At 65.6% G+C, this 57,671-nt stretch carries 44 protein-coding genes, 3 tRNA genes, 1 other RNA gene and 1 pseudogene (1 of these 49 running past the window's edge); 42 read left to right on the forward strand and 7 right to left on the reverse strand.

The features are described 5' to 3' along the window. The 4 genes from VVD47_RS00005 to VVD47_RS00020 form a co-directional block, all read left to right on the forward strand. On the forward strand, positions 1 to 309 hold a 309-nt coding region (locus VVD47_RS00005; RefSeq protein WP_327601351.1), incomplete at its 5' end, for an extracellular solute-binding protein. Then, positions 293 to 2,113, forward strand: coding sequence for an ABC transporter permease (locus VVD47_RS00010; RefSeq protein WP_327601352.1), 1,821 nt, complete (start codon positions 293 to 295; stop codon positions 2,111 to 2,113). The genes VVD47_RS00005 and VVD47_RS00010, both read left to right, overlap by 17 nt. 60 nt (positions 2,114 to 2,173) lie before the next feature. After that, positions 2,174 to 3,280, forward strand: coding sequence for an ABC transporter ATP-binding protein (locus VVD47_RS00015; protein WP_327601353.1), 1,107 nt, complete (start codon positions 2,174 to 2,176; stop codon positions 3,278 to 3,280). A 52-nt stretch (positions 3,281 to 3,332) separates the two neighbouring features. Then, positions 3,333 to 4,085, forward strand: coding sequence for a ComF family protein (locus VVD47_RS00020; RefSeq protein ID WP_327601354.1), 753 nt, complete (start codon positions 3,333 to 3,335; stop codon positions 4,083 to 4,085). A 61-nt stretch (positions 4,086 to 4,146) separates the two neighbouring features. Here VVD47_RS00020 and cphA read toward each other — a convergent pair whose 3' ends face one another. Continuing rightward, positions 4,147 to 6,723 (reverse strand): cyanophycin synthetase, encoded by a 2,577-nt coding sequence (cphA, locus tag VVD47_RS00025; protein ID WP_327601355.1) that lies wholly within the window; start codon positions 6,721 to 6,723, stop codon positions 4,147 to 4,149. Positions 6,724 to 6,761: 38 nt separating this feature from the next. Continuing rightward, entirely contained in the window at positions 6,762 to 8,939 is a 2,178-nt protein-coding gene (locus VVD47_RS00030; protein WP_327601356.1) for a cyanophycin synthetase, read from the reverse strand. Positions 8,940 to 9,296: 357 nt separating this feature from the next. Here VVD47_RS00030 and VVD47_RS00035 point away from each other — a divergent pair, with 357 nt between their 5' ends. The 3 genes from VVD47_RS00035 to chrA all read left to right on the forward strand — a co-directional run bounded on the left by VVD47_RS00035 (position 9,297) and on the right by chrA (position 13,639). Then, a complete protein-coding gene (locus tag VVD47_RS00035; RefSeq protein ID WP_327601357.1) occupies positions 9,297 to 11,630 on the forward strand; it encodes a cyanophycin metabolism-associated ABC transporter in 2,334 nt (777 codons plus the stop codon). Positions 11,631 to 11,645: 15 nt separating this feature from the next. Then, positions 11,646 to 12,143 (forward strand): cyanophycin metabolism-associated DUF1854 family protein, encoded by a 498-nt coding sequence (locus VVD47_RS00040; RefSeq protein ID WP_327601358.1) that lies wholly within the window; start codon positions 11,646 to 11,648, stop codon positions 12,141 to 12,143. A 173-nt stretch (positions 12,144 to 12,316) separates the two neighbouring features. Further along, positions 12,317 to 13,639, forward strand: a complete 1,323-nt coding sequence (chrA, locus tag VVD47_RS00045) for a chromate efflux transporter (protein WP_327603155.1) — start codon at positions 12,317 to 12,319, stop codon at positions 13,637 to 13,639. Positions 13,640 to 13,853: 214 nt separating this feature from the next. Here chrA and ssrA read toward each other — a convergent pair. The 5 genes from ssrA to VVD47_RS00070 all read right to left on the reverse strand — a co-directional run bounded on the left by ssrA (position 13,854) and on the right by VVD47_RS00070 (position 18,042). After that, positions 13,854 to 14,220, reverse strand: a transfer-messenger RNA (tmRNA) gene (gene ssrA / locus VVD47_RS00050). Between the two features lie 48 nt (positions 14,221 to 14,268). Then, a complete protein-coding gene (locus VVD47_RS00055; protein ID WP_327601359.1) occupies positions 14,269 to 14,934 on the reverse strand; it encodes an HAD family hydrolase in 666 nt (221 codons plus the stop codon). Between the two features lie 4 nt (positions 14,935 to 14,938). Then, entirely contained in the window at positions 14,939 to 15,652 is a 714-nt protein-coding gene (ubiG, locus tag VVD47_RS00060; RefSeq protein ID WP_327601360.1) for a bifunctional 2-polyprenyl-6-hydroxyphenol methylase/3-demethylubiquinol 3-O-methyltransferase UbiG, read from the reverse strand. Positions 15,653 to 15,772: 120 nt separating this feature from the next. Next, positions 15,773 to 16,528: an OmpA family protein gene (locus VVD47_RS00065; protein WP_327601361.1), complete on the reverse strand. Its 756-nt coding sequence runs from the start codon at positions 16,526 to 16,528 to the stop codon at positions 15,773 to 15,775. A 194-nt stretch (positions 16,529 to 16,722) separates the two neighbouring features. Continuing rightward, positions 16,723 to 18,042 (reverse strand): TRZ/ATZ family hydrolase, encoded by a 1,320-nt coding sequence (locus VVD47_RS00070; protein ID WP_327603156.1) that lies wholly within the window; start codon positions 18,040 to 18,042, stop codon positions 16,723 to 16,725. A 101-nt stretch (positions 18,043 to 18,143) separates the two neighbouring features. Between VVD47_RS00070 and gyrA the strand changes: the two genes are divergently transcribed. From gyrA to parC, 35 genes and pseudogenes are all read left to right on the forward strand, one after another. Beyond that, a complete protein-coding gene (gene gyrA, locus VVD47_RS00075; protein ID WP_327601362.1) occupies positions 18,144 to 20,759 on the forward strand; it encodes a DNA gyrase subunit A in 2,616 nt (871 codons plus the stop codon). Between the two features lie 69 nt (positions 20,760 to 20,828). Then, complete coding sequence (gene serC / locus VVD47_RS00080) at positions 20,829 to 21,923, forward strand: 3-phosphoserine/phosphohydroxythreonine transaminase (protein WP_327601363.1); 1,095 nt, start codon at positions 20,829 to 20,831, stop codon at positions 21,921 to 21,923. Further along, positions 21,916 to 23,031 carry a prephenate dehydratase gene (gene pheA / locus VVD47_RS00085; RefSeq protein ID WP_327601364.1) on the forward strand — a complete coding sequence of 372 codons (1,116 nt, stop codon included), beginning with the start codon at positions 21,916 to 21,918 and terminating at the stop codon, positions 23,029 to 23,031. The genes serC and pheA overlap by 8 nt, the downstream gene beginning before the upstream one ends. Before the next feature lie 16 nt (positions 23,032 to 23,047). Then, the gene (gene hisC, locus VVD47_RS00090; protein WP_327601365.1) at positions 23,048 to 24,148 is read left to right on the forward strand and encodes a histidinol-phosphate transaminase; all 1,101 of its coding nucleotides are present in this window, start codon (positions 23,048 to 23,050) and stop codon (positions 24,146 to 24,148) included. A gap of 13 nt (positions 24,149 to 24,161) precedes the next feature. Further along, positions 24,162 to 25,037 carry a prephenate dehydrogenase gene (locus VVD47_RS00095; protein ID WP_327601366.1) on the forward strand — a complete coding sequence of 292 codons (876 nt, stop codon included), beginning with the start codon at positions 24,162 to 24,164 and terminating at the stop codon, positions 25,035 to 25,037. A 6-nt stretch (positions 25,038 to 25,043) separates the two neighbouring features. Continuing rightward, positions 25,044 to 26,330 (forward strand): annotated as a pseudogene (gene aroA / locus VVD47_RS00100) (3-phosphoshikimate 1-carboxyvinyltransferase); the annotation flags it as partial. 14 nt (positions 26,331 to 26,344) lie between these two features. Continuing rightward, positions 26,345 to 28,093 carry an arginine--tRNA ligase gene (argS, locus tag VVD47_RS00105; RefSeq protein WP_327601367.1) on the forward strand — a complete coding sequence of 583 codons (1,749 nt, stop codon included), beginning with the start codon at positions 26,345 to 26,347 and terminating at the stop codon, positions 28,091 to 28,093. Then, positions 28,093 to 28,770: a (d)CMP kinase gene (gene cmk, locus VVD47_RS00110; RefSeq protein WP_327601368.1), complete on the forward strand. Its 678-nt coding sequence runs from the start codon at positions 28,093 to 28,095 to the stop codon at positions 28,768 to 28,770. The genes argS and cmk overlap by 1 nt, the downstream gene beginning before the upstream one ends. Before the next feature lie 126 nt (positions 28,771 to 28,896). Continuing rightward, positions 28,897 to 30,573 carry a 30S ribosomal protein S1 gene (gene rpsA / locus VVD47_RS00115; RefSeq protein WP_327601369.1) on the forward strand — a complete coding sequence of 559 codons (1,677 nt, stop codon included), beginning with the start codon at positions 28,897 to 28,899 and terminating at the stop codon, positions 30,571 to 30,573. Positions 30,574 to 30,588: 15 nt separating this feature from the next. Continuing rightward, the gene (locus tag VVD47_RS00120; RefSeq protein WP_327601370.1) at positions 30,589 to 30,888 is read left to right on the forward strand and encodes an integration host factor subunit beta; all 300 of its coding nucleotides are present in this window, start codon (positions 30,589 to 30,591) and stop codon (positions 30,886 to 30,888) included. Between the two features lie 84 nt (positions 30,889 to 30,972). Then, positions 30,973 to 31,263: a LapA family protein gene (locus VVD47_RS00125; protein WP_327601371.1), complete on the forward strand. Its 291-nt coding sequence runs from the start codon at positions 30,973 to 30,975 to the stop codon at positions 31,261 to 31,263. A 9-nt stretch (positions 31,264 to 31,272) separates the two neighbouring features. After that, positions 31,273 to 32,448, forward strand: coding sequence for a lipopolysaccharide assembly protein LapB (lapB, locus tag VVD47_RS00130; protein ID WP_327601372.1), 1,176 nt, complete (start codon positions 31,273 to 31,275; stop codon positions 32,446 to 32,448). A gap of 50 nt (positions 32,449 to 32,498) precedes the next feature. Next, positions 32,499 to 33,821: a UDP-glucose dehydrogenase family protein gene (locus VVD47_RS00135; protein ID WP_327601373.1), complete on the forward strand. Its 1,323-nt coding sequence runs from the start codon at positions 32,499 to 32,501 to the stop codon at positions 33,819 to 33,821. Positions 33,822 to 33,832: 11 nt separating this feature from the next. Continuing rightward, positions 33,833 to 34,777 carry a D-glycero-beta-D-manno-heptose-7-phosphate kinase gene (gene rfaE1 / locus VVD47_RS00140; protein ID WP_443080912.1) on the forward strand — a complete coding sequence of 315 codons (945 nt, stop codon included), beginning with the start codon at positions 33,833 to 33,835 and terminating at the stop codon, positions 34,775 to 34,777. A 27-nt stretch (positions 34,778 to 34,804) separates the two neighbouring features. Next, positions 34,805 to 35,806, forward strand: coding sequence for an ADP-glyceromanno-heptose 6-epimerase (gene rfaD / locus VVD47_RS00145; RefSeq protein ID WP_327601375.1), 1,002 nt, complete (start codon positions 34,805 to 34,807; stop codon positions 35,804 to 35,806). A gap of 49 nt (positions 35,807 to 35,855) precedes the next feature. Beyond that, a complete protein-coding gene (locus VVD47_RS00150; protein WP_327601376.1) occupies positions 35,856 to 36,173 on the forward strand; it encodes a ComEA family DNA-binding protein in 318 nt (105 codons plus the stop codon). A gap of 233 nt (positions 36,174 to 36,406) precedes the next feature. After that, the gene (fdxA, locus tag VVD47_RS00155; RefSeq protein ID WP_327601377.1) at positions 36,407 to 36,730 is read left to right on the forward strand and encodes a ferredoxin FdxA; all 324 of its coding nucleotides are present in this window, start codon (positions 36,407 to 36,409) and stop codon (positions 36,728 to 36,730) included. A gap of 165 nt (positions 36,731 to 36,895) precedes the next feature. Further along, on the forward strand, positions 36,896 to 39,658 hold the full coding sequence (locus tag VVD47_RS00160; RefSeq protein ID WP_327601378.1) for a PD-(D/E)XK nuclease family protein: 2,763 nt from the start codon (positions 36,896 to 36,898) through the stop codon (positions 39,656 to 39,658). Further along, positions 39,648 to 42,938 carry a UvrD-helicase domain-containing protein gene (locus VVD47_RS00165; RefSeq protein ID WP_327601379.1) on the forward strand — a complete coding sequence of 1,097 codons (3,291 nt, stop codon included), beginning with the start codon at positions 39,648 to 39,650 and terminating at the stop codon, positions 42,936 to 42,938. Before VVD47_RS00160 ends, VVD47_RS00165 begins: the two co-directional genes overlap by 11 nt. 137 nt (positions 42,939 to 43,075) lie before the next feature. Next, positions 43,076 to 43,531, forward strand: a complete 456-nt coding sequence (locus VVD47_RS00170; RefSeq protein WP_327601380.1) for a CBS domain-containing protein — start codon at positions 43,076 to 43,078, stop codon at positions 43,529 to 43,531. Between the two features lie 174 nt (positions 43,532 to 43,705). Next, complete coding sequence (locus VVD47_RS00175) at positions 43,706 to 45,379, forward strand: long-chain-fatty-acid--CoA ligase (protein ID WP_327603157.1); 1,674 nt, start codon at positions 43,706 to 43,708, stop codon at positions 45,377 to 45,379. Between the two features lie 67 nt (positions 45,380 to 45,446). Next, positions 45,447 to 45,523: transfer RNA gene (locus tag VVD47_RS00180), tRNA-Pro, on the forward strand. Between the two features lie 66 nt (positions 45,524 to 45,589). Beyond that, positions 45,590 to 45,666, forward strand: a tRNA-Arg gene (locus VVD47_RS00185). Between the two features lie 46 nt (positions 45,667 to 45,712). After that, positions 45,713 to 45,788 (forward strand) — tRNA-His (locus VVD47_RS00190). A 300-nt stretch (positions 45,789 to 46,088) separates the two neighbouring features. Beyond that, positions 46,089 to 48,167 carry an ATP-binding protein gene (locus tag VVD47_RS00195; protein WP_327601381.1) on the forward strand — a complete coding sequence of 693 codons (2,079 nt, stop codon included), beginning with the start codon at positions 46,089 to 46,091 and terminating at the stop codon, positions 48,165 to 48,167. Beyond that, positions 48,164 to 48,532: a response regulator transcription factor gene (locus VVD47_RS00200; protein WP_327601382.1), complete on the forward strand. Its 369-nt coding sequence runs from the start codon at positions 48,164 to 48,166 to the stop codon at positions 48,530 to 48,532. The genes VVD47_RS00195 and VVD47_RS00200 overlap by 4 nt, the downstream gene beginning before the upstream one ends. A 27-nt stretch (positions 48,533 to 48,559) precedes the next feature. Beyond that, positions 48,560 to 49,021: a chemotaxis protein CheX gene (locus tag VVD47_RS00205; RefSeq protein ID WP_327601383.1), complete on the forward strand. Its 462-nt coding sequence runs from the start codon at positions 48,560 to 48,562 to the stop codon at positions 49,019 to 49,021. Positions 49,022 to 49,203: 182 nt separating this feature from the next. Further along, positions 49,204 to 50,598, forward strand: coding sequence for a pectate lyase family protein (locus VVD47_RS00210; protein WP_327601384.1), 1,395 nt, complete (start codon positions 49,204 to 49,206; stop codon positions 50,596 to 50,598). 228 nt (positions 50,599 to 50,826) lie between these two features. Then, positions 50,827 to 51,636, forward strand: a complete 810-nt coding sequence (locus VVD47_RS00215; protein WP_327601385.1) for an AraC family transcriptional regulator — start codon at positions 50,827 to 50,829, stop codon at positions 51,634 to 51,636. A gap of 129 nt (positions 51,637 to 51,765) precedes the next feature. Further along, positions 51,766 to 53,328 (forward strand): GDSL-type esterase/lipase family protein, encoded by a 1,563-nt coding sequence (locus tag VVD47_RS00220; RefSeq protein WP_327601386.1) that lies wholly within the window; start codon positions 51,766 to 51,768, stop codon positions 53,326 to 53,328. Positions 53,329 to 53,564: 236 nt separating this feature from the next. Further along, positions 53,565 to 54,386, forward strand: a complete 822-nt coding sequence (locus VVD47_RS00225) for a TOBE domain-containing protein (protein WP_327601387.1) — start codon at positions 53,565 to 53,567, stop codon at positions 54,384 to 54,386. Positions 54,387 to 54,399: 13 nt separating this feature from the next. Then, positions 54,400 to 55,152, forward strand: coding sequence for a molybdate ABC transporter substrate-binding protein (gene modA / locus VVD47_RS00230; protein ID WP_327601388.1), 753 nt, complete (start codon positions 54,400 to 54,402; stop codon positions 55,150 to 55,152). A 33-nt stretch (positions 55,153 to 55,185) separates the two neighbouring features. Next, the gene (gene modB, locus VVD47_RS00235; RefSeq protein ID WP_327601389.1) at positions 55,186 to 55,857 is read left to right on the forward strand and encodes a molybdate ABC transporter permease subunit; all 672 of its coding nucleotides are present in this window, start codon (positions 55,186 to 55,188) and stop codon (positions 55,855 to 55,857) included. Beyond that, complete coding sequence (modC, locus tag VVD47_RS00240; RefSeq protein WP_327601390.1) at positions 55,847 to 56,935, forward strand: molybdenum ABC transporter ATP-binding protein; 1,089 nt, start codon at positions 55,847 to 55,849, stop codon at positions 56,933 to 56,935. The genes modB and modC overlap by 11 nt, the downstream gene beginning before the upstream one ends. Before the next feature lie 361 nt (positions 56,936 to 57,296). Further along, positions 57,297 to 57,671: the start of a DNA topoisomerase IV subunit A gene (parC, locus tag VVD47_RS00245; protein WP_327601391.1), read on the forward strand. It continues 2,019 nt past the right edge of the window; the window shows 375 of its 2,394 coding nt (coding positions 1-375); its start codon is at positions 57,297 to 57,299; the stop codon falls past the right edge of the window.

Here is a 57,671-nt window from a genome sequence, read left to right on the forward strand (position 1 = left end):
GGCATCAACGTCGTGCTGCCCACCTTCGCAAAGGGCGGCACCCACGTGAACGTCTCCGGCGCCGCGATCGCCAGGCATTCGCCCAACAAGGACAACGCCGTGAAACTGCTGGAGTACCTCGTGTCCGACGAAGCCCAGGCCATCTACGCCAAGGCCAACTTCGAGTACCCGGTGAAGAAGGGTGCGGCGGTCGACCCGGTCATCGCCGCGCTGGGCACGCTCAACGTCGACCCCACTCCGCTGACCGAGATCGCCAAGCATCGCAAGGCCGCCAGCGTGCTGGTGGACAAGGTTGGCTTCGACCAGTGATGGAGCCGGCGCTGCGCCCCTGCGCAGCGCCGATCCGCAGCACAACGGCGTAGCGCCTTCGCGGCGCTACGCCGTTTTTGTCCGCGCTGTTCTCATCCGCCTGTTCGGCGGCGTGGGGGCGGGCGGGCTGTTCGTCACCGCGCTGGTCGCCTTGCTGGTGCTGCTGCCCGTGCTGTCGCTGGCCAGCCACGCGCTGCAAGGCTCCGGCGAACTGTGGCCGCACCTTGCCGCCTACGTATTGCCGCAGGCCCTGCGTGACAGCCTGACGCTGCTGGTCGGCGTCGGCCTCATGGTCGTGTGCATCGGCAGCGGCATGGCCTGGCTGGTGACGGCCTACGATTTTCCCGGCCGCCGCGTCCTCGACTGGGCGCTATTGCTGCCACTGGCGGTGCCGACCTACATCGTCGCCTTCGCCTACCTCGACCTGTGGCATCCGGTCGGCGCGCTGCAGACCGGCCTGCGCGAACTGCTGGGCTACAGCAGCCCGCGTGAATTCCGCCTGCCCGACATCCGTTCGATGTGGGGCTGCATCCTGCTGCTGGGCCTGGTGCTGTATCCCTACGTCTACCTGCCTGCACGTGCGCTGTTCCAGATGCAGGCGGGTGGCCTTATCGACGCGTCCCGCACGCTGGGCGCCGGGCCCTGGCGCACCTTCTTCCGCGTCGCGCTGCCGCTGGCGCGGCCGGCCATCGCGGTGGGTGCCAGCCTCGCGCTGATGGAGGCGCTCAACGACATCGGCGCGGCCGAGTTCCTTGGCGTGCGCACGCTGACGGTTTCGATCTACTCCACCTGGGTGAACCGTTCCAGCCTGCCGGGCGCCGCGCAGATCGCGCTGGTGATGCTCGCCATCGTGCTGTCCCTGATCGCCCTGGAACGCTGGGCACGCCGTCGCCAGCGCTACGCCGCCAGCGGCCGCCAGGCGGCGCGTCTGTCGCCACGGCGCCTGTCGACGCTGCGCGGCCTGCTCGCGCTGGCCGTGTGCTGCATTCCGGTGACGCTGGGTTTCATCATGCCGGCGGGATACCTGCTGGTGGAGGCGGCCAGGCGATTCAGCTTCGCCGGGCTGGAGCAGGTCATCCTGCGCGAGACGCTCAACACGCTGATGATCTCCGCAGTCGCCACCGTGCTGGCGACGCTCATCGCCTTCGTGCTGGCCTACACCCTGCGACTGGCCCGTGCGCCGGCCACCCAGGCGCTGGTGCGCTGCGCCAGCCTGGGCTACGCGATTCCCGGCACCGTGCTGGCCATCGGGCTGCTCGGGCCGCTGGGATGGTTCGACAACGGCATCGATACGCTGTCCAGCCAGCTCTTCGGCCTGTCCACCGGCTTGCTGCTGGCGGGCTCGGGTGCCGCGCTGGTGTATGCCTATGTCGCGCGCTTCCTGGCTGTCAGCAGCGGTGGCATCGAAGCGGGCTTCAGCAAGATCCCGCATTCGATGGACGACGCCGCGCGCTCACTGGGTGCGACGGCGGGCCGCGTGGCGCGGCGCATCCATGCGCCCCTGGGCCGGCCGGCGATCGCTGCCGCCATGCTGCTGGTCTTCGTGGACTGCATGAAGGAATTGCCGGCCACCTTGCTGCTGCGCCCGCTGAATTTCGAGACGCTCGCCACCCATCTGTACGGCGAGGCCGCGCGCGGTACTTACGAGAGTGGTGCGGTGGCCGCGCTGTTGATCGTGCTGGCCGGCCTGCTGCCGATTGTCCTGTTGTCGCGGCTCAGCCATCATGCGCCCGCCGGCAAGCGGCGCACGCCGGTGGAGGCAGTCGATGCAGCGGAATCCGTGCCCACCCTGAACGCCAGCTGAGCCGCCTCATTGCAGCCTTGTAGCCTGATTTCAGCCCCATTCTGGCCGCGACACATCGTGATGAAGACGCCCGATAACCCCTCCACCATGCCCGCCGCTCCGGTCACCGGACACCGCCTGCTCGCCAGTGGCTTGCGTCACCGCTACGACCGCAGCGATGTGCTGCGCGACGTGTCCATCGACGTGGCGCCGGGCGAGATCCTCTGCCTGGTCGGCCCTTCGGGCTGTGGCAAGAGCACGCTGCTGCGTCTCATCGCCGGCCTGGAGCGCGTGCAGGCCGGCAGCATCGCCATCGATGGCGAACTGATCGCGTCCGCCGACAGCCACGTCCTGCCGGAACGACGTGACGTCGGCCTGGTGTTCCAGGACTTCGCGCTGTTCCCGCACATGAGCCTCGCCGACAACGTGGCCTTTGGTCTTGGCAAGTTGCCGCGGGCACAGCGCAAGGTGGTGGCGCTGGACATGCTTTCGCGCGTCGGCCTGGCCGACCGCGCGGACGAGGCGCCGCACGTCCTGTCCGGCGGCCAGCAGCAACGGGTCGCGCTGGCCCGTGCGCTGGCCTCGCGGCCGCGCCTGATGCTGCTGGACGAGCCCTTCTCCAACCTCGACGTGCGCCTGCGCCATCGCATGCGCGTCGACACGCTGCGCCTGCTGAAGGACAGCAACAGTGCCAGCGTCATGGTGACGCACGACCCCGACGAAGCCATGTTCATGGCCGACCGCATCGCGCTGATGAACGAGGGCCGCATCGTGCAGCTCGGCTCGCCCGACGCGTTGTACCGCAACCCGCACAGCCCGTTCGCGGCCGAGTTCTTCGGTGACGTGAACCGCATCGACGCGGTGGCGGTGCAGGGCAGGGCGGTTACGCCCCTTGGTGCCTTCGACGCACCGGGCGTGGCCGACGGCGCCAGGGTGCAGGTGTTGCTGCGGCCCGAGGCGATTCTCGTCCATCCCCAGCCGGTGCCCGGCAGCGTGTCGGCACGCGTTGCCGCCAGCCACATGCTGGGCAGCTACAGCCTGCTGGAGCTGACGGTGCAGGCGGCACACGCGGATGGGGGACGCGCGCTGACAATCCAGGCCCAGGCGCCGGGCAGTCTTCGCTGGCTTGCAGGACAGGAGATCCACCTCACCGTGAATCCGGCAGGGATTTTCGTCTTCCCGGCCTGACCCTCGGGGCAGTTCCGGCACCGGGTCGCGGCGTGCGCGCAGAATGCCGCGCATGTCTTCATTGCCCCATTCCATCCGCCAATCACGTCATGCGGCGCTGCGCGCCTGGCGGCGTGCAGCGGCTGCGGTGCTGGCACGCGTCTGGCCGCAAGCCTGCTTCGTATGCGGCGAGCGGGGCGGATCGCCGGTATGCCGGCGCTGCGAGGACACGCTGCCCTGGTTGCTCGGTGCGCATTGCCCGGTCTGTGCGCTGCCGACCCCCGCGGGGCAACGCTGCGGCCAGTGTTCGCGCAGGCAGCCGGCCTTCGACGCCACCCTCGCGGTCTTCGCCTACGACTACCCGGTGCGCGAGATGCTGCTGCGCTTCAAGAACGGTGGTGCCTTCGAATTGCAGGACTGGTTGATCGAACTGCTCGGCGCGCGCGTCGCGGAACTGTCCTGCGACCTCATCGTGCCGGTGCCACTGCATGCGAAGCGCATCGCGCAGCGGGGCTTCAATCCTGCGCATGAACTGTCGCGTGGCCTCGCACACCAGTTCGGCTGGCGTCTCGACCCGGGTGCGGTGGTGCGCGACATCGACACCCCGCACCAGGCCGGCCTGCGCCTGGGCGAGCGCCAGCGCAACCTGCGCGGCGCCTTCCGCGTCACGCGTGGCATGGAGGGCCGGCACGTATTGCTGGTCGACGACGTGATGACCAGCGGCACGACGCTGGGCGAACTGGCGCGCAGCGTGCGACAGCGCGGTGCCACGCGGGTGACCAACCTCGTCGTGGCGCGCACGCTCAGCCCGCCGACGCGGCGCTGAACACGTCAGGAAATAAAAAGGGGCGACCGCGGTCGCCCCTTTTGTCCTGTCGCGAAGACGGTCAGCTTGCCTCGCGTACGCGCTGGGCGATGTGCGCCAGCGCTTCCTCCACCTGGTCGACCAGGATCAGGCACAGGTCACCTTCCTTGAGACGGCCCAGCGCGGAGTCGATGGCGATGAACTCGCCATTGATCTCGTCGACGAAGGAGGTGCGCGTCGCACCTTGCAGGCCTGCCCGCAGCAGCGCCAGCACTTCGCCGTCGGCGCGGCCACGCTGGCAGGCGTCCTGGTAGAGGATCACGTCGTCGAAGGCGGCACCGAGGATCTCGGTCTGCTCGCGGATGTCCTCGTCGCGGCGGTCACCGGCACCACTGATGACCACCGAGCGGCGCTTCGCCGGCATCGCGTCCACGGCCTGCACCAGTGCCTGCATGGCGTCCGGGTTGTGGCCGTAGTCGGCGATCAGGGTGGCGCCGCGGTAGTTCATGACGTTGAAGCGTCCCGGTGCGTTGTCGCTGTCGTTGGCGAAGCTGGCGAGGCCCAGGCGCACGCTGGTCCATTCCAGGTTCAGTGCCCAGGCCGCGGCAACGGATGCCATGGCGTTGTCCACCTGGAAGCCGATGGCGCCGTCGCGCGTGATCGGGATGTCCTTGAGTGCCAGGCGGTGGCGCTGCGTGCCCTGCGCGCAGACGATGTCGCCATCCTCCACGTAGACGACGCGCTTGCCCTGCGCACGGTGCGTGGCCATCACCGGGTGCTGCACGTCGCGACCGAAGAAGATGACCTGTCCCGGGCAGTTGGCGGCCATGCCGGCGACGATGGGGTCGGCGGCGTTGAGCACCGCGTAGCCCTTCTTAGGCGTCACGTTCTGCACGATCACCCGCTTCAGCACGGCGAGGTCTTCCACCGTGGTGATGTAGTTGAGGCCGAGGTGGTCGCCCTTGCCGATGTTGGTGACGACCGCGACATCGCAGTAGTCGAAGGCCAGGCCTTCGCGCAGCAGGCCGCCGCGCGCGGTCTCGAACACGGCGGCGTCGACTTCCGGATGCATCAGCACGTTGCGCGCGCTGCGGGGGCCGCTGCAGTCGCCGCTGTCGGTCTGGCGGCCGTTCACGTACACGCCGTCGGTATTGGTCATGCCCACACCCAGGCCGCTGGCGGCGAGCAGGTGGGCGATGAGGCGCACGGTGGTGGTCTTGCCGTTGGTGCCGGTGACGGCCACCAGCGGAATGCGGCCGTTGTCGCCATCGGCATACATGTTGGCGATGACGGCTTCACCCACTGCGCGGCCTTTGCCGAACGAGGGCGTCAGGTGCATGCGCAGGCCGGGCGCGGCATTCACTTCGACGATGCCGCCTGCCTGGTCTTCCAGTGGCTTCAGCACGCTTTCGCAAACGACGTCCACGCCGCAGATGTCGAGGCCGATCATCTTCGCCGCCGCGACGACGCGGGCCGAGATGTCCGGGTGCACGTCGTCGGTGACATCGGTGGCGCTGCCACCGGTGCTGAGGTTGGCGTTGTTGCGCAGGAGCACCCGCTGGCCGCGCGACGGCACCGACTCGGCATCCATGCCCTGGGCGGCGAGGCGGGCGAGCGCGATGTCGTCGAAGCGGATCTTGGTCAGCGAGGTGGCGTGGCCTTCTCCACGGCGCGGATCGGCATTCACCTGGTCGACCAGTTGGCGCACGGTGTGGGTGCCGTCGCCGGTCACCTGCGGCGGATCGCGGCGCGCGGCAGCCACCAGTTGATCGCCCACCACCAGCATGCGGAAGTCATTGCCGGGCAGGAAGCGCTCGACCAGCACTTCGCTGCTGATCTCGGCTGCGGCGGCGTAGGCGCGCTCCAGTTGCTCGCGGCTGGTGATGTTCACCGTGACGCCCTTGCCCTGGTTGCCGTCCTGCGGCTTCACCACCACGGCGCCGCCGATCTCCTGCATGGCGGTCCAGGCATCTTCCAGGCTGGTGGCAGGGCGACCGTTGGGCACTGGCACGCCGGCGGCGAGCAGCAGCTTCTTGGTGAGGTCCTTGTCCTGCGCGATGGATTCGGCGATCGCGCTGGTGCGGTCGATCTCCGCGGCCTGGATGCGGCGCTGCTTGCTGCCCCAGCCGAACTGCACGAGGCTGCCGGTGGTGAGGCGGCGGAACGGAATGCCGCGCGTCACCGCAGCCTGCACGATGGAACCGGTGGACGGCCCCAGGCGCTCGTCCTCATCCAGTTCGCGCAGGCGGGCCAGCGCGCCGTCGAGGTCGAAGGGGGTGTCGTCGATGACCGCGCGGCACAGCGTTTCGGCCAGTTCCAGTGCCAGGCGGCCGACGGCCTCCTCGCTGTATTCCACGATCACCTGGAACACGCCGGTTTCCAGCGTGGCCTCGGTGCGGCTGAAGCTGACCGGGCAGCCGGCCTGCGCCTGCAGGGCGAGGGTGGCGAATTCCAGCACGTGGGCAAAGCTGCGCGGGTCACCCTTGTACTCGGGATTGACGCCGTCGATGTCGGGAAAGCGGGCGCGCAGGCGGGCGTCGAAGCCGGGCTGGGCATCGAGATCGCATTCCTGCGGCGTGCAGGTGACGATGGCCTCGATTGCGGTGTGGCGGCTCCACAGGTTGGGGCCTCGCAAGGCGCGGATGCGGGAGACTTCCATCAGGCAGGTCCTGTCTTGTTCCAGTCGTGGGCGGCGCGTCAGCGCGCCGCGGTCGTAGCGGGCGTGTAGGTTTCGACGCCGGCGCGGATGAGGTCGGGGCTCACGCCCAGTGCCCATGCACCGGCGATGGCGGCCAGCAGCGCTTCGACGGTGATGTCGTCCGCGTCGCGCGCCAGCGGGAAGTGCGAGAGTTTCGCCAGTGCAGTGTCCTCGCCACCTTGCGCGAGCAGGACGTTGCCATCCCGCAGCAGCACGGCGCGTCCGCCGTTGTCGCGGTGCGCGGCGATGGCCGGGGCGGCTGCGTCGCTGGCGTAGAACAGGGTCTCGCCGTCGCACAGGCTGGCCATCTCCGCCACGCGTGCGTCGCCGGCATTGAGCACCGCGAAGCCATTGGGCAGCACGACGTCCACCTGGGTGCGCAGCACGTTGTAGACCTGGTCGATCTCCTGCACGAAGAACTCGGCCAGCTCGTCCTCGCCGCTCACGTCGGTGACGATGCCCAGCAGGCAGCGGTCATAGGCGAGGCCTTCGCCGAGGATGCCGGCGCTGCTGTGTTCCATCACGGCGGTGTCGATGGTGCGGTTCATCAGCAGGCGCTGGCCGCCTTGCCAGTGCGCGTGCGGGCTGTGTTCGATCTGGCGGCTGTCGAGGAACAGGCCGTCCTGGCAGGCCAGGCCGACGTGGCGACCGGACAGCTGCAGCAGCCAGGCGAGCAGGCGGGCGATCAGCGTGGTGTTGCGGCGGCCGGAGATGCCGGCAATCGGAATGCGACCGGCATCTTCCTCTTCCGGGAACAGGTGACGCACGATGGCTTCGCCCACCGGTTGGGCTTCACCCTGTGCCGGCTTCAGGTGCATCAGCAGGCCGGGGCCGGCGTTCACCTCGACGATGGCGCCGCGTGTCTCGGCGAGCGGGCGGGAGACATCCTCGGTCACCAGGTCGACGCCGGCGATGTCCAGGCCGACGATGCGGGCGGCCAGCGTGGCCATGTAGGCGACTTCCGGGTGCACGTCCTTCGTGCAGTCAATGGCGACGTTGCCGTTGCGCTGGACCAGCAGCTTCTGGTCGACAGCCGGCACGGAGTCCGCCTGCATGCCTTGCCGCTCCAGCAGCAGGCGCATGGCCGGTTCGCGCTCCAGCACGATGGTTTCCAGCGGGAATTCCTCGGCCTCGCCGCGACGCGGGTCGCTGTTGAGCTGGCTGTCGATCAGCTGCACGACGGTGGAGGTGCCGTCGCCGGTGATCCACAGGCTTTCGCCGCGCGCGGCGGCGGCCAGCTTGCCGCCGACGACGAGCAGTCGGTGCTCGTCACCACGGATGTAGCGCTCGACGATGACCTCGCTGCCTTCCGCGTCGGCCACCCCGTAAGCGGACTCCACGTCCGCCTGGGTCATCAGTTCCAGCGACACGCCACGGCCGTGGTTGGCGTCCGAGGGTTTCACCACCACCGGCACGCCGATGTCCTCGGCGGCTTCCCAGGCGGCGGCGGGGCTTTCGACCACCTGGCCTTCCGGCACCGGCACGCCGCAGGCGGACAGCAGCTGCTTGGTCAGGTCTTTCTCGCTGGAGATGCCTTCGGCGATCGCACTGGTGCGGTCGGTCTCGGCCGTCCAGATGCGGCGCTGGCGGTTGCCGTAGCCGAGCTGCACGAGGTTGCCGTCGGTGAGGCGGATGGAGGGGATGCGGCGCTCGGCCGCTGCTTCCACGATGCAGGCGGTGCTGGGGCCGAGGTGGTGATCGTCCACCAGGTTGCGCAGGTGCTCCACCGTGCTCGGCACGTCGAAGACCTGGTCGTTGATCGCGGCCATCAGCAACTGGCGACCGGCTTCCAGCGCGGCGCGGCCCACCTGCTCGTTGCGGGCGCGCACCACCACCTTGTAGACACCGCGTTCGCAGGTCTGGCGTGCCTTGCCGAAGGCCGTCTGCAGGCCGGCGAGGTTCTGCAGCTCGATGGCGACGTGTTCCAGGATGTGGCCGGCCCAGGTGCCGTCGCGCAGGCGCTCCAGGAAGCCGCCGCGATAGCCGACGCCGCAGTGGTGCTCGATCAGGCCGGGCAGCCAGGCGGTCAGTCGCTCGTAGAAGCCGGGCAGGGTGTTGGAGGGGTAATCCTCCAGCTCACCGATGTCGACCCAGGCTTCCAGCACCGGACGATAGGTCCAGATGTTCGGCCCGCGCAGGTAGGTGACGCGGCGGAACTCGATGTCTTTCTTTTTCATGTCTTCGGCATTGGGGCGGACGCCCTCTGAGGATAGCCCGGGCGCGGGCGCCGGGCGAGTGCTGCGCAGGTTCATGAGCGGCGCCGGCGAGCGGCAGACCGCGGTGGTGTCGGGGAAAGCCCACAGGGAGCCTCGGGTATACTGCCAGCCCCGCACGCACCGGCCCGCCCTGTCAGGCGGGCAGAATCGGCGGCCAGAATACCGGAATTGACCGCCTCGCTGCGCGCTTTCCCTTGGGGAATCCAGCCCGGCGTCCTGTCTACTTTCCGGGCTTGTCGCGCGTTAGCGCTTGCCAGGCCCCTTTCGGCTCTTTCGGTTGTACCGCCTGTTGCCATGCCGGGTTCGCACCGCCAGAGCATGCCTTCCAAGATGACCATCAAGCTACCGGATTCTCCAGTGAGTTCTTCGCGCAGTTTCCTGCACGCCGTGCCCGACAGCTGGCGCGACCGCATGGCCGCGCGCCTGGGCGCAGCAGAGAACGTACTGGCCTGTTGCGAGGTTGACCTCGACATCCGCCTCCGGTTTGCCGCGGGCATCGTGGTACTGACCGAATCCCGCCTGCTCTCGGCGGATGACAAGGGTGAATGGCAAGAGTGGCCCTTGCGCCCGGGCCTGCGCCTGGATCACCACGACCATGCGGGCGTAGGCACGCTGGAGTTGCTGGACGTCACCGCTGCGCAACCCGTGCGGCTGGTCTACTGGCGCTACACGCTGAACCAGAATCCGGCCGCCTTGCGCCTGCAACGCCAGTTCCAGCGCGTGATGATGGCGGTGCAGGCCGGCCAGCCCTTGCAGGCCGAACCCGAGCGGCATTGCCTGAGCTGCAATGCGCGGCTGGAGCCGGACCAGGAAGACTGCCCGGCCTGCGAACCCGACGAATCGCTGACCCCGCCTTCCACCTGGACGCTGCTGCGGCTCGGCCGCTTCGCCAAACCGTACAGCCGCCAGCTGACCGCGGGCTTCCTGCTGACCCTGGCCTCGACCGCCGCGACCCTGGTGCCGCCGTACCTCACCATGCCGCTGATGGACGACGTGCTGATCCCTTACCAGAACGGCGCGCCGATCGACGTCACCAAGGTCGGCATGCTGCTGGGGGGACTGCTCGGCGCCGCGCTGGTGGCCTGGGCGCTGGGCTGGGCGCGCACCTACATCCTGGCGCTGGTGTCGGAACGCATGGGCGCGGATCTGCGCACCACCACTTACGAGCACCTGCTCAAGCTGTCGCTGGAATACTTCGGCGGCAAGCGCACCGGCGACCTGATGGCGCGCATCGGCTCGGAGACGGACCGCATCAACGTCTTCCTGTCGCTGCACCTGCTGGACTTCGCCACCGACGTGCTGATGATCGCCATGACCTCGGTGATCCTCTTCTCCATCAACCCCTGGCTGGCGCTGGTCACGCTGCTGCCGCTGCCGGTCATCGCGTGGATGATCCACGTGGTGCGCGACAAGCTGCGTACCGGCTTCGAGAAGATCGACCGTGTGTGGTCGGAGGTCACCAACGTACTGGCCGACACCATTCCCGGCATCCGCGTGGTGAAGGCTTTCGCGCAGGAGTCGCGCGAGGCCGAGCGCTTCCGCGAAGCCAACCGCCACAACCTGGCGGTGAACGACAAGCTCAACCGCGTGTGGTCGCTGTTCTCGCCGACGGTGACGCTGCTCACGGAAATCGGCCTGCTGGTGGTGTGGGCTTTCGGCATCTGGCAGGTATCGCAGGACAGCATCACGGTGGGTGTGCTGACTGCCTTCCTCGCCTACATCAGCCGCTTCTACACGCGCCTGGATTCGATGAGCCGCATCGTGTCGGTGACGCAGAAAGCCGCGGCCGGCGCCAAGCGCATCTTCGACATCCTGGACCACGTGTCCAGCGTGCCGGAGCCGGCCAATCCGCAGCCGCTGCCCAAGGTGACCGGCCGCATCGGCATGCGCAAGCTTGGCTTCCGCTATGGCAACCGCTCGGTGATCCGCGACCTGTCGCTGGACATCCAGCCGGGCGAGATGATCGGTCTCGTCGGCCACAGTGGCTCGGGCAAGAGCACGCTGGTGAACCTGATCTGCCGCTTCTACGACGTCAGCGAAGGCGCCATCCTGGTCGATGGCATCGACATCCGCCAGGTGGCGGTGGCCGACTACCGCCGCAACATCGGCTTGGTGTTGCAGGAGCCCTTCCTGTTCTTCGGATCGATCGCCGAGAACATTGCCTACGGCAAGCCGGATGCGACGCGCGAGGAGATCGTCGCCGCTGCGCGCGCCGCCCACGCACATGAGTTCATCCTGCGCCTGCCGCAAGGTTACGACTCGCTGGTCGGCGAGCGCGGGCAGGGCCTGTCCGGCGGCGAGCGCCAGCGCATCTCGATTGCGCGCGCACTGCTGATCGACCCGCGCATCCTGATCCTCGACGAAGCCACGTCCGCAGTCGATACGGAAACCGAACAGGAGATCCAGAAGGCGCTGGACAACCTGGTGAAGGGCCGCACAACGATCGCCATCGCGCACCGCCTGTCCACGCTGCGCAAGGCGGATCGCCTCGTCGTCATGGACCGCGGCCAGATCGTCGAAGTCGGCCCGCACGACGAGCTGATGGAAGCGCGTGGTGCCTACTGGCGCCTGTATGAAGCGCAGGCCCGCAACGTCGACACCGAGGCGGCGGAAGCCACGTGGTCGGCGGGTGGCGCCACCGAGCGCGTCTGAGGGCAGGGAGCGACCATGACTGACACGACGACCAAGGCTGCGACCATCGCAATCCATTTCACGCTTGCCCGCAACGAACTCGGGCAACTTGTCCTGACGGATGAGCAGGGCACGGCTCACCACAATGTCGTACCGGTGCGCGCGTTTCCGATTGCCGCGCCCGCCGATGGCATTTCCCTGCTGGACGCCGAGGGCCACGAGGTGGCGTGGATCGACCGTCTCCACGCGCTGCCGGAGGACTTGCGCCAGTTGATCGAACAGGCCCTGGCCGAACGCGAGTTCATGCCGGAGATCCAGCGGCTGCACGAGGTGTCGAGCTTTGCAACGCCCAGCACCTGGCATGTCAGCACCGATCGCGGCGAGGCGAGCTTCGTGCTGAAGGGCGAGGAGGACATCCGGCGGCTGGCCGGCAGCACGCTGCTGATCGCGGATCATCATGGCGTGCAGTACCTGATCCGCGACCTGAAATCGCTGGACCGCCACTCGCGACGCCTGCTGGACCGTTTCCTGTAACGCCGCGGCTCTCGCTGCGCTGGTGGATGACACGCGTTTGCCGTATGTAGACCGACGCAAATCATCGTTGCGCCGGGCTGCCGATTGCGGCATCAAGCTAGGGGCCACCTTCCAGGAACGATCAAGTGAATCCAGCCGTCAGCCAGCCGCATCCCGTCGAAGACCGCAGTGAAATCCCGCGCACGGTCGGCCGATGGGAGGCCTTCCTGTTCTGGCTGAAACTGGGTTTCATCAGCTTCGGCGGCCCGGCCGGGCAGATCGCCATCATGCACACCGAGCTGGTGGAGCGTCGTCGCTGGATCAGCGAGAAGCGTTTCCTGCACGCCCTCAACTACTGCATGTTGCTGCCCGGCCCGGAGGCACAGCAACTCGCCACCTACATCGGCTGGCTGATGCACCGGACCTGGGGCGGCGTGGTGGCTGGCGCGCTCTTCGTCCTGCCGTCGCTGTTCATCCTGATCGGCCTGTCATGGATCTACGTCGCGTTTGGCGACGTGCCCTGGGTGGCAGGGCTGTTCTATGGCATCAAGCCGGCCGTGACGGCGATCGTGGTGCAGGCGGCTCACCGGATCGGCATGCGCACGCTGAAGAACAACTGGCTGTGGGGCATTGCCGCGGCATCCTTCGTGGCGATCTTCGCGCTGAACCTGCCATTCCCCCTCATCGTGGCGGCCGCCGCGCTTGCCGGCTATATCGGCGGACGCGTCGCGCCGGAACGGTTCCGGGCCGGTGGCGGCCATGGCAAGGCCGACAAGTCCTTCGGCCCTGCGCTGATAGACGATCACACGCCGACGCCTGCGCATGCGCGCTTCAGCTGGGCCAGGCTGGCAGGCGTGATCGCGGTCGGCGCGGTGCTGTGGCTGGTGCCGATGGGCCTGCTGACCGCAGCCTTCGGCTGGACGCACACCTTCACGCAGATGAGCTGGTTCTTCACCAAGGCCGCGTTGCTGACTTTCGGTGGCGCGTATGCGGTGCTGCCCTACGTGTATCAGGGCGCGGTGAGCCACTATGGCTGGCTGACGCCGACGCAGATGATCGACGGCCTCGCGCTGGGCGAAACCACGCCCGGGCCGCTGATCATGGTGGTGGCCTTCGTCGGTTTCGTCGGCGCCTACGCCAAGGCCGTTCTCGGCCCGGACGCGCTCTTCCTCGGCGGTGCGGTGGCCGCAGCGCTGGTGACCTGGTTCACCTTCCTGCCGTCGTTCCTGTTCATCCTGGCCGGCGGCCCGCTGGTGGAATCCACCCACGATGACCTGAAGTTCACCGTACCCCTGACCGGTATCACCGCCGCAGTGGTGGGCGTGATCCTCAACCTGGCGCTGTTCTTCGGCTACCACGTGTTGTGGCCGCAGGGCTTCTCAGGCCGCTTCGACTGGCCCTCTGCGCTGATCGCGCTGGGCGCAGCGATTGCATTGTTCCGCTTCAAGCTCAACGTGATCCACGTGATCGTTGCTTGTGGGCTGGTGGGGTTGGTGGTGAAGACACTACTCGTTTGAGCTGCGCGCGAACGGCGTGGCGGAGGCCGGAGCGGCGCCAGCAACAGGAATGCTCGGCTTTCGCGTTGCCTCTGCGAACCCCTCGGTCTTCGGCTGGTGTGGTGCGGACGGTGTCCAGCGAAGCAGCGCTTCGCTGACCGGACCAGCGCAGCTTCTCATCCGCACCGTTGCTACAAACGAAAAAGCCACCGCAAGGGTGGCTTCGTCGTTGGTTTGGTGGAGGCGGCGGGAATCGAACCCGCGTCCGCAAGCCCTCTACAACCGGCTCTACATACTTAGCCGTTCTATTTGGATTTAATCCTGCGCTTAGCCGATCGGCAGGCCGACGCAGGACGAGTCACCTTGATTTTAGCTCCGCACCAAGTAACCCGATGCGGCACGAGTCCCTGTGAATGACGCTGCTATGGGTTTTACCCCATCTGACCCAGGAGACCAGTCAGTGCAGCGGCTGTAGCCTTAAGCGGCTACGGCGAATTGCTCGTCGTTGGCGAGTATAGATTTCCAGATGGATTTACGAGGTGATCTGGTCCTCGGTATGCACCAAGCTGCTTCGCGACCCACGTCGAAACCAGGTCGCCCCCAGCAAATACTGTGACGCCAACGCGCGCCACGGGTTCCATTGTACGCGCTCAGTGGGTACCGAGCCAGTCGAGGACTTCGTGCGGGTGGTGGATCACGCCGTCCGCGCCCCATTCCTCGGGCGGCAGACCGGCGCCGTGGTAGCCCCAGGTGACGGCCAGCGAACGCATGCCGGCTGCGCGCGCCGCTTCCACGTCGCGTGGATCGTCGCCGATGTAGAGACTGGCGGCAGGCGCGACACCGGCTTCGCGCGCAGCGTGCAACAAGGGGTCGGGCGCCGGTTTGGGCAGGGCTGCGGTGTCACCGCTGACGATGCTGCGTGCGCGTGCGTCGAGTGCCAGCGCACGGACCAGCGGCTGGGTGAAGCGGGCATGCTTGTTGGTCACGACGCCCCAGGCGAAGCCACGTGCTTCCAGCGCGTCGAGCATTTCCGGAACGCCGGGGAACAGCCGCGACTGGTCGCAGATGTTGGCCGCGTAGTGAGCCAGCATCCGGTCCGCGATGGCGGGGTAGTCAGCGTGGTCGGAGGTCCAGCCGTAAGCCGCACCGATCAGCCCGCGCACGCCTTGCGAGGTGTAGGGGCGCAATTCATCGAGGGGGACTGCCGGCTTGCCGTCTTCGGCACGCACGCGATTGAGCGCGCTGGCGAGGTCCGGGGCGGTGTCGGCAAGGGTGCCGTCGAGGTCGAAGAAAACCGCCTGGATGTCTGCTGGCACGGGATCAGCCCTCGCGCCTGCAGCGCATCAGGTAGTTCACATCAGGGTTGTCATCGAGCCAGTAGTGCTTGGTGAGCGGGTTGTAGTGCATGCCGATCACTTCGTCGACCACCAGGCCTGCCTCACGCGCAAAGCGCGCCAGCTCGGAAGGTTTGATGAACTTGCCATAGTCATGGGTGCCGCGCGGCAACATCTGAAGGATGTACTCGGCGCCGAGGATGGCGAACACGTAGGACTTGGGATTGCGGTTGAGCGTGGAGAAGAACACGGGCGCGCCGGGTTTCGCCAGCGTCGCGGCGGCGCGTACGACACTTGCGGGGTCGGGGACGTGCTCCAGCATTTCCATGCATGTGACGACATCGAACTGGCCAGGGCGTTGTGCCGCGATGTCCTCGGCGGCGATCTGCTGGTAATCCACCTGCTGGCCGGATTCATAGAGATGCAGACGGGCGACACCGAGCGCTTTTTCCGACAGGTCGATGCCGGTGACCCGTGCACCACGGGTGGCCATGCTTTCCGACAGGATGCCGCCGCCGCAGCCGATGTCGATGACCTGCTTGCCCTGCAGGCCGCCGGCGTGGCGGTCGATCCAGTCGAGTCGCAAGGGATTGATCTGATGAAGCGGCTTGAACTCGGATTCGGGATCCCACCAGCGATGGGCGAGATCGCTGAATTTCTGCACTTCGGCAGCGTCGGCGTTCAGGGTGTTGGCTTGCATGGCGTGATGTGCGGGAATCTGGCTGTCCGGAATGGACATCGGTGGACAGCAGTTTATCCGCTGGACACCAATAAAAAAGCCCTCGCCGAAGCGAGGGCTTTTGATGCGGAATAAACCCGCTTACTTCTTGGTACCGACGGCTTCCAGATCGACGCGGCGATCCGGGGCCAGGCAGCTGATCAGCTTCTTGTTGCGGCCGTTCTCGGCACCCAGGTTCTTGCAGGTGTCGCCGGTGGTCGGTTGCGACTCACCCTTGCCTTCCGTGTAAACACGGTTGGCTTCGATGCCTTGAGCAACCAGGAAGTCCTTGACTGCGGCAGCGCGTTGCTCGGACAGCTTCTGGTTGTAGGTATCGGAACCGATACGGTCAGCGTGACCGACGGCGATGACGACTTCCAGGTTGATGCCCTTGGCCTTGCCGGCGAACTCGCTCAGGCTCTGCTGACCAGCCGAGGTGATGACGGCCTTGTCGTATTCGAACAGGGCGTCAGCCGGGATCGACACCTTCTCGGCAGCCGGGGCCGGAGCCGGGACAGGAACCGGGGCGGGAACGGGAGCAGGGGCCGGAGCCGGGGCGGCGGCCGGAGCGGGCTTCGGCGGTTCGCACACTTCCTTGGCGAACAGTTCCTTTTCGCAGAAGCAGCCGACCGGGATGGTCTCGCCGACGACCTTGGTGGTCTGCGCCAGATCCTTCGTCCAGTAGCCGGTGCGCCAGCACAGGCCGGTACCGCTGCGGGACAGCACGTTGCGCGAGTCGATGAGGTACGGCGTCACGCCGCTCTTGGTATCGACGACGATGTCCTTGCTCTGTGCTTGTGCGCCTGCGATGGTGCCCATGGCAACGAGTGCCAGCAAAAGCTTGTGAGTGTGTTTCATATTCTCCTCGTTCAAGTCTGATTGCTCATTAAGGACACCACCTGGATCGATGCCCCACACAAACTGGCGCCTTTGCAGACACCAGTCATCTCCCTGCTTGCCGATCTAAAGCTGGCGAAACACCCGATCAGCATACTCCACAGCCTGCATCCTAGACCGGATGTGCGTGAAACGCATTAAGCCCGTGTCAAGTATCAGTACAAAGAATTCTGCCACGACCGGGAAATTTGCTGCAACGCGATGTTGTTAAATTGCAACAGCGAATGCGAGCGTACACGCGGGTTTCCGGCCACCCAGACATCACTTACTGCATGGCGGTCGACAACATAGACAAGGTGCGAAACCGGGTCGTAGCAGGGTTGAAAGTCGACGTTGGAAAGGGAAATGGCGCATAAATCGGCTTCTTTTCCGGTTTGTATGGAGCCGATCCGGTCGTCGAGGCCCAGGCAGCGCGCACCGTCCAGAGTTGCCATGCGCAGCGCGCGGTGAGCGGGCAGCGCATCGGCCCGTTCGCCCGCCACCTTTGCCAGCAGGCTGGCCTGACGCATTTCCTGCCACAGGTCCAGCCGGTTGTTGCTGGCCGCGCCGTCCGTACCGAGCCCCACCGCAATTCCTGATTCGAGCATCCGGGCGACCGGGGCGATGCCGCTCGCCAGCTTCATATTAGACGTCGGGTTGTGGACCACGCTTACATTCCGCTCGGCCAGCAAGCGGATTTCACCCTCGGTGAGATGCACGGCGTGCGCAACGGACAGGCCCGGGCCAAGCAGGCCGAGCCGTTCCAGCCGCTCCAGTGGCCGCATGCCGTGGTGGCGGATGCTGTCCTCGACCTCGGTCCGGGTCTCGTGCAGATGGATGTGGATAGGGCAGTCCAGTTCCTGGGACAGCGCGACGACGCGCTCGAAGCTGGCGTCGGAGACGGAATAGGGCGCATGTGGCCCGAGGGCGAAGCCAAGCAGCGGCCGGTCCCGCCACTGGTCGCGCACCGCCAGGCCCTTGCGCAGGTAGTCGTCCGCATCGGCGGCATAGCGGCTGGGGAACTCCATGACGGGAAGGCTTAGCACGGCGCGCATGCCTGCTTCGCTGAAAGCTTCCGCAGCGGCGTCGGGGTAGAAATACATGTCCTGGACGCAGGTGATCCCGCCGCGCAGCATCTCGGCCGCCGCCAGGCGCGTGCCGTCGCGGACGAATTCCGGGCTGGCGTGTTCGCGTTCCGCCGGCCAGATGGCCTCGTTCAGCCAGGTCATCAGCGGCAGGTCGTCGGCAAAGCCACGCAGCAGTGTCATGGCAGCGTGCGTGTGGGCGTTGACCAAACCGGGCATCAGCACGTGTTCCTCGAGCACGACGTGCTCGGTCGCAAGGTAGCGCTGACGCGCCTGCTCGATGGGCAACAGGTCGACGATCAGGCCTTCCCTGATTGCTACCGCATGGTGTTCAAGGACGACCTCCGCGGGCTCTATGGGAACGATCCAGCGGGCTTCGATCAGGCTGTCGACGGCAGTAGGGGGCGTCATGTCGTAATGAAGGCAGGGCTTGGCTGGGCCAGGGACGGCAACGACCCGCATGTTACAATCGAAAGCTTTAGCGCAAACCTCACGGAAGCCCTGCATCCGCCATGAATTCGTTCGCCAAGGAAACCCTGCCGATCAGCCTGGAAGAGGAGATGCGCCACTCCTACCTCGATTACGCGATGAGCGTGATCGTGGGGCGTGCGCTCCCGGATGTACGTGACGGCCTGAAGCCGGTACACCGCCGCGTGCTGTTCGCAATGCACGAGGCGAACAATGCCTGGAACCGCCCATACGTGAAATGCGCGCGGGTGGTCGGCGATGTGATGGGTAAGTACCACCCGCACGGCGACTCGGCGATCTACGACACGCTGGTGCGGATGGCGCAGGACTTTTCGCTACGCTACATGCTGATCGACGGCCAGGGCAACTTCGGTTCCATCGACGGCGATGCGGCGGCGGCCATGCGTTACACCGAGTGCCGCCTGGAGCGCATTTCGGCCGACCTGCTGGCCGACATCGACAAGGAAACCGTCGACTTCCAGCCGAACTATGACGGCAAGGAGCTGGAGCCGACGGTCCTGCCGTCCCGCATTCCCAACCTGCTCATCAACGGCAGCTCGGGTATCGCGGTCGGCATGGCGACCAACATCCCGCCCCACAACCTGTCCGAGGTGGTCGAAGCCTCGCTGGTGCTGCTGGAGAATCCGGAAACCAGCATCGAGGAGCTGATCAAGCTGGTGCCGGCGCCGGACTTCCCCACTGCCGGTCTCATCTACGGCCTGCATGGCGTGCACGAGGGTTATCGCACTGGCCGTGGCCGCGTGATCATGCGCGCGCGCACCCATTTCGAGGACATGGAAAAGGGCAACCGTCAGGCGATCATCGTCGACGAGATTCCCTACCAGGTTAACAAGCGCACGCTGCAGGAGAAGATTGCCGAGCTGGTGCAGGACAAGCGTATCGAGGGCATCTCGGACATCCGCGACGAATCCGACAAGTCCGGCATGCGCCTGGTCATCGAACTGAAGCGCGGCGAAGTGCCCGAGGTGGTGCTGAACAACCTGTTCAAGCAGACCCAGCTGCAGGACAGCTTCGGCATGAACATGGTGGCGCTGGTCGACGGCAAGCCGCGCCTGCTGAACCTCAAGCAGATGCTGGAGGCCTTCCTCTCGCATCGTCGCGAGGTGGTGACCCGCCGCACCGTTTTCGAGCTGCGCAAGGCACGCGAGCGTGGCCATATCCTGGAAGGTCTGGCCGTCGCGCTGTCGAACGTCGACGAGATCATCGCCGTGATCAAGGCAGCCGCCACGCCGGCCATCGCCAAGCAGGAGCTGATGGGCCGCGTCTGGCGTTCCTCGCTGGTCGAAGAGATGCTGGCCCGTGCCACTGCCGACAGTTATCGCCCGGAAGGCCTGGCCGCGGAATTCGGCCTGTCTGCCCAGGGCTATCGCCTGTCCGAGGTCCAGTCGCAGCGCATCCTCGAGATGCAACTGCAGCGCCTGACCAACATGGAGCAGGACAAGATCGTCGGCGAGTACCGCGAGGTCATGGAGCAGATCACCGACCTGCTCGACATCCTCGCCAAGCCGGCCCGCATCACGGCGATCATCGCCGACGAGATGCGCGCAGTCCGCGACCAGTTCGGCGATGAGCGTCGTTCCGAGATCGTGATGAACACGGCCGACATCAACATCGAGGACCTGATCGCGCAGGAAGACATGGTGGTGACCCTGTCGCACACCGGTTACTTCAAGCGCCAGCCACTGGCCGACTACCGCGCGCAGAAGCGTGGTGGCCGTGGCAAGCAGGCTGCGGCGGTGAAGGACGATGACTTCGTCGACCAGCTCTTCGTCGCCAACACGCACGACCACATCCTGTGTTTCTCGAACCGCGGCCGCCTGTACTGGCTGAAGGTGTTCGAGGTGCCGGAAGGCAACCGCAACTCGCGTGGCAAGCCGATCGTGAACCTCTTCCCGCTGGTGGAAGGCGAGAAGATCACCGCCGTGCTGCCGGTCAAGGAATTCGACGAGGGTCACTTCGTCTTTATGGCGACTACACAAGGCACCGTGAAGAAGACGCCGCTGACCGACTTCGCCAATCCGCGCAAGGCCGGCATCATCGCCGTGGGCCTGGACGAAGGTGATTACCTGGTGGGCGTGGCCATCACCGATGGCAAGCACGACGTGATGATGTTCTCCGACTCCGGCAAGGCCGTGCGCTTCGACGAGAACGACGTGCGCCCGATGGGCCGTCAGGCCCGCGGCGTGCGCGGCATGATGCTGGAAGACGGCCAGAGCGTGATCGCCATGCTGGTGGCCGAGGACGAGTCGCAGAGCGTGTTGACCGCCACCGAGAACGGTTACGGCAAGCGCACCCCCATCGGCGAGTACACCCGCCACGGCCGTGGCACCAAGGGCATGATCGCCATCCAGACCTCCGAGCGTAACGGCAAGGTGGTGGCGGCCCAGCTGGTGACGGAGCGCGACCAGATCATGCTGATCACCACGGGCGGGGTACTGGTACGTACCCGTGTGTCGGAGATCCGCGAGATGAGCCGTGCGACGCAGGGCGTGACGCTGATCTCCGTCGATGAAGGCTCGAAGCTCTCCGGCGTGCAGAAGATCATCGAAGGCGACGAGTCGGACGAGGAGCTGGGCGACGACGAGGTGGCCGACGGTGATCAGGCCGGCGACGATCAGGCCGGTACGCCAGCCGAGTAAATGATGATGCGGGCGGCCGGCCCAAGGGTCGCCCGCTTCGCGAGATTGCCCAGGAAAGAGAACAAGGCGATGAGGGTATTCAATTTCTCCGCTGGTCCTGCCGTGCTGCCCGAGGAGGTGTTGCGCGAGGCGGCCGAGGACATGCTGGACTGGCACGGCAGTGGCATGTCGGTGATGGAGATGAGCCATCGCGGCAAGGAGTTCGGCCACATCCTGCAGCACGTCTTCGCCGATCTGCGCGAACTGCTGGCGGTGCCGGACAACTACAAGATCCTGCTGATGCAGGGCGGTGCCATCGGCGAGAACGCCATCGTGCCGCTCAACCTGCTCGGTAAGAACAACAAGGTGGACTTCGTCGAGACCGGCTCCTGGTCGGTGAAGACCATCAAGGAGACGCAGCGCTACGGCGATGTGAACGTCGCGGCGTCCAGCCTCGACCGCGAGGCGAAGCAGGGCAAGTACACGTACATCCCCGACCGCTCCACCTGGAAGCTGCGCAGCGATGCGGCCTACCTGCACCTGTGCGGCAACGAGACCATCGACGGCGTGGAGTATTTCGACTGGCCCGAGACCGGCAAGGTGCCGCTGGTGGTGGACATGTCCTCCCACATCCTGTCGCGCCCGCTGGACATCTCGAAGTTCGGCCTGATCTACGCCGGCGCGCAGAAGAACATCGGCCCCGCAGGCCTGACCATCGTCATCGTGCGCGACGACCTGTTGGACCAGGCACACGCGCTGTGCCCCTCGGCCTTCAACTACCGCATCGTTGCCGACAACGATTCCATGTACAACACGCCGCCTACCTACGGCATCTACATCGCCGGGCTGGTGTTCCAGTGGATCAGGCGGCAGGGCGGCCTGGCCGCCATCGAGGCGAACAACATCGCCAAGGCCACGGCGCTGTACGACGCGCTGGATCGCAGCGAGTTCTACGTCACCCACGTGCGCAAGGAGTGCCGTTCGCGCATGAACGTGCCGTTCTTCCTGCGTGACGAGAGCCTGACCGATGCCTTCCTGCTGGAGTCGCGCGAGCGCGGCCTCGTGCAGTTGAAGGGCCACAAGTCGGTCGGCGGTTTCCGCGCTTCCATCTACAACGCCATGACGCTGGAGGGTGTGGAGGCGCTGGTTGAATTCCTTCACGCCTTCGAGAAGCGCTATGGCTGACCCGGATCACAACAACGGCAATGGCGCTGGCCTGAGCGCCGAACAGAGCGAAGCGCTGCTGGCTGTTCGCACGCAGATCGACCGCCTCGACGGCGAGATACTCGAACGCCTCGCCGAGCGTGCCCGCTGCGCCCAGAAGGTGGGCGAGATCAAGCGCGGTCCGCTTTATCGCCCCGAGCGCGAAGCCCAGGTGCTGCGCGCGATTGCCGATCGCAACCCCGGCCCGCTGTCGAACGAGGCGGTGCAGCGAATCTTCCGCGAGATCATGAGCTGGTGCCTGGGCCTGGAGCAGCCGCTGCAGGTGGCCTACCTCGGCCCGCAGGGCACCTACTCGGAGGCTGCGGCCGCCAAGCATTTCGGCGGTTCGCCGACGCTGGCAGCGCAGCAGACCATCGACGACGTCTTCCACGCGGTGGAAGCGGGCGCCGTCGAATACGGCGTGGTGCCGGTGGAGAACTCCACCGAGGGCGCCGTCGGCCGCACGCTGGACCTGTTCATGTCCGGCAATGTGTCGGTGTGCGGCGAGGTCGGCCTGCGCATCCGCCACAACCTGATGAGCAAGGCCGCAGACATCGGCCAGGTGAAGCGCATCTACTCGCACTCGCAGTCCTTGTCCCAATGCAACGACTGGCTGGCGCATCATGCACACGGAATTCCGCGCCTGCCGGTCTCCAGCAATGCGGAGGCCGCGCGCCTGGCGGCCGAGGACGCCGAGGCTGCCGCCATCGCCGGCGAGAATGCCGCGCAGCGCTACGGCTTGCCCATCCTCTTCGCCAACATCGAGGACGACCCCAACAACACGACGCGCTTCCTGGTGATCGCGCGTCACGATGCCGGCCCCTCCGGCCGCGACAAGACCTCGCTGATCTGCTCTGCGCTCAACAAGCCGGGCGCGGTGCATGCCTTGCTGCAGGCTTTCGCGGACCAGGGCGTCAGCATGACGAAGTTCGAGTCACGACCCTCGCGTACCGGCCTGTGGGAATACGTGTTCTATGTTGATGTGGAAGGCCACCGCGAGGACCCGGCGGTCGCGCGCGCACTGGCCGAGCTGGCGAACCGTGCCGCCTTCCTGAAGGTGCTGGGTTCCTATCCCGTCGCAGCCATCTGATCTACGGAGTCGATCCATGTCCGTCGCGCAACGCGCTCCTGAATACGTTCGTGCCATTTCGCCCTATGTGCCCGGCAAGCCGATCTCTGAACTGGCCCGCGAAATGGGCCTGAACGAGGCCGACATCGTCAAGCTGGCCTCCAACGAGAACCCGCTGGGCATGAGCCCGAAGGCGCGTGCCGCGCTGGATGCCGTGCTGTCGGACATCGCGCGCTACCCGGACGGCAATGGCTTCGCGCTGAAGCAGAAACTGTCGGCGAAGTTCGGCGTGTCGCCGGAGTCGCTGGTGCTCGGCAACGGCTCCAACGACGTGCTGGAAATGGCGGTGCGCGCCTTCCTCAAGCCGCGCGATTCCGCCGTGTATTCGCAGCACGCCTTCGCGGTGTATCCGATCGAAGTGCTCGCCATCGGCGCACGCGGCATCGTCACGCCTGCAGTGCAGTACGGTCACGATCTGGACGCGATGGCCAAGGCCATCGAGGCCGACACCCGCATGGTGTTCATCGCCAACCCGAACAACCCGACCGGCAACTTCCTGCCGGGCGCGCAGATCAAGGCTTTCCTGGAGCGCGTGCCGGCCGAGGTGCTGGTGGTGCTGGACGAGGCCTACAACGAGTACCTTGCGCCGGAACAGCGCTACGACAGCCTGGCCTGGCTGCAGCAGCACCCCAACCTGATCATCACCCGCACCTTCTCCAAGATCTACGGCCTGGCCGGCCTGCGTGTCGGCTACGCGGTGGCTAACGAGGAGGTGGCCGGCATGCTCAACCGTGTGCGCCAACCCTTCAACGTCAGCAGCCTCGCGCTGGCGGCGGCGGAAGCGGCGGTGGACGACGATGCCTTCCTGCAACGGAGCTACGAAGTGAATCGCGCCGGCATGGCGCAATTGCTCAAAGGCCTGGGCGAACTCGGCTACGAAACGATTCCATCGTCCGGCAACTTCCTGACCTTCAAGGCGGGCGACGCGGCCAGCATCAACCAGCGCCTGCTGAAGCAGGGCGTCATCGTGCGACCCATCGGCGGCTACGGCATGCCGGAGTGGCTGCGCGTGTCCATCGGCCTGGAAGCCGAGAACCAGCGTTTCCTCGACGCGCTGGCCGTCGCGAAGAAGGGCTGACGTGAAGCCGGCCATGCAGCCCTTCAAGCGCGTCGTCATCTGCGGCGTCGGCCTCATCGGCGGCTCGTTCGCGCTCGCACTCAAAGCGGCTGGGCTGGTTGGTGAAGTCGTCGGCGTCGGCCGTCATGCCAGTTCGCTGGATGAAGCGCTGAAGCTGGGCGTCATCGACATCGCCGCGACCGACTGGGCCGAGGCACTGGCCGGTGCCGACCTGCTGCTGATCGCGACGCCGGTAGGCCAGATGGATGCCGTCATGGCCGCCGCTGTGCCGCACATCGGTCCGGATACGCTGATCACCGATGGCGGCAGCACCAAGGCGGATGTCATCCAGGCGATCTACACCCACCTCGGCGAGCACATCACGCGCGTGGTGCCGGCGCATCCCATCGCGGGTGCTGAAAAGAGCGGCCCGTCGGCCGCGCATGCCGAGCTGTACAAGGGCCGCAAGGTGGTGCTCACCCCGCTGCCGGAAAACGACTCCGCCGCCATCGACCGGGTGCGTGACGCCTGGGCGGCCTGCGGCGCGCATATCCATTCGATGACGCCGCAGGAGCATGACCGTGTATTCGCAGCGGTCAGCCACCTGCCGCACCTGCTGGCCTTCGGCCTTGTGCACGACCTTGCCGGCCGCGCCAACGCCGAGCAGCTTTTCAAGTACGCCGCTTCCGGTTTCCGGGACTTCACGCGCATCGCCGGCAGCCACCCGGAAATGTGGCGCGACATCTGCATTGCCAACCGCGACGCCTTGCTGGCGGAGCTGGACGCCTACCTCACCGAGCTGGCCTACCTGCGCGCATTGCTGACGCAGGGTCGTGCCGACGCGCTCGAAACCCTGTTCGCCGAAGCGCGCACCGCGCGCAACGCCTGGGCCGAACAACAAGCACAGTAGAGACACATGGAATACCTGGATCTTCCCGCCCTCAGCACTGCCGCGGGCACGGTGCGTCTTCCCGGCTCCAAGAGCATTTCCAACCGCACGCTGCTGCTGGCGGCACTGGCGGAAGGCACGACCGACATCCGCGACCTGCTCGCGTCCGATGACACCGACCGCATGCTGGATGCCCTGCGCACGCTGGGCGTGCAATGGGAGAAGACCGGGGCGCGGGACTATCGCGTGGTCGGTGTGCCGGGTGGTTTTCCGGTGAAGGAAGCGGACCTGTTCCTCGGCAATGCCGGAACTGCGTTCCGTCCCCTGACCGCAGCACTGGCACTGGCAGGCGGCAGCTACAAGCTGCACGGCGTGCCGCGCATGCATGAGCGGCCGATCGGCGACCTGGTGGATGCCCTGCGCGAAGTCGGTGCCGACATCGCTTACCTGCACAACGAAGGTTTCCCGCCGCTGCAACTGAAGCCGGCAAACATCCGCCCGGGTGGCGTGGTGCGCATCCGCGGCAACGTGTCCAGCCAGTTCCTTACCGCCTTGTTGATGGCGCTGCCGACCACGGGCGTGGAGACGACCATCGAGGTCGTCGGCGAGCTCATTTCCAAACCCTACATCGAGATCACCCTGCGCCTGATGGCGCAGTTCGGTGTCGAGGTGAAGCGCGAAGGCTGGCAGCGTTTCATCGTGCCCGGTGGTGCGCGCTACCGCAGCCCCGGCACCTTGTTTGTCGAGGGCGATGCCTCGTCAGCCTCCTATTTCCTTGGCGCCGGCGCCATCGGCGGCGGACCGCTGCGGGTGGAGGGCGTGGGGCGCGACAGCATCCAGGGCGACGTGCAGTTCGCCGCTGCGCTGGAGAAGCTGGGCGCGCGCGTCGAGATGGGCGACAACTGGATCGAGGCACGCGCTCCCGGGAGCGGCAAGCTGCGCGCCTTCGACATGGACTTCAACCATATTCCCGATGCCGCGATGACGCTGGCGGTGGCCGCGCTGTTCTGTGACGGCCCGTGCCGGCTCACCAACATCGGCAGCTGGCGCGTGAAGGAGACCGACCGCATCTCCGCAATGGCGACCGAACTGCGCAAGGTGGGCGCGACGGTGGAGGAGGGCGAGGACTGGCTGCGCATCACACCGCCGGCCACGCTGACGCCGCACGCCGCCATCGACACCTACGACGATCACCGCATGGCGATGTGTTTCTCGCTGGTGGCGCTGGGCCGTACGCCCGTGCGCATCAACGATCCGAAGTGCACTGCCAAGACTTTCCCTGAATATTTCGACGTATTCGCTTCGGTCACGAAGTGAGCCTGCTGCACATGTCCCAGACCCTGCTTCAACTGCTCGATTCCCGTGTTTCCGCCGCGCTGGCCGCCTGCGGTTGTGAAGGCGCGCCCGCCATCATCCAGCCTGCCGGCCGCCCCGAATTCGGTGACTACCAGGCCAACGGCGTGATGGCCGCGGCCAAGTCGCGCAAGATGAATCCGCGCGCGCTGGCCGAACAGGTGGTGGCGGCGCTCGACCTGTCAGGCATCGCCAGCAAGCTGGAGATCGCCGGCCCGGGCTTCATCAACATCACGCTGGCGCCGGAGTTCCTCGCGCAGCGGGCGCAGGCCGCGCTCGGGCAGGGCGATCTGGCCGTGCCGAAGGCGGATGTCCAACGCGTGGTGGTGGATTACTCGTCGCCGAACCTCGCCAAGGAAATGCACGTCGGCCATTTGCGCTCGACCATCATCGGCGACGCGCTGGCGCGCGTGCTGCGTTTCCTCGGCAACGAGGTGATCGCGCAGAACCACGTCGGCGACTGGGGCACCCAGTTCGGCATGCTGACGGCCTTCCTGATCGAGAGCGAACAGGGCGGCGCGGGTGCTGGTGCTGACGGCATGGCGCTGAACGATCTGGAGGATTTCTACCGTCGCGCCAAGCAACGCTTCGACGAAGACGAGGCCTTCGCGACCCGCGCCCGCGAGTATGTGGTGAAGCTGCAGGGCGGCGACGCGCAGGTGAATGCGCTGTGGAAGCGCTTCCTCGATGTATCGCTGCATCACTGCGAAGAGGTCTATCAGGAACTGGGTGTTGGCCTGACCCGCGCCGACGTGCGCGGCGAGAGCGCCTACAACAACGACCTCCCGGTGGTCGTGCGCGACCTGCAAGCCAAGGGCCTGGCCGTCGAAAGCCAGGGCGCACAGGTTGTCTTCCTCGACGAGTTCAAGACCAAGAACCAGGACGGCAGCGAAACGCCGGCCGCCTACATCGTGCAGAAGCAGGACGGCGGTTACCTGTACGCGACCACCGACCTGGCCGCGATCCGCTATCGCGTCGCGCAACTGAAGGCGGACCGCGTGCTGTACGTCGTGGATGCCCGCCAGGGCCTGCACTTCAACCAGTTGTTTACGGTCAGCCGCAAGGCTGGCTATGCGCCGGATGCCGTATCGCTGGAGCACGTCGGCTTCGGCGTGATGCTGGGCGAGGACGGCAAGCCCTTCAAGACGCGCAGTGGTGGCACGGTGAAGCTGGCCGAGCTGTTGCAGGAGGCCACCGAACGCGCTTTCACGCTGGTCAGCGAGAAAAACCCGGACCTGCCCGAGCCGCAGCGTCGCGACATCGCCCGCGCGGTGGGCATCGGCGCCGTGAAGTACGCCGATCTGTCTAAGAACCGCAACAGCGACTACGTGTTCAGCTGGGACACGATGCTGGCCTTCGAAGGCAATACGGCGCCCTACCTGCAGTACGCCTACACCCGGATCGCCGGTGTCTTCCGCAAGGCTGAGGACGTGGATGCCTCCGCGCCCATCGTGCTGGACGAGCCGGCCGAACGCGCCCTGGCGCTGGAGCTGGCGCGTTTTGCCGATGCCCTGCAATCGGTGGCGCGCGAGACCATGCCGCACTTCCTCTGCAGCTATCTCTACAACCTGGCCACCCAGTTCATGCGTTTCTACGAGGCCTGCCCGGTGCTGAAGAGCGAAGGGGCGGTGCGCGCCTCACGCCTGCAACTGTGCCGCTTGACTGCGGAAACTCTGCGGACAGGTCTGGGTCTGCTGGGTATCGACGTGCTGGAGGCGATGTGATGAACCCGGTCAAGGTGCTCGCCATCGACGGGCCCACCGCATCTGGCAAAGGCACCGTTGCCACCCGTGTAGCGGAGGCGTTGGGCTGGAATCTGCTGGATTCGGGATCGATCTATCGCATGGTTGCACTGGCAGCCATCAAGCGTGGCATTGGCCTGAACGACGAAACGGCGCTCATTCCCGTGGCGGAACAGCTGGATGCATCGTTCAACCACGGCCGGATCATCCTTGAAGGCGAAGACGTCTCCGTGGTCGTCCGCAAGGAAGAAACCGGCAATGCCGCCTCCAAGCTGGCGGCCCTGCCGGGCGTGCGCGCGGCGCTGCTGGAGCGTCAGCGCGCCTTCCGGGAAGTGCCCGGCCTGGTGGCGGATGGCCGCGACATGGCCTCGATCGTGTTTCCGGACGCCTTCCTCAAGATATTCATGACCGCATCGGCTGAGGCGCGTGCGGAAAGGCGCTATAAGCAGTTGATCGAAAAAGGTTTGTCGGCTAACATTGACAGTCTCGTGCTCGAATTGCGCGAGCGCGATCTGCGTGATGCTTCACGTCCGGTTGCGCCGCTCAAGCAGGGCCCGGATTCGGTGTTGCTGGACACCACGCAGATGGGAATCGACGAAGCCGTGCAATTCGTGCTCGATCGCGCCCACGAGCGGCTGGCCGGCAAGACCGGCAACTGAAGCCCGGAAGGGCGCGGGCGGTGCAAGGCCGCCGCGACACTTCCGGTTTTACAACCAACCCAACCCCGCCGTGTCCGCACGGTATCGAGTCCTCTCTCTATGTCCACCTCTTTTGCTGTCTCTCCCATGGCCGAAAGCTTTGCCGCGCTGTTCGAGGAGAGCCTGAATCGCCAGGAAATGCGTGCTGGCGAAGTCATCACCGCTGAAGTCGTCCGTGTCGACCAGAATTTCGTGGTCGTGAACGCGGGCCTGAAGTCCGAAAGCTACATCCCGGTCGAAGAATTCCGTAACGACCGCGGCGAAGTCGAAGCCAACCCGGGCGATTACGTCCAGGTCGCCATCGAATCGCTGGAAGATGGTTTCGGCGAAACCCGCCTGTCGCGTGACAAGGCCAAGCGCATCGCTGCCTGGAACGCACTGGACACCGCGCTGACCGACGGCACCCTGGTCAAGGGCCTGGTGACCGGCAAGGTCAAGGGTGGTCTGACCGTCATGACCAATGGCATCCGCGCGTTCCTGCCGGGTTCTCTGGTCGACATGCGTCCGGTCAAGGACACCACGCCGTACGAAGGCAAGGAATTCGAATTCAAGGTCATCAAGCTGGACCGCAAGCGCAACAACGTCGTCGTGTCGCGCCGCGCCGTGCTGGAAGTGACCATGGGCGAGGAGCGCGAAAAGCTGCTGGCCAACCTGCAGGAAGGCACCATCGTCAAGGGTATCGTCAAGAACATCACCGACTACGGTGCGTTCGTGGACCTGGGCGGTATCGACGGCCTGCTGCACATCACCGACCTGGCCTGGCGCCGTGTCCGTCACCCGAGCGAAGTGCTCACCGTGGGCGACGAAGTCACCGCCAAGGTCCTGAAGTTCGACCAGGAAAAGAACCGCGTCTCGCTGGGCATGAAGCAACTGGGCGAAGATCCGTGGGTGGGCATCTCCCGCCGCTACCCGTCGGGCACCCGCCTGTTCGGCAAGGTGACCAACATCACCGACTACGGCGCGTTCGTTGAAGTCGAGCAAGGCATCGAAGGTCTTGTGCACGTGTCCGAAATGGACTGGACCAACAAGAACATCCATCCGACCAAGGTTGTCCAGCTGGGCGACGAAGTCGAAGTGATGATCCTGGAAATCGACGAAGACCGTCGCCGCATCTCGCTGGGCATGAAGCAGTGCATGGCGAACCCGTGGGACGAATTCGGCCAGAACCACAAGAAGGGCGACCGTGTGAAGGGTGCCATCAAGTCGATCACCGATTTCGGCGTCTTCATCGGCCTGCCGGGCGGCATCGATGGTCTGGTGCACCTGTCCGACCTGTCGTGGAGCCTGCCGGGCGAAGAAGCGATCCGCAACTTCAAGAAGGGCGATGAGCTGGAAGCAGTCGTGCTGGCCATCGACATCGAGAAGGAGCGCATCTCGCTGGGCGTCAAGCAGTTGGATGGTGATCCCTTCACCTCCTTCGTGGCCACCCACGACAAGAACAGCCTGGTCAAGGGCACCGTGAAGTCCGTGGATGCCCGCGGTGCGGTGATCGATCTGGGCGGTGACGTCGAAGGCTACCTGCGTGTCTCCGAGTTCTCGCGCGAGCGTACCGAAGACCTGTCTGCCGTGCTGAAGGCGGGCGAAGAGATCGAAACCATGATCGTCAACGTCGACCGCAAGTCGCGCTCGATCAACCTGTCGATCAAGGCCAAGGATCAAGCCGAGCAGAACGAAGCCATGCAGAAGCTGTCGGCTGACGCGTCCAGCGGTACGACCAACCTGGGCGCACTGCTGAAGGCCAAGCTCAACAGCACGCAACAGTAATCGTCCGCGTCTGTCATGACCAAGTCGGAGCTGATTGAGCGGCTGGCGACCCGTTTCCCGCAGCTGGGAACGAAGGACGCCGACTTCGCCGTGAAGGTCGTCCTCGACGAGATGACCGCGTGCCTGTCGCGCGGTCATCGGATCGAGATCCGTGGCTTTGGCAGCTTTGCCCTCAACTACCGGCCGCCGCGCATGGGGCGCAACCCCAAGTCCGGCGAGAAGGTGCTGGTGCCCGAGAAGTACGTACCGCACTTCAAGGCCGGCAAGGAGTTGAGGGAGCGTGTCGATTACAGCGCCGAGGTGGCGACGCAGTAGTTCGCGTTCCACCGGAATGCAGCAAGCAGAAGGCGGCCTAACGGCCGCCTTCTGCTTTTCGGGCTGTTGACGGATAATCGCGCGATGATGCGATATGTTGCATGGTCACTGCGGGCCATACTCTTCCTGCTCCTGCTCGGTTTCGCCATCAAGAACGATGGTGCCGTGACGGTGCGTTTCTTTCTGGACACCGAGTGGCAGGTGCCGCTGGTCGTCGTCATGCTGGTCATGTTTGCCGGCGGCGTCGTACTGGGTGCGACCGCTACGGTGGCTACCCTGTTTTCGCAACGGCGCGAAATCCGCCGTCTCAAGCGAGCCTCCGAGCGGACGCCCGTGCCGCGCGAGGCCTCGACCGAAATTCCTGACGCTTTCTGATCCATCCACATGGAATTTGAACTCTGGTGGTTGTTGTCCTGGCCGATCTTCTTCGGTCTGGGCTGGTTTGCCGCGCGGGTGGATATCCGCCATCTGCTGCGCGAATCGCGTTCTCTGCCGCGTTCCTACCTCAAGGGCCTGAACTTCCTTGTCAATGAGCAGCCGGACAAGGCCATCGACGCCTTCCTGGATGCGGTGCAGGTCGATCCGCAGACCATCGAACTGCATTTCGCCTTGGGGAGCCTCTTCCGCCGGCGTGGCGAGGTGGATCGCGCGATCCGCATCCATCAAAGCCTGATCGATCGCGAAGACCTCAACAGCGAGCAGCGCCTGCAGGCCCTGCGGGAGCTGGGCGAGGACTTTTTCAAGGCGGGTCTGTTCGATCGCGCCGAGCGTGCTTATCTGCAGCTGCGTGACAGCGGCCGCCGTGAAGATGCGACCCGGGCCCTGCTGGAGATCTATCAGCAGGAAAAGGACTGGCCGCGCGCGATCGAGATGGCCCGTGCCTTGCCGGACCGTGGTGACCTCGAGATCGAACGGCAGATCGCCAATTTCTACTGCGAGATCGCGACGACGGATATCGCCAACGGTCGCTTTGATGAAGCCCGTCAGCACATCCAGGATGCCCTGAACACGCAGAAGAAGAATGTGCGTGCCACCATCCTGCAAGGCGACGTACTGGCGGCCGAAGGCAAGGATGCAGAGGCGCTGGAGGCGTGGAAGAGGCTCGAGCAGCAGAACCCGGCCTTCCTCTCCCAGGTGGCCGAACGCATGATGGAGGCGTATCGCCGCCAGGGTGAGCCGGAGCGCGGTATCGCCCTGCTGAGGTTCTACCTGGAACACTACCCTTCACTGGACCTGCTGGAGGCTGTTTTCCAGTGGGAGATGGAAAAGCAAGGGCCGCAGGTGGCCTACGATCTGGTGCGGGACGAGTTGAAGCGCAACCCCACTTTGCTGGGGCTGGAAAAACTGCTGGAAGCGGCTGTCCACACTGCACCGACGGAACGCATCACCGACGTGGAGCTGGTCAAGGGCCTGATCCACGGACATACCCGTCGCGTGGCGCGTTATCGTTGCAATGCCTGTGGTTTCAAGGCGCGCCAGTTTTACTGGCGGTGTCCGGCCTGCGGTGGATGGGAAACCTATCCGCCCAAACGGACTGAAGAATTTGACCTGGCGCCCTGAGCAGGTGCCGGGCATATAACCCTCCCCTTCACCTTGAGCGAAGCACGATCATGAAAATCACTGTCGTAGGAACCGGCTATGTCGGTCTGGTGTCGGGCGCTTGCCTGGCAGAAGTGGGCAATGACGTCCTGTGCCTGGATGTCGATCCGGAGAAAATCCGCATTCTCGAGGAGGGGGACATCCCCATTTTCGAGCCGGGGCTGCTGGAGATGGTCAGGCGCAATGTCGCGTCCGGTCGCCTGCATTTCACCACCGACATCGAGCGCGCCGTCGCGCACGGCACCATCCAGTTCATCGCCGTGGGCACGCCGCCGGATGAGGACGGTTCTGCGGACCTGAAGTACGTGCTGGCTGCCGCGCGCAACATCGGCCGCCACATGACCGACTACAAGGTGGTCGTCGACAAGAGCACTGTGCCGGTGGGCACGGCCGACAAGGTCAAGGCAGCGATTGCCGAGGAGCTGAAGAACCGTGGCGCGGACGTGCCCTACGGCGTGGTGTCCAATCCCGAATTCCTGAAGGAGGGCGCCGCGGTGGAGGACTTCATGCGTCCGGACCGCATCGTGGTCGGCGCAGAAGATGAACAGGCCATCCACCTGATGCGCGCGCTGTACGCGCCGTTCCAGCGCAACCACGAGCGTCTGCTGGTGATGGACGTCCGCTCTGCAGAGCTGACCAAGTACGCGGCAAACGCCATGCTGGCCACCCGTATCAGCTTCATGAACGAGCTGGCACTACTGGCCGAGAAGCTGGGCGCCGACATCGAACTCGTGCGCCAGGGCATCGGCTCCGACCCGCGAATCGGCTGGCATTTCCTGTACGCCGGTTGCGGCTACGGCGGTTCCTGTTTCCCCAAGGACGTGCAGGCCCTGATCCGCACCGCTGGCGGCGTGGATCAGGATCTGAAGGTGCTGAAGGCTGTCGAGGATGCCAACGAACATCAGAAGCATGTGCTGGTCGATAAGATCATCGCGCGCTTCGGCGAGGACCTGAAGGGGCGGCGTTTCGCTGTATGGGGCCTGGCTTTCAAGCCGAATACCGACGACATGCGCGAAGCGCCGAGCCGCGTCATCCTGGACGAGCTGTTCAAGCGTGGCGCCACCGCGGTCGCCTACGACCCGGTTGCGATGCACGAAGCGAAACGCATCTTTGGCGATGATGCGCGGCTGAGCTTCGTCGAGAACCCGATGCAGGCGCTGGAAGGGTCCGATGCGCTTGTCATAGTGACGGAGTGGAAGGAGTTCCGCAGTCCCGACTTCGAGCGCATCCGCAGCAGTCTGAAGCAGCCGGTCATTTTCGACGGTCGCAATATCTTCAGCCCCGAACTGCCGCGCGCCGCTGGCATCGAATACCAGGGTATCGGTCGCAAGTAAGCATGTCCCTCATGAGCAAGCTGCAGGTCCCGGAAACCCGTGGCGCCCGCATCCTCGTCGTCGGCGACGTGATGCTGGACCGCTACTGGTTTGGCGAGGTCAACCGCATTTCGCCGGAAGCTCCCGTACCCGTCGTGCATGTTGCACGTAGCGAGGAGCGTCCTGGCGGCGCCGCGAACGTGGCCCGCAACGCGGTGACCCTGGGGGCGCAATGCAGCCTGCTGACGGTGGTGGGAAACGACGAGCCGGCCCAGGCGCTGGAACGCCTGCTCGACCAGGCGGGTGTCACGGCGCACCTGCACCGCGATGCCAGCCTGGCCACCACCATCAAGCTGCGCGTCATCGGGCGACAGCAGCAGTTGCTGCGCATCGACTTCGAGAACACGCCGGACCGCGAAGTCCTGCATGAGAAGCTGGCCGACTATCGCGCCTTGCTGCCGCAGCACGACGTCGTGGTGTTGTCCGATTACGGCAAGGGCGGGCTGGCACACGTGCAGGAGATGATCCGCATCGCCCGCGAGGCAGGCAAGCCGGTCCTGGTCGACCCCAAGGGTGAGGACTACGCCCGCTACAGCGGTGCCAGCCTGCTCACGCCCAACCGCAGCGAATTGCGGCAGGTGGTGGGGCGCTGGCGCGATGACGCGGATCTCGAAACCCGGGCACAGGCACTACGCCAGGAACTGGCGCTGGACGCCTTGCTGGTCACGCGCTCGGAGGAAGGTATGAGCCTGTTCCGTGCCGACGGTACCGTGCATGAGGGAACGCGGGCGCAGGAAGTGTTCGACGTGTCCGGTGCCGGCGATACCGTCATCGCAACCCTGGCCGTCATGCTGGCAGCCGGTTGCGACCTGGTACAGGCGATGCGCCTGTCCAATCATGCCGCCGGCATCGTGGTCGGCAAGCTCGGCACCGCGACGGTGTCGCTGGATGAATTGCGTCACAGCCTTGCGGCCTAGCGCGATCCGAACGCTGGATAGGCAATCATGAGCAAATTGATCATCGTGACCGGCGCAGCCGGCTTCATCGGTTCCAACATCGTCGCGGGCCTGAACGCACGCGGTGTCACCAACATCCTGGCGGTCGACAATCTCACCAAGGGCGACAAGTTCCGCAACCTGGTGGACTGCGAAGTGGCCGACTACCTGGACAAGCATGACTTCCTCGACGCGCTGCAGGCCGGCGCGTTCGATGGCAAGGTGCAGGCCGTCCTTCATCAGGGTGCGTGCTCGGACACCATGGAGCACAACGGCCAGTACATGCTGGACAACAATTACCGCTACTCGCTGGCTTTGTTCGAGTTCTGCCAGGCCCACAAGGCACAGTTCCTGTATGCCTCGTCTGCCGCCACCTACGGCAGCACCAAGGTGTTCCGCGAAGAGCCGGAGCACGAAGGGCCGCTCAATGTGTATGGCTACTCGAAGCTGCTGTTCGACCGTGTGTTACGGCAGCGCTTGTCTGCGTTGCAGGCGCAGGTAGTGGGCTTCCGCTACTTCAACGTCTATGGACCGCGCGAGCAGCACAAGGGCCGCATGGCTTCGGTGGCCTTCCACAACTTCAACCAATACCGTGCCGAAGGAAAGGTGAAGCTTTTCGAAGGCTGCGACGGCTACCCGAACGGCGGGCAGTTGCGTGATTTCATCTATGTCGGGGACGTGGTCAGGGCCAACCTGTTCTTCCTGGATCACCCGGAGAAATCAGGCATCTTCAATCTGGGCACCGGTCGCGCGCAGAGCTTCAACGACATCGCATTCTCCGTGGTCAATACCTGTCGTCGCCATGATGGGTTGCCGGCCCTGACGCTGGATGAAATGCAGCAGAAGGGGCTCATCGAATACACGCCTTTCCCGGACGCACTGAAGGGCAAGTATCAGAGTTTCACCCAGGCGGATGTGTCCGCGCTGCGTGCAGCCGGCTACGATGCTGCCTTCCACGACGTGTCGAGCGGCGTGGACAAGTACTGCACCTGGTTGCTCGGCCGCGGCTGATCAAGCCACGCCGGGCGCCGGATTTCCAAGACCACGAAGGGAGCCTGACATGCTGAAGAAAGTGCTGGTTTCGCTGTTCTCGATCATTGCAAGCATCGGCGTCGCGATCGCTGCCGTGAACATCAATACGGCGACCGAGAAGGAACTGGAAACGCTGCCTGGCATCGGCCCGGCGAAAGCCAAAGCCATCATCGACCATCGCAAGAAGAACGGCAATTTCAAGACCCTGGAGTCGCTGAAGGACGTCAATGGCATCGGCGATGCGACCTATGCCGAGTTGAAGGGCAAGATCAGCGTGAGCGGCAGCACCACGACCGAGGCTGCACCCGCGGCCAAGGATGCCAAGAAGGAACCGGCCAAGAAGTGATGGAGTAAGTTCCGCCGGTCGATGCTTCAGGGCATCGGCAGGGCGGTTGGCAGTAATGAGAACGCCCCTTTTTTGAGGGGCGTTCTCATTTGCAGCGATGCCCGGGCCCGTGGGCTGCGAGCAATGCCGGCAATTCATGCATCCATGCCTGGCGCTGCGGCTATGGCGGGTTCAAAGCGCGGTATATTCGCGTCACTCTGAATTCCGAGCTGGCGTCGCGCCTGGAGTTGCAAATGACCTACGTCGTTTCCGAAAACTGTATCAAGTGCAAGTACACCGATTGCGTCGACGTATGCCCAGTCGACTGCTTCCGTGAAGGCCCCAATTTCCTGGTGATCGATCCGGACGAATGCATCGACTGCACCCTGTGTGTGGCCGAGTGCCCGGCCGAGGCCATTTTTGCCGAGGACGATCTGCCTGCCGACCAGCAACACTTCCTCGACCTCAATGCGGAGCTGGCAAAGCAATGGCCCGCGATCGTCGAGCGCAAGGATCCGTTGCCCGACGCAGACGAATGGCGCGACAAACCCGGCAAGGTGGACATGCTGGAGCGTTGAACGGACATTGCCCCGGTTTCCGGACTTGTCCGGAGCCCGCACAAGGCGCACTGCCCCGGGCGTGCGCCTTTTCGTTTGCTGGCGAGGTGTCCAGCGGGTGAGTGCACTGACTGATGCTGCGACACGTCCGCCAACGCCAGGGCTCAATCGTGGCAGCATGTCGCCATGACACTGGTCGTCCGTTCCATCGCCCCTGACGCCGGCTTCCTGCCGGCGGCGGCGCAAGAAATCCTCTCGTTCGCGGGCCTGTCAGGACGCGGTGGCGACCTGTCAGCAGGCAGCCTGCTGCTGCCCAACCTCAAGCTCCTTCCCGCACTGAGCCTCGCATTGCGTACCGTGGCGGGTGGCGCCTTGCTGCTGCCGCGGACCGATACGCTCTCAGGCCTCGTCGCGCCCTGGCAAGGCGCGCTGGAGGCGCTGCCGGACGCCCGCCGCCAACTCATCCTGCACACCTTGCTGCGCGGCCGCGAATGGTTCGACGAAGGCATGCTGTGGGATGTCGTGGCGGAGCTGACCCAGCTGTTCGACATCCTGACCGAACATGCCGTGGCGTTGCCGGAAGACGAGGCCAGCCTGCTGGCGCGCCTCGAAACGGCATTCTCCCTCCGGCATTCGCAGGCACTGGCTTTCGAAGCGCGCGTGGTCAACACGCTCTGGCGCGCCGAAGCGCAGGGCAAGCCTTCGCATGCGACCGCGCGGCTGCTTGCGGCGGGGCATTGGGTGGCGCAACTCGACGGTCCGTTGATCGTGATGCTGGAGTCGACCGATCCCGGGCCTTTGCAGGCGTTGATCGAGGTGGCCTCCGCGCGCGTGCCCGTGCTGGTGCTGCGCCCTGATCGCCGGCTTGCACAGGGTGCGTTGGCGGAACTGCTGGCCTGTGCTTGGCCGCTGGCGGAAGCGGCGCCGATGCGCGACCGCACTGCCGCACTTGCGCCGCAGATCGTGCTGGGCGCTGGCGAGCGATTGCAGATGGTCGCGGCGGAAAGCCTCGAAGATCTTGGACAGGCGGTCGCCGATCAGGTCCTGGACTGGTTGCGCGAGGGGCGCAGGGAGATCGCACTCGTTGCATGCGACCGTCTCGCCGCCCGGCGCGCGCGCGCCTTGCTCGAACGCCAGCACGTGCTCGTGCAGGACGAGACCGGCTGGAAGATGGTGACGACACGCGTCGCGGCGGTGGTCGACGCCTGGCTGGAGGTGCTGGCGACGGATGCCTGGCACCGCGCGCTCATCGACCTGCTGCGGGCACCGCTGTTGTTCGCCGACATCGATCCGATGGTGCGGGGACGTGCCGCCGACGCGATCGACCGCCTGATCCGCCAGCGCGGCATCTCTAGCGGCCTCGATGTGCTGCGTCAGGCCTTGCTGACTGCCGAAGGGGCTGGCATCGAGGCGGCGAAGCTGCTGCTCGGCCGTCTTGCCGACGCGCGCGCCGTGATGATGTCTTCGTCATCCACCACCATCGCGGATTGGTTGCGGCGCTTGCTGAAGAGCCTGGAACTGCTGGGGGCTCTGCCGCAGGTCCAGCAGGACGCTGCAGGCGCACAGTGGCTGGACTGGCTGGAGGCGCGTCAGGCCGAACTGTCCCAGGACGAGGCGCGCTTCCGCTTCCCGGCCTGGCGGGTGTGGTTCAACCGGCAGATGGAAGCGCAGTTGTTCCGCGATGAACGGATCGACAGCCCGATCATCATGACCCACCTGGCGGCCGCGAGGCTGCGCAGCTTCGAGGCGGTGATCGTCATCGGTGCGGACGCCGAACATCTGGCGCCACCCGTGGCGCCAGGCTGGTTGACGCACGCCGGCGTGCGTCGCGAACTGGGGCTGCCGGATGCCGCCGCCGAGCGCATCCGCATGCGCGAGGACCTGGCGGGGCTGCTGCTGGCATGCGACCGCAGCGTCATTGCCTGGCAGTCCTTGCGGCGCGACGAGGAGGTATTGCCCGCGGCCGAGGTGTCGGTCCTGCTTGCCACGACCGGTCTCGCCGGTGGCAGTGACCGACCGCTTGCCGTGCATACGCGTGAACCGCTGGCGAGCCCCGAGGTTGCGCCGACGGTACAGGCCGCACCGGCTCTTCCGCAGGCGCGCGTGCCTGTACGCCTGTCGGCCTCCGGCATGCAGACCCTTGTCGATTGTCCCTACCGATACTTCGCGCGCTACGTGCTCGGGCTGGCGGAAGTGGACGAGCTGGGAGAGGGCATGGAGAAGCAGGATTTCGGCACGCAGCTGCATGCCATCCTGCATGAGTTCCACACGCGCTTTCCCGTCCTGGCCGGGCAGGATGATGCCGAGTTGCTTGCTGCGCTCGATGCCATCTCCGAGGCGGCCTTCCGCGACGCCGTGCAGCGCAACTTCCAGGACCACGCCTGGCGCCTGCGCTGGCGGGGGCAACTGGCGGACTACCTGGCCTGGCAGCGCAGCCGTGAGGCCGAGGGGTGGCACTGGCGTGCGGGCGAGAAGGTCATGGCGCAGGAGCATGAACTGGGCGCCAATCGCAGCCTGACGCTGCAGGGGCGCATCGACCGCGTCGACGAGGGCGCTGGTGAGCACGGCGACGGCAACCTGGCCTTGCTCGACTACAAGTCGCGTGCGCTCAAGTCCCTGCGTGACCAGGTGGCGGACATGGATGACGTGCAGCTGGCCTTCTACACATTGCTGGCGGGGACGCACGTCGGGTCGGCCGCATACGTGGCACTCGATGGCCATGAACTGGGCACTGCCGAGCTCGATGCGCCGGAAGACCGCGCGGGCCAGCTCCATGACGTGATCACCCGCAGCTTCAACGCGATGTACGACGGCGCCGCGCTGCCTGCGCAGGGCACCGAGCGGGCCTGTGCCTGGTGCGAGATGCGCGGCCTGTGTCGCAAGGGCTGGGCGGGTGGAGAGCCGTCCGTCGATGGGCAAGCCGTTAGCGAGGTCGACCATGAGCGCTGAACAACGCCGCCAGCAGCGTTTCCTGGCGCTCGACCCGGTGCGCGGCGTGGCGGTGGAAGCCTGCGCGGGCAGCGGCAAGACCTGGCTGCTGTCCTCCCGGCTGGTACGCCTGCTGCTGGCCGGCGTGAAGCCAGGCGAGATTCTCGCCATCACCTATACCCGCAAGGCCGCACGCGAAATCGAGTCCCGCTTGCGCGGCGTGCTCGCCGAACTGGCGACCGGCAGCGACGAGCAGGTCATCGGCATGCTGGTCGAGCGCGGCCTGACGGAGGACGCGGCGCGGGCTGCAATGCCGCGCGCGCGTGGGCTGTTCGAGACGGTGTTGCACGCTACGCCAGCGATCACGGTGACGACTTTCCACGGCTGGTTTGCAAGGCTGCTCAGCGGTGCGCCGCTCGACAGCGGGCTGGCGGGACGCAACCTGGACGAGGCGGCAGCAGTGCTGCTCGACGAAGCCTGGGTGCAACTTGCCGGTGAGTGCGCGCGCGCACCAGAGGAGCCTCTCGCCCAGTCACTGCTCTGGCTCTACCAGGAGATCGGCGCGCACAACACGCGCAAGCTCCTCAAGGCTTTCGTCGACAGGCGGGCCGAGTGGCGGGTGTGGGCGGACCGTCTGGGCAGTGCTGGCGATGTCATCGACGGGCCACTTGCCGAATGGTTGGCGGAAACCTTCGGTGGCGCGGAGGATCCGTTCGCGGAGTGCGTCACGCCCCATTGCCTGGGAGAGCTGGACGCGTTCGCTCGCCTGCTGGGTCAGAACACTACCGGTGACCAGTCCCTCGGCAACGCGTTGGCACAAGCGGTTGTCGACGTGCGCGGAGGCCTGGCGGCGTCGGAGTGCTTTTCGGCGCTGCGGGCGGCATTCCTGACGAAGGAGGGCCAGCCGCGTGCGCGCAAGTCCTCCGGCGCACAGGCAAAGCGGTTGGGGGAGGCGGGCGAGAACTCCTTCCTGGAACTCCACCTGCGCTGGAGCGAGCGCTTGATCGCCGTGATCGGCCGCCTGCAGGACCAGCGCAATGGCCTGCTGAACCTCCATGCATTGCGGGTGGGCCTGCAGCTGCTGGCGAAGCTGGATGGCCTGAAGCGGTCGCGGCGGGTGATGGACTTCTCCGACCTGGAAGCGGAGATCGACGCGCTGCTTGCGCGTGACGGCGCCGGGGCATGGTTGCAGGCACGCCTGGACGCGCGCTACCGGCACATCCTGCTCGACGAATTCCAGGACACCAACCCGCTGCAATGGCGGATTCTCCGCGCGTGGCTGGATGCCTATGAAGGCATGGGGGCCGAGCGTCCGGGCGTGTTCCTGGTGGGGGACCCGAAGCAGTCGATCTACCGCTTCCGCCGCGCCGAGCCGAAGCTGTTCAGTGCAGCGGTAGCGTATTTCGAGGCCCGGTTCGGCGCTGTCAGCATCGGCAATGCGCACACCTTCCGGAATGCCGAAGGCATTGTCGCTCTGGTGAATGCGGTATGTGGTGCCTCAGGAATGGCTGGCTTCGAAGCGCAGACCGCGGAGCGCACCGACTGGCCCTCGCGGGTGGAGGTATTGCCATTGATCGCCGCCTCCGCGGATGAGGGTGAGGCCGCCGCGCAGGAAGGCATGCGTGATCCCCTGGAGAGGCCTCGTGTCGAAGCGGAAGACTTGCGCCGTGCGGAGGAGGCCAGCCTGCTGGCAGAACGCATCGCCGGCATGGCCGGGCGCTGGCTGGTACGCGACAAGTCCGGCCGTGAGCGTCCCGCACGGTATGCCGATATCCTGATCCTGACGCGGCGCAAGACACAGCTGGGCATCTACGAAGCGGCGTTGAGAGCGGCCGGCATTCCCTTCGTCAGTCCGGGGCGCGGTGGCCTGCTGGACACCCTGGAAGCCAGGGATCTGCTTGCCGTCCTGCATTTCCTGGCTGATCCGGCCAACGATCTGCACCTTGCGCATACCCTGCGCACGCCGGCCTTCAGCCTGAGCGACGAAGACCTGCTCGCGATTTCCGCGTCGGAGGGTTCCTGGTGGCCGGCACTGCAGCGACTGGCGGCTTCGGGTGAGGCGCCACGACTCGTTCGTGCCGTCTCCTTGCTACGCGCGTGGCTGGGCGCCGCGGCGCATCTGCCGGCGCATGACCTGATCGATCGCATCTTCCACGAGTCCGACTGGTTTGCACGCACGCGGGCGGCGCTGCCTGCCGCGCTGTGGCCGGGCGTCCATGCAAACCTGCAAGCCTTGCTTGAACTCGCACTCAACGTGGATGCCGGGCGTTACCCGAGCCTCACGCGCTTCGTCGATGAACTGCGCCGGCTGTCGAGCTCGGACGACGAAGCGCCGGACGAGGGGCTGGTTGCTGCCGGGGCAGGAGGCGAGGGAGAAGGCGACCACGCCGGGCGCGTGCGCATCATGACCATCCACGGCGCCAAGGGGCTGGAGGCGCCCATCGTCTGGTTGATCGATGCGAATGCGACGCTGCGCAGTGGCGAGGGCTATGGCGTTGCGCTGGACTGGCCGGCGGAAGACACGGCGCCCCGGCATTTCTCGCTGCTCGGGAAAGTCTCCGAGGCAGGCGCTTCCCGGGCAGAGATCCTTGCCGGCGAGAAGGCGGCAGCGGAACGTGAAGAGTTGAATCTGCTGTACGTGGCGATGACGCGTGCGCAGCAGGTGCTGCTGGTCAGTGGCATCGAGTCGGCACGTGCGGCCAGCGCGGTGACGCCGTATCGCCGTATCGCAGCCGTGCTCGACGAGCATCCGTCCTTGCAGGCGCTCATGCCGCAGTGGGCGGAGGACGCGGGCCGTGCCACGGTGGCGCGCACACCGCCACAGCGTGGCGATGCCCCGGCCGTGCCGCGTGTCGGCAGCTGGCGCACACGCGCCAGCACGCCGGCGCCGGAAGAGGCGTTGGGGCTGAGCTTCGGCACCGCGTTGCATGCGTGGCTGGAGGCGCACTGCATGGGCTGGCCCTTGCCGCAGGCGGACGTCGATGTTGTGCAGGCCGCGCAGCGGATCCTCGGACGTCCCGCGCTTGCTGCCTTGTTCGATCCGTCACGCTACCTGCGCGCCGGCAACGAAACAGCGTATGTCTCGTCCGATGGTCGCGATGGTCGTATCGACCGCTGGGTGGACGACGGCGAGACCATCTGGGTGCTGGACTACAAGAGCGGCAGCGCGGCTGGTGCACCGATGGACGAGTACCGCGCGCAACTCGGGCGCTATCGCGACGCCCTGCATCAGGTGTTTCCCGAACGCCGGGTCAAAAGCCTCCTGGTCTTCACGCAGGGCGGAGAAATTACGCTAGAGTGAGTTCCATACTGATGGGTATGGTCGCTTCAACCCATCATCGGTCGTGACTCCTCGTAAAGCACGGATTCCGCGCGCTGTGGCCTTGGACTACCATTGCGGCATACGCAACAACACGAGTTACGGCGAAGGAGAAGCAGATGCTGGTCAGTGAAATTCTTGCCATCAAAGGCAAGGTGCTCTACACCATTGCGCCCGAGCGCAGCCTGCAGGAGGCGGTCACCATCATGACCGAGCAGGACATCGGCTCCCTGGCGGTATTCGAGGGCGGCGAACTGGTGGGCATGCTCACTTTCCGCGAGCTGCTTGCGGCGCTGGCGAAGGCAGGGATGGGCTGGCGCGAGGCAAAGGTGTCGGATGCGATGATCCCCGAGCCCTTCGTGGCGAGCCCCGGCATGAATGTGGATGAACTGCGGCGGCTGATGGTGGATCACCACCAGCGCTACCTGCCTGTCGTGGAAGGAAAGACCCTGCTGGGTGTCGTCTCCTTTCACGACGTGGCGAAGGCGGTGCTCGAGGAGCAGGGTTTCGAGAACCGGATGCTCAAGAACTACATCAAGAACTGGCCGTCTGATGATGAAGAGGCATCAGCCTGAACGCCACTGCGCGACGGGTTGACCGGAAGGGCGATGCTGGCTCACGCAGATGAGCGGCACCGCCCTTTTGCTTGACCGGGGCAGTGAAGCCCCGGTGTGAAGCTGGCTCGGGCGGCAACGTGGCCGCCATGGGGCCAGGCATTGCATAACAACCTCTGACGAGGAGACATGAAGATGGAAAAGGTCTGGCTCAAGAGTTACCCGCAAGGGGTGCCCGCGGAGATCGACATCAACGAGTTCCGTTCCCTGGGCCATCTTTTCGATGTCAGCGTGGCGAAGTTTGCCGACCGCGATGCCTACCTCAACATGGGCGGCAGCATTACCTATCGCGAGTTGAACGAGCTGTCCGCGAGGTTCGGCTCTTACCTGCAGAACGAGCTGAAGCTTGCGCGCGGCACCCGCGTTGCAATCATGATGCCGAACACGCTGCAGTATCCCATTGCCATGTTCGGCGCACTGCGTGCCGGCTACACGGTGGTCAACTGCAACCCGCTGTACACGCCGCGCGAGCTGGAGCACCAGTTGAAGGACTCGGGTGCCGAGGCCATCGTCATCCTCGAGAATTTCGCCTGCAATCTGCAGAAGGTCATCGGCGCCACCCAGATCAAGCACGTGGTGGTGACCAGCCTCGGCGAGTTACTGGGCTTGAAGGGGCTGATCGTCAATCTGGTGGTGCGCCATGTGAAGAAGATGGTGCCGCCCTGGCAATTGCCCGGGCACATCAACTTCAAGCAGGCGTTGGCGCTGGGCAGTCGCGAGCCGCTGAAGCCGGTAGACGTGACCCACGACGACATTGCCTTCCTGCAGTACACGGGGGGCACGACGGGCGTGGCGAAGGGGGCGGTCCTAACGCACCGGAATATCGTCGCCAACCTGCAGCAGGCGCATGCCTGGATCAAACCGCGCCTGCGCGAAGGGCAGGAAACCATCATCACCGCGCTGCCGCTGTATCACATCTTCTCGCTGACGGCGAACTGCCTGACCTTCATGAAGATCGGCGCGACCAACGTGCTGATCACCAATCCCAAGGATATCCCCGGCTTCATCAAGGAACTGGCGAAGCACAAGTTCACCGCCATCACCGGGGTGAACACGCTCTTCAATGCCTTGCTCAACAAACCGGAGTTCGCACAGCTCGACTTCTCGGAGCTTCGTTGCGCATTGGGTGGAGGCATGGCCGTGCAGCGCGCCGTGGCCGAGAAATGGCAGCAGGTCACCGGCATTCCCTTGCGCGAGGCCTATGGGTTGACCGAGACCTCGCCGGCCGTGTGCATCAACCCGCTGGACATCGCGGCCTACAACGGCTCCATCGGTCAGCCCGTGCCGTCGACCGAGATTTCCATTCGCGATGACGATGGCAACGAGGTGCCGCTGGGCCAGCCTGGTGAACTTTGCGTGCGTGGCCCGCAGGTCATGCGCGGCTACTGGAATCGCCCGGACGAGACGGCGAAGGTCATGACGGCCGACGGTTACCTCAAGACCGGCGACGTGGCGACAGTGGACGAGCAGGGTTTCGTGCGCATCGTCGATCGCAAGAAGGACATGATTCTGGTGTCGGGCTTCAACGTGTATCCGAACGAGGTGGAAGACGTGGCCGCCACGCATCCGGGCATCGTCGAAGTGGCCGCGGTAGGCGTGCCGGACGAGCATTCCGGTGAGGCGGTGAAGCTCTACGTCGTGCGTCGCGACCCGGCTCTGAAGGTCGAGGACGTCATCGCGCATTGCAAGAAAAGCCTCACCGGGTACAAGGTGCCGCGCCAGGTGGAATTCCGTACGGAACTGCCGAAGACCAACGTGGGCAAGATCCTGCGGCGTGCGCTGCGAGACGAACCGGCCAAGGCAGCATGATTTCTTTACGGTTCTTGCAGCGCAGCGTTTGACGAAGCCGGGCAAATTCCCCTAGAATCTTGCCTCTCGGGGTGTAGCGCAGTCCGGTAGCGCGCTTGCTTTGGGAGCAAGATGTCGGGAGTTCGAATCTCTCCACCCCGACCAGTTTGTTGTAGTTGATGCATGGCGCCGATCGATTCGGCCCGTGACCTGCAGAGGGTGTCAGGAAGTCTGCCCGTAGCTCAACTGGATAGAGCAACGGCCTTCTAAGCCGTAGGTTAGGGGTTCGATTCCCTTCGGGCAGGCCACTCGGTTCTGGTTGGCGCAGCCGCGAGGTTGCGATAACCATCGGTGGCGGTGGTAGCTCAGTTGGTAGAGTACCGGATTGTGATTCCGGGTGTCGCGGGTTCGATCCCCGTCCATCGCCCCAAGTAGTTCAACGAATTTGCCGACCTTCGAGGTCGGCAAATTCGTTTACGGCGCCGCATTCCGGCGCCTTCTCCGGCCCACTCCGGCGAAATCGCCCGCAGCGGGCTGCCCGGCTTATCTCGATCAAGACATGAAGGGGATATGCGTGCCCGCACATCGGGCACGCGGCCTGTCTCCGCGCCCATGCACGGTGCGCCGCGCATCGAAACAGGCGCGGGCTCACGCAGAACGTCGCATCCGGGGCATGGCCTGCTTTTTGCAAAAGGCGCTGCGAGTCACTCACCAATGACCGGAGCCCCGCATGCACCCCCTTCTCGGCAATGCCCTGCTTGGTAAATACCGCGCCATCATGCTGGCGGTCGGCTGTTTCCTGGTCTTCGACCTCGGGGTGCTGCTGCTCAACTTCTACACCTCCTACGAGATCAGCGCCGATGCGGTCGCGATCAACCTGTCAGGGCGGCAGCGCATGCTGTCGCAGCGCATGGCCAAGTCTGCACTGGCCCTGGACGCCGATCTCAAGGCAGGAGAAGACGGCCGCGCTGCGGCTGAGGAGTTGAGAGGGGCGGTCGCGTTGTTCGACGGCACGCTCGAAGCTTTCATCAGCGGTGGCGAGGTACCCGGCGCGGATGGCAAGCCCGTCGTGCTGAAGCCGGTGGCAGACGCCGAAGGGCGGCGTGTGCTGCAGGAGGCATCGATCATGTGGGCGCCGTACAAGGCGTCCCTGTCGGCAGTGACAACAGGGGCGCCGCTGCCGGCAATCGCCGAGCAGGCCGCCACTGCGGCGCGCACCGAGAACGCCCGTCTGCTGAAGCTGATGAACGACCTCACGGTGCGTCTCGAGGTCGTAGCCGCCGCCAAGGCCGAGCGACTGAGGCTGGTGCAGACCATCGGCATCGCGCTGGCACTGGCCAACTTCCTGTTCATCCTGTTCAAGTTCATCCGCCAGTTGCGTGCGAGCGACGAACGCGTAGAGGCGTCGCGGCGGGAGACGGCGGAAATCCTCGCGACGGTGCAGGAGGGGCTGTTCCTCATCGACCGCGATTTCCGGATCGGTTCGCAAGCGTCCGCATCGCTGGAAAAGCTGCTGGGCCGCAAGGTGTCGCCGGGCGATGACTTCGCCAGCATGCTCAAGGGCATGCTGAAACCGGAAGACCACCAGATGGCGCTGGACTACGCGCGCCTGCTGATGGGGGATCGCGTCAAGCCCGCACTGGTGCGCGATCTCAACCCGCTGCGCGAGGTGGCAGTCGAGACCGTGCAGGGTGTGCGCCACCTGAGTTTCGACCTGAACCGTGTGGTGGTGGATGGCGAACTGTCCCACCTGCTGGTCACGGTGGCCGACGTGTCTGCGGTGGTCGCCTTGCGCGGCGAGATCGACGGGCTGCGCAGCCATGCCGAACGGCAGCTCGGGCTGTTGCTCCAGTTGATGCAGTTGCAACCGGCGGTCCTGTCGAGCTTCATTTCCGATACCGAGGCCGCGCTGCTGGATGTCAACGACCGACTGAGGGCGGTGGAGGGCCGCACAGGAGAGTATCGTCGCCTGATCGATCATGTGTTCCGCCGCGTCCATGGCATCAAGGGCAACGCGGCGTCGCTGGATCTCGACTTCGTGGTGAGCGACTGCGAGGTCTTCGAAGGCGTGCTCGCAGGCCTGCGTGGGCGCGACAACTTTGCAGGCGAGGAGCTGATCGGTGTCTCGGTTCACCTGCAGGCCCTGTTCGAGCGGACGGCCTGGCTGCGCAAGATCGTTTCGCAGTTCGTCAACGCGCCGGTCGCGGCGGCGAGCGAACGTGAGATGAGCGAAGCGCTGGCTTCCCTGACCCAGCGGATCGCCGGCCAGTACAGGAAGGCGGTGCAGACCGACATCGTGCTGGACGAGCTGGACGGCCTGGCACCGCAGGCGGCGAGCGCCTTGCGTGCGATCGCCTCGCAGCTGGTGCGCAATGCTGTCGTCCACGGCATCGAGACACCCCAGGAACGTGCGGCCGCTGGCAAGGCGGAGCAGGGCCGCGTGAAGGTTGCCCTGCTGCCTGCCGGGCCGTCGCGCTACGCCCTCTCGGTCCGCGATGACGGGCGGGGATTGAGCGCACCGCGGTTGCGGGAGGCCCTGCGCGGTTCTGGCCGCTATACCGAAGAGGCGCTGGCCAGCCTGTCGGACAAGCAGGTGGTCATGGAGATTTTCCGCCCCGGCTTCACGACTGCGGACAAGGCCGACGAACACGGCGGGCGTGGTGTCGGCCTGGACGTGGTGGCGGACGCGGTGCGTCGCATCGGTGGCCATCTCAAACTGTTCACGCAACCGGGGCAGTACACCGAGTTCCGCGTCGAGTTTCCGGGCAGCGTGGCGCCGGCAGGCGTGGCGGGGATGGCAACGGCATGAGGATGATGATCGTCGACGATTCCTCGATCATCCGGAACCGCATTGCGCAGCTCGCCAACCATCCTGACCTGCCGCGCATCGACATCGTCGGCATGGCGCGTCACGGAGGCGAGGCCGTTTCGCTGTTCGCCCAGCACCGGCCCGACATCGTGACCATGGACCTGACGATGCCCGAGATGGATGGCGTCGACTGCATCAAGCGGCTGGTGCTGATGTCGGACAACGTCCGCATCCTCGTGGTGTCCGCGCTCGGCGACAAACGGACCGCGCTGCAGGCGCTGATGTGTGGTGCGCATGGCTATCTCCACAAGCCGTTCACCAATGCTGAACTGGTGGGCAGCCTGCGCGAACTGATGAAGGACTGATGCCGTGCCCACGCTGGAAGCGAATCGATGACGAGTGAACTGCAAGAGAACGAGTTGCGCGCCTTCGTGGATTCGGTGACGCACTTCTTCGCCCATTCCAGTGGCGATGGTGCCGACGTGCGCTCGGCCTATCTCGCTGATCTGCGCAGCGAGCTGCCGCGGTTCGACTACACGGGGATCATCGACGTCAGGGGCGACTGGCGGGGCTGCCTGTACTTCTCGGCGCCACGCGGCATGTTGTCGCACCTGCTGCTGGTGACCGGGGAGGGCACCTACAGCGAGGAAGATCACCTCGACCTCGTCGGTGAAATCGCCAACACCTTCTCCGGCCGCGCGCGGCGCGAACTGGGCGAAGGGCTGGAGATATCGGTGCCGCGTCGCGGCCGCGGCATGGCCATCCGTGCCAGTGGCACGACCCGCCCCTTCGTCATTCCGCTGACCTGGCGGGGCTACGACGCAGTTGTCGTGGTGGATCTACAAATTCGTTGAATTTGCGATTAATGCCAGCGAGCGGCGCTGATTGACGCGCTGCACTTGACCCGGGCTGGGTGAGCTTCCATCCTATGTAAGACAAATCCCGGGCGCGGTTCCAACACTGCGCACAGGGGTTTGTCCAGGCGTCGTCCGCAAAGGATGACGCCTGCATCAGAAAGATAATTCAAGGAGACAAAATGAACACCAAGCATCTGGTGCTCGGCCTCATGGCCGCTGCGCTTTCTTCCGGCGTGCTCGCGGCGAACCGCCCGAGCGGTTACGTCACCGTCGCCACCGAAGGCAAGACCGCCACGGTGGCCGCCAATACCAACGTGGCCTTCGGCCGCGCCGACCAGTTCTTCTACAAGGTGCTGTCCGGCTCGTTCACCTGCAACGAAGCGACCTTCGGTGGTCGTATCGGTGGTGGCGTGAACGAGTGCTCCGCACCGGGCAGTTCCGGCGGCTCGAGCTCTTCTTCGTCGAGCTCGTCGAGCAGTTCGTCGTCCAGTTCCAGCAGCTCGTCTTCTTCGAGCAGTTCCTCGTCGAGCAGCTCCAGCGGCACGGGTTCGTCCTCGTCGTCGAGTAGTTCTTCTTCGAGCAGCTCGTCGTCCAGTTCCTCCAGTTCCTCCAGCTCGTCGAGCACGTCCAGCTCGGGCGGTGGCGTGACGCCAGCGGGGCTGATCGGCTTCGCGGCGATTCCGGCTTTCGGCCTCGACACGACGACGGGTGGTGCCGGTGGCCGTGCGGTGAAGGTGAACAACCTGACCGACCTGCGCACGCTGACCGACTCCAACGAGCGCCTGGTCATCTTCATCGAAGGCACGATCAACATGGGTGGCATGGTGCCGCTGCGTTCCGACAAGACCATCATCGGCCTTGCCGGTGCGAAGCTGACCGGTGGTGGCTTCGAGATCTACAAGCGTCAGAACATCATCATCCGCAACATCACCTTTGAAGATGCACCGGATGATTCGCTGAAGATCAACCAGAACACGCACCACGTGTGGGTGGACCACTGCACCTTCACCGACGGTGCGACGGCTGATCCGGATGGCGCGAACCATGACGGCCTGTTCGACATCACCCGTCAGACCAGCCACATTACGATCAGCAACAACCACTTCAAGAACCACAACAAGACGATGCTGATCGGTCACAGCGACAGCGCGTCGGGCGACACCGGTTACCTGAAGACCACCATCCACAACAACTTCTTCGACGGCACGATGAGCCGCCACCCGCGCCTGCGCTTCGGCGAAGTGCACGTGTTCAACAACTACTACCTGAACAACGTGACCTACGGTGCGACCTCGACCATGGAAGGCAAGCTGGTCGTGGAAGGCAACTACTTCAAGAACGTGCCGTTCCCGACGCTGGTGGGCTATGCCGAATCCGGCCCGGGCGACATCGTCCAGCGCAACAACATCCTGGACAACTCGGGTGCTTTCCAGACCCGCGGCTCCGCGTTCGATCCGGCCTCGTACTACACCTACACGGTGGCCAACCCGGCCAGCCTGCCGAGCACCGTGCCGGCGAATGCCGGTGTGGGCAAGATCGACCCGTGGGCCGTGACCGGCGTGGCACCGTTCTGACCTGAGGGTCTGGACGCGGCGCAGGCCGTTGTCGTAACCGCAGCATGAACGCCCGGAAGGCTGGTCCTTCCGGGCGTTTCTCTTTTTGTCGCACTGCCGCATGGCGGTGGGGCGCAGAAAATATATGAAAGCGCGCTGCCGACCGGCTGTGCGCTTGCGACTATGCTGGCAAGCCGTTCGCCACCCTTGGCGCTTCCGTCCCCGAGACGGCAGTCCGCCACGCACACCATGAACCTTGCCCAGTTCTCGCGCCGCCTTGGCAGCCTGCGCCAGGTGGCCAACCACATCGATGCCCGGCTCTACGAGCCGCTTTGCCTGGACGAACTGGCAGAGGTAGCGCACATGTCGCGTTTCCATTTCGAGCGCGTCTTTGCCGACTATGCCGGCGAGACGCCGCTGGCGCGTGTCCGCCGCCTGCGCCTGCTCGATGCCCGCAACCGCATCGAGCGGGGATTCGAGGGCAGCCTGCTGGATCTTGCGCTGGACTGCGGCTACACCTCGGCCGAGGCTTTCTCACGGGCTTTCCGTGCGGCGCACGGCATGCCGCCGTCACGTGTGCCGCGGCGCCATGTCGATGACCTGCCCCTGCGCGTTGTCGGCATGGGCGCCATTGCCATCCAGTACATCGCCTTCCGCGGACGGATGGACGACTCCCTTCGCCCCTTCGAGGAGCTGCGCGCCCGCGCGATGATGGCCGGCCTGCCGCGAGAGCGGCGCAAGGGGTGGTCAGTGCATCTGGACGGCGGGGGGGAGCGCTGGTGCGATGACGTCGAACTGCAGGCTGCCCTGCAGTCCGACCCGCTCGGCATCCGCCTACCTGGCCTGGACCTCGCGTACCTGCCGGCTGGTGACTACGCCGTACTGACGGTGGACGGTGGCTATGACGCGCCACCGCTGTCCAGCCTGCGCGACCGCATCGAGCGCGAGACCGGCCGCCGGGTGGCCGATGCGCCGGTGCTGCGACGTTTCAACAACGCCGCCTACCTGCCTGCGCGGCAGGAGCGCAGTTTCGAGCTGTTCGTGCCGGTACGTTCCTGAAAGATGTGCGCGCCCGCCGCGCAGAAAAGCAATTCCGGTCAAGACAGGCCGTAGGCCCGCTTCCTAACATCGCCCTCCGACGATCCGGCACGCACCGGATCGCGAACGAAAAAGAACCTGGAGGAGACGATGTACAACACAGCATTCACGCTACGACGTTCTGTCGCGGCTGTTCTCACGACGCTTGCTCTGGCTGCCTGCGGCGGCGGCAGCGACAGCCCGGCTCCGGCCCCGGCGCCCAGCACGCCGACGGCCACCACCCTGACCGGCGTGGCCGCGACGGGCAAGGCCATGGCGGGGGCCACCATCAAGGTGTATGACGCCACCGGCGCCACGCGCAGCGCGACCGCTGCTGCCAACGGCACTTACTCGGTGGACGTGGGGGGCCTGACGGCACCGTTGCTGATCGTCGCGACGCAGAAAACCGACAGCCACACGCTGGAGCTGACGTCCATCGTCGGCGCGGTGACCACCGGCGCCAGCACGAATGCCAACGTCAATCAGCTGACCGACCGTATCGTGTCGGACGTAGCCACCGCCAACGCGCTCAAGGGCGCGCCGGGGCTGATCGCGCAGGGCAAGACGGCCGGCATCACGGCGGCGCAGATCACCACCGCCACCAACGACACGCGTGCGCTGGTGCAGGCTGCCCTGACGGCGGCGGGCATCGGCAATGCCGCCACGCTGGATCCGGTGGCCGTGAAAATGGTGGTGGGCGACAGCTTCGACAAGGTGCTGGACCTGCTGCGCAGCAACCGTGGATATGACTCGCCGACCGGCACCTACACCACGACGGACCTGTTCGACCAGCGCTACATGCCGCTGACATCCACCTATACGCTCAAGTGGGAGGCACCGAACTCGGCGTTCGCGGGTACGACCATCTACGTGGTGGGCGACTCGACGGCCAGCAACTACGAGAGCAAGGTGGCGCCGCGCGAGGGTTGGGGTCAGCGCTTCCACGAGAAGCTCAAGAATGGTGCGAACGCCCAGGTGCTCAATCTGGCGCAGTCCGGCCGCAGCTCGCGCAGCTTCATCAACGAGGGCTGGTTCCAGCTGGTGAAGGACAACATCAAGGCTGGCGACTACCTGTTCATCCAGTTCGGCCACAACGACGAGAAGTGCGGCGGCAGCACGCCGGCGGTCGCGCGCGACGAGGTCGACATCGCCAACCTGTGTACTTACCCGGGTACCGAGCCGGGCATCGACGCGGTGACCGCCAGCAAGCCCGGCCAGGAGTACTCGTTCCGCAAGTCGCTGAAGAAGTACGCCGACATGGCACGCGCCAAGGGTGCGACGCCCATTCTGCTGACGCCGGTGACACGCCGCCCGAGCAGCGGCGCGTTCAGGGCATCCCACGTGACGACCAAGGGTGCGTATTTCGGCGACTACTCCGCGGCCGTGCTGGCCCTTGCGGCGGCGGAGAACATCGCGGTGGTGGACGTGGATGCAGCGAGCATCAGCTTCTTCGGCGGGCTCACGACGCCTGCGACGGATTCGCTCAGCTACTACCTGGCGGTGTCCGAAGCGACCTATCCGTACTACACCCCGGCGACCACGGGAAATATTGCCAGGCCCGACAACACCCACTTCCAGACCGCCGGTGCGCAGAAGGTCGGGGAGCTGGTGGCGAACGGAGTGAAGGCGAGTGCCCGCACCGACCTGGCCCCCCTGAAGGCTCTGCTCAACTGACGACCTGCCCGGCCCGCCTCGGCGGCGAGTCGGGCAGTAACTGCTGCTGCGAGAGGTGGGGGCTCCGCCTCTCGGATTTGCCCGCGCTTGCGCGGGCATTTTTTCGTCTGTACGTCCTGTACCTGCTGCAAGCGTTTTCAATATACGGAAGTAAATGGTAAGTTCGCGGTTCTGCGTCAAGGGCTATGGTGTGAGTGGATCTGGCGCCATCCCGACGATCCTGTTTTTGTGTAGACATGACTGACAAATCCCGGTCGACCCGGCTGCTAGGCCGCCTGGAGGTCGCCACCGACCTTGGCAACTTCCTTGGCGGCACGCGCATCCGCCTGCTGGAGGCCATTGCCGAGCATGGCTCCATTTCGCAGGCGGCGCCGCACGTCCCGCTGTCCTACAAGGCCGCGTGGGATGCCGTGGATGCCATGAACAACCTTGCTGACCAACCGCTGGTGGAACGCGTCTCCAGCGGCCGCCAGGGAGGCGGTACGCAGCTCACCGAATACGGCCGTCGCATCGTGGCGCTGTACCGCGCGGTGGAAGTGGAGTACCAGACCGCGCTGGACCGCCTGTCCGCCGAGCTGACGGGGCCGGAGGCGGGCGGCGTGGAGGACTTCCAGCGCCTGCTGCGCCGCATGGCCCTGCGCACCAGCGCCCGCAACCAGTTCTCCTGCACCGTCGTCGGCCTGCGTGGCGGCGATGTGGAATACGAAGTGCAGCTGCGCCTGGACGACCGCAGCGAGCTCATCGCCATCGTCACGCGCGAGTCTGCCGAACGCCTCGGCTTGGTCATCGGCATGCCGGTGGTGGCGCTGGTCAAGGCCTCGTCGGTCTTCCTGGCGGATGCCGATGCGCGCGTGGGTGTGAGCAACAGGCTGCAAGGCACGGTGAGCCGCGTCGTCGAAGGCCCGGTGAATGTCGAGGTGACGCTGGCCATCGGCCAGGGCAAGAGCGTGGTGGCCGTGGTGACACGCGAGAGCCAGCGCGTGCTCGGCATTGCCGAAGGTTTGCCGCTCTGTGCGCTGTTCAGCGCATCGAACGTGATTCTCAACGTAGTGGATTGAGGGAGGTCGTGGAATGAACAGGTTGACGATGGGTGCGCTTGCCTGCGTGGTGGCGCTGACTGCGACGGTCGCCAGCGCAGAGGAAGTACAGGTCGCCGTGGCGGCCAACTTCGCCGCACCGATGGAGCGGATTGCCGCGGAGTTCGCGAAGGACACCGGGCACAAGGCGGTGCTGTCGGTGGGTGCGACCGGCAAGTTCTATGCGCAGATCAAGAATGGCGCGCCCTTCGATGTGCTGCTGTCGGCCGACGACGAGACGCCGGCCAAGCTGGCCGCGGAAGGCGACGGTCTGGCAGACAGTCGCTTCACGTATGCGATCGGCCGGCTGGTCCTGTGGAGTAGCAAGGCCGGCGTCGTGGACCCCGCCGGTGAAGTGTTGAAGAAGGGTGATTTCAAGCATCTTGCCGTTGCGAACCCGAAGCTCGCGCCGTATGGCGCGGCCGCCTATGACACCTTGCGCAAGCTGGGCCTGCTGGAGACGCTGACACCGCGCTTCGTGACGGGCGAGAACATCGCGCAGACCTTCCAGTTCGTCGCCACCGGCAATGCCGAGCTGGGTTTCGTTGCGCTGTCGCAGGTGCAGGTGCCCGGCAAACCCGCCGAAGGCTCGCAATGGATCGTGCCGGCCAGCATGCATGCGCCGATCAAGCAGGATGCCGTGCTGCTGAAGAAGGCGGCGCAGAATCCCGCGGCGCTGGCCTTGCTGAAGTACCTGCGTGGCGACACGGCTGGCAAGATCATCAACAGCTTCGGATACGAGCGCTGAGCGCTCACGCATTCCGCTGGATACGCCTCGCGCATGACGCCCGCCGATGTTTCCGCCATCACCCTCACGCTGAAGCTCGCCGGGCTGACGACGCTGCTGTTGCTGCTGATCGGCACGCCGATCGCATGGTGGCTGGCACATACGCCTTCCCGGATGAAGAGCGTGGTGGGCGCGGTGGTGGCCTTGCCGCTGGTGCTGCCGCCGACGGTGCTGGGCTTCTACCTGCTGTTGCTGATGGGCCCCAGGGGCGCGGTGGGGCAGGCCACGCAGGCGCTGGGCATCGGCCTGCTGCCGTTCACGTTCGCGGGGCTGGTCGTGGCCTCGGTGCTGTACTCCATGCCCTTCGTCGTGCAGCCGCTGCGCAACGCCTTCGAGGCCATCGGCCCTCGTCCTCTGGAGGTGGCGGCGACTTTGCGCGCAGGACCATGGGACCGCTTCCGCACCGTGGTGTTGCCGCTGGCACGGCCGGGGTTCATCACCGCAGCCATCCTCGGTTTCGCGCATACGGTGGGTGAGTTCGGCGTCATCCTGATGATCGGCGGAAATATCCCGGAGCGCACCCGCGTGCTTTCGGTGGCGATCTACGATCACGTCGAAGCGCTGGAGTATGCGCAGGCCCACTGGCTGGCGGGCGGCATGGTGCTGTTCTCCTTCCTGGTTCTGCTGGCCCTGCATGCCCTCAATGGGAAGACCCGTGTCCTCTGACGGCAGCGTCCGTATCGCCTTCGCCCTGCAGCATCCCGGGTTCTCCATGAAGCTGGACCTCACCGTTCCCGGACGCGGCGTCACCGCCTTGTTCGGCCGCTCAGGCAGCGGCAAGACCAGTTGCCTGCGCGTGGTGGCCGGCCTGCAGGCCGCGCAGCAGGTCCATGTGCAGGTGGGTGACGAGGTGTGGCAGGACGACGCGCAGGGCATCTGCCTGCCGACGCATCGTCGCCCGCTGGGCTATGTGTTCCAGGAGGCCAGCCTTTTCCCCCACCTGTCGGTGCGCGACAACCTCGAGTACGGCATGCGCCGCGTGCCGGCGGCCGAACGGCGCGTGCAGCTGGCGCAGGTCGTCCAGTGGCTGGGGCTGTCGACCCTGGTCGATCGACGTCCGGAGGGCTTGTCCGGCGGCGAGCGCCAGCGCGTGGCGATCGGCCGTGCCCTGCTGGCCAGCCCGCGCCTGTTGCTGATGGACGAGCCGCTGTCCGCGCTGGATCTTGCCAGCCGTGCGGCGATCCTGCCCTACCTGCAGCGCCTGCACGCGGAGCTCTCCATTCCGGTGCTGTACGTCAGCCACGCCATCGACGAAGTGGCGCGGCTGGCCGATCACACCGTGGTGCTGGATGCCGGCCGTGTCGTCGCCAGCGGCCCCACCGCCCGCGTGCTGAACGAGGCGGGAGACGTACTGCCGCTGGGCGAGGAGAACGGCGTGCTGATCGAGGCTGCGGTGGGCCTGCATGACGAGGCCTATCACCTGACACGACTGGACTTCGCCGGCGGTCACCTGTGGGTGTCGCGTGTGGACAGGCCCCTGGGCGGCGCCGTGCGGGCGCGCGTGCTGGCGCGGGATGTCAGCGTCGCCCTGAGCCAGGCCGGCGACAGCAGCATTGCCAACCTGCTGCCCGCCCGCGTGCTGCGCATGCAGGAGGAGGGGGCGGACCGGGTCTTGCTCAGCCTGGAGACGGGGGGCGGCACCCCCTTGCTGGCACGGATCACCCGCCGCTCCCGCGACCAGCTCGGCCTGGCGCCGGGCATGGCGGTCATCGCCCAGGTGAAGAGTGTTGCCCTTGCCGCATGAAAAAAGCCCGGTGCCAAGGCACCGGGCTTAAAGGAGGCAACACAGAAACTACGAACTACTACCACTGGGTACTACATCGTGACCGGCAGTGGGGCCGGAATCCGGGCGAGCGCCGAAATCAAAGTTGTCTGATCAATTTGTTGTCAGATCGGTCAAAAGAATAGATTTTCTTTGTTTTTCAGGCCTCTATGAGCCGCAATATAGGCTCTGTTGTCTGACAACGTCAACAACTCCTTACGGATTCCTGACGGGCGCTGACTGCCCGCGTGGCCCGGCCTCGTGCGAGAATCCGCCTCGGCCGCGCGCTGCAATCCTTCTGCGCGGCCGCCTCTGATTGCTCCTCTGCCTTGCACAGACACGAATGAATCCTGAACTCCCCGGCGAGCCCGACGCCGACAGTCCCGACCTGTTCGAAGACCAAAGCCTGCCGGTTGCCGCCGTGACCGAGGCGCCTCCACCCGCGCCGCCGGCGCCCCCCAGCCTGCAGGACCTGCCCGACGACCATCTGCCCATCGCCGCCTTCGCCGAGCGCGCCTATCTGGCCTACGCGATGAGCGTGGTGCGCGGGCGTGCGCTGCCGCAGGTGGAGGACGGCATGAAGCCGGTGCAGCGTCGCATCCTGTACGCGATGCACGAGATGCGCCTGGTGCCGGGCGCCAAGCCGGTGAAGAGCGCCCGCGTGGTCGGTGACGTCATCGGTAAATTGCACCCGCACGGCGACCAGTCGGTGTACGAC

Origin of the sequence: Uliginosibacterium sp. H1, from assembly GCF_036017065.1 — a bacterium.
Classification (GTDB): domain Bacteria; phylum Pseudomonadota; class Gammaproteobacteria; order Burkholderiales; family Rhodocyclaceae; genus Uliginosibacterium.

Bases quoted from the DNA above. Each gene is read 5' to 3' on its own strand.
- VVD47_RS00150 (WP_327601376.1), top strand. From the start codon at position 35,856: ATGCTGAAGAAAGTGCTGGTTTCGCTGTTCTCGATCATTGCAAGCATC.
- ubiG (WP_327601360.1), bottom strand. From the start codon at position 15,652: ATGCAAGCCAACACCCTGAACGCCGACGCTGCCGAAGTGCAGAAATTC.
- VVD47_RS00015 (WP_327601353.1), top strand. From the start codon at position 2,174: ATGAAGACGCCCGATAACCCCTCCACCATGCCCGCCGCTCCGGTCACC.
- modB (WP_327601389.1), top strand. From the start codon at position 55,186: ATGACGCCCGCCGATGTTTCCGCCATCACCCTCACGCTGAAGCTCGCC.
- cphA (WP_327601355.1), bottom strand. From the start codon at position 6,723: ATGGAAGTCTCCCGCATCCGCGCCTTGCGAGGCCCCAACCTGTGGAGC.
- VVD47_RS00165 (WP_327601379.1), top strand. From the start codon at position 39,648: ATGAGCGCTGAACAACGCCGCCAGCAGCGTTTCCTGGCGCTCGACCCG.
- VVD47_RS00205 (WP_327601383.1), top strand. From the start codon at position 48,560: ATGACGAGTGAACTGCAAGAGAACGAGTTGCGCGCCTTCGTGGATTCG.
- VVD47_RS00175 (WP_327603157.1), top strand. From the start codon at position 43,706: ATGGAAAAGGTCTGGCTCAAGAGTTACCCGCAAGGGGTGCCCGCGGAG.
- VVD47_RS00215 (WP_327601385.1), top strand. From the start codon at position 50,827: ATGAACCTTGCCCAGTTCTCGCGCCGCCTTGGCAGCCTGCGCCAGGTG.
- serC (WP_327601363.1), top strand. From the start codon at position 20,829: ATGAGGGTATTCAATTTCTCCGCTGGTCCTGCCGTGCTGCCCGAGGAG.
- argS (WP_327601367.1), top strand. From the start codon at position 26,345: ATGTCCCAGACCCTGCTTCAACTGCTCGATTCCCGTGTTTCCGCCGCG.
- rfaD (WP_327601375.1), top strand. From the start codon at position 34,805: ATGAGCAAATTGATCATCGTGACCGGCGCAGCCGGCTTCATCGGTTCC.
- VVD47_RS00070 (WP_327603156.1), bottom strand. From the start codon at position 18,042: ATGACGCCCCCTACTGCCGTCGACAGCCTGATCGAAGCCCGCTGGATC.
- VVD47_RS00220 (WP_327601386.1), top strand. From the start codon at position 51,766: ATGTACAACACAGCATTCACGCTACGACGTTCTGTCGCGGCTGTTCTC.
- VVD47_RS00020 (WP_327601354.1), top strand. From the start codon at position 3,333: ATGTCTTCATTGCCCCATTCCATCCGCCAATCACGTCATGCGGCGCTG.
- VVD47_RS00200 (WP_327601382.1), top strand. From the start codon at position 48,164: ATGAGGATGATGATCGTCGACGATTCCTCGATCATCCGGAACCGCATT.
- gyrA (WP_327601362.1), top strand. From the start codon at position 18,144: ATGAATTCGTTCGCCAAGGAAACCCTGCCGATCAGCCTGGAAGAGGAG.
- VVD47_RS00040 (WP_327601358.1), top strand. From the start codon at position 11,646: ATGACTGACACGACGACCAAGGCTGCGACCATCGCAATCCATTTCACG.
- fdxA (WP_327601377.1), top strand. From the start codon at position 36,407: ATGACCTACGTCGTTTCCGAAAACTGTATCAAGTGCAAGTACACCGAT.
- VVD47_RS00030 (WP_327601356.1), bottom strand. From the start codon at position 8,939: ATGAAAAAGAAAGACATCGAGTTCCGCCGCGTCACCTACCTGCGCGGG.
- VVD47_RS00195 (WP_327601381.1), top strand. From the start codon at position 46,089: ATGCACCCCCTTCTCGGCAATGCCCTGCTTGGTAAATACCGCGCCATC.
- rpsA (WP_327601369.1), top strand. From the start codon at position 28,897: ATGGCCGAAAGCTTTGCCGCGCTGTTCGAGGAGAGCCTGAATCGCCAG.
- VVD47_RS00120 (WP_327601370.1), top strand. From the start codon at position 30,589: ATGACCAAGTCGGAGCTGATTGAGCGGCTGGCGACCCGTTTCCCGCAG.
- VVD47_RS00125 (WP_327601371.1), top strand. From the start codon at position 30,973: ATGATGCGATATGTTGCATGGTCACTGCGGGCCATACTCTTCCTGCTC.
- rfaE1 (WP_443080912.1), top strand. From the start codon at position 33,833: ATGAGCAAGCTGCAGGTCCCGGAAACCCGTGGCGCCCGCATCCTCGTC.
- VVD47_RS00160 (WP_327601378.1), top strand. From the start codon at position 36,896: ATGACACTGGTCGTCCGTTCCATCGCCCCTGACGCCGGCTTCCTGCCG.
- pheA (WP_327601364.1), top strand. From the start codon at position 21,916: ATGGCTGACCCGGATCACAACAACGGCAATGGCGCTGGCCTGAGCGCC.
- VVD47_RS00035 (WP_327601357.1), top strand. From the start codon at position 9,297: ATGCCTTCCAAGATGACCATCAAGCTACCGGATTCTCCAGTGAGTTCT.
- VVD47_RS00135 (WP_327601373.1), top strand. From the start codon at position 32,499: ATGAAAATCACTGTCGTAGGAACCGGCTATGTCGGTCTGGTGTCGGGC.
- VVD47_RS00210 (WP_327601384.1), top strand. From the start codon at position 49,204: ATGAACACCAAGCATCTGGTGCTCGGCCTCATGGCCGCTGCGCTTTCT.
- modA (WP_327601388.1), top strand. From the start codon at position 54,400: ATGAACAGGTTGACGATGGGTGCGCTTGCCTGCGTGGTGGCGCTGACT.
- hisC (WP_327601365.1), top strand. From the start codon at position 23,048: ATGTCCGTCGCGCAACGCGCTCCTGAATACGTTCGTGCCATTTCGCCC.
- VVD47_RS00065 (WP_327601361.1), bottom strand. From the start codon at position 16,528: ATGAAACACACTCACAAGCTTTTGCTGGCACTCGTTGCCATGGGCACC.
- VVD47_RS00170 (WP_327601380.1), top strand. From the start codon at position 43,076: ATGCTGGTCAGTGAAATTCTTGCCATCAAAGGCAAGGTGCTCTACACC.
- VVD47_RS00225 (WP_327601387.1), top strand. From the start codon at position 53,565: ATGACTGACAAATCCCGGTCGACCCGGCTGCTAGGCCGCCTGGAGGTC.
- cmk (WP_327601368.1), top strand. From the start codon at position 28,093: ATGAACCCGGTCAAGGTGCTCGCCATCGACGGGCCCACCGCATCTGGC.
- VVD47_RS00095 (WP_327601366.1), top strand. From the start codon at position 24,162: ATGCAGCCCTTCAAGCGCGTCGTCATCTGCGGCGTCGGCCTCATCGGC.
- lapB (WP_327601372.1), top strand. From the start codon at position 31,273: ATGGAATTTGAACTCTGGTGGTTGTTGTCCTGGCCGATCTTCTTCGGT.